58 protein-coding genes and 1 pseudogene (2 of these 59 cut by a window edge) are annotated in these 53,403 nt (G+C 67.3%); 24 read left to right on the forward strand and 35 right to left on the reverse strand.

The features are described 5' to 3' along the window. The 5 genes from ACFQEV_RS14950 to ACFQEV_RS14970 all read right to left on the reverse strand — a co-directional run. Window positions 1-66, reverse strand: partial view of a ferritin-like domain-containing protein gene (locus ACFQEV_RS14950; protein ID WP_379697633.1) — the start only. Its footprint begins 432 nt before the window's first position; 66 of the gene's 498 nt are visible here — the first part of the coding sequence; it begins with the start codon at window positions 64-66; the stop codon falls past the left edge of the window. Window positions 67-242: 176 nt separating this feature from the next. Continuing rightward, complete coding sequence (gene sufD, locus ACFQEV_RS14955) at window positions 243-1,454, reverse strand: Fe-S cluster assembly protein SufD (protein WP_379697635.1); 1,212 nt, start codon at window positions 1,452-1,454, stop codon at window positions 243-245. Window position 1,455: 1 nt separating this feature from the next. Then, window positions 1,456-2,886, reverse strand: coding sequence for a Fe-S cluster assembly protein SufB (gene sufB, locus ACFQEV_RS14960; RefSeq protein ID WP_379697637.1), 1,431 nt, complete (start codon window positions 2,884-2,886; stop codon window positions 1,456-1,458). Between the two features lie 31 nt (window positions 2,887-2,917). Continuing rightward, complete coding sequence (locus ACFQEV_RS14965) at window positions 2,918-3,835, reverse strand: ABC transporter ATP-binding protein (RefSeq protein ID WP_379697639.1); 918 nt, start codon at window positions 3,833-3,835, stop codon at window positions 2,918-2,920. Between the two features lie 194 nt (window positions 3,836-4,029). Next, window positions 4,030-6,741, reverse strand: coding sequence for a DNA-directed DNA polymerase (locus tag ACFQEV_RS14970; RefSeq protein ID WP_379697642.1), 2,712 nt, complete (start codon window positions 6,739-6,741; stop codon window positions 4,030-4,032). A gap of 227 nt (window positions 6,742-6,968) precedes the next feature. On the opposite strand from ACFQEV_RS14970, the gene ACFQEV_RS14975 reads away from it, so the two are divergent. Together ACFQEV_RS14975 and ACFQEV_RS14980 are read left to right on the forward strand one after the other, a co-directional pair. Next, window positions 6,969-7,157: a DUF7331 family protein gene (locus tag ACFQEV_RS14975; RefSeq protein ID WP_379697645.1), complete on the forward strand. Its 189-nt coding sequence runs from the start codon at window positions 6,969-6,971 to the stop codon at window positions 7,155-7,157. Window positions 7,158-7,374: 217 nt separating this feature from the next. After that, a complete protein-coding gene (locus ACFQEV_RS14980; RefSeq protein ID WP_379697648.1) occupies window positions 7,375-7,893 on the forward strand; it encodes a DUF7346 family protein in 519 nt (172 codons plus the stop codon). A 30-nt stretch (window positions 7,894-7,923) separates the two neighbouring features. Here the strand turns inward: ACFQEV_RS14980 and rad50 are convergent, their stop codons facing one another. From rad50 to ACFQEV_RS15000, 5 genes and pseudogenes are all read right to left on the reverse strand, one after another. Continuing rightward, a complete protein-coding gene (gene rad50 / locus ACFQEV_RS14985; RefSeq protein WP_379697651.1) occupies window positions 7,924-10,608 on the reverse strand; it encodes a DNA double-strand break repair ATPase Rad50 in 2,685 nt (894 codons plus the stop codon). Further along, the gene (gene mre11, locus ACFQEV_RS14990; protein WP_379697654.1) at window positions 10,609-12,087 is read right to left on the reverse strand and encodes a DNA double-strand break repair protein Mre11; all 1,479 of its coding nucleotides are present in this window, start codon (window positions 12,085-12,087) and stop codon (window positions 10,609-10,611) included. Beyond that, window positions 12,084-12,281 (reverse strand): hypothetical protein, encoded by a 198-nt coding sequence (locus ACFQEV_RS14995; RefSeq protein ID WP_379697657.1) that lies wholly within the window; start codon window positions 12,279-12,281, stop codon window positions 12,084-12,086. The genes mre11 and ACFQEV_RS14995 overlap by 4 nt, the downstream gene beginning before the upstream one ends. Before the next feature lie 16 nt (window positions 12,282-12,297). Beyond that, window positions 12,298-12,519 (reverse strand): annotated as a pseudogene (locus tag ACFQEV_RS19935) (DUF7966 family protein); the annotation flags it as partial. 25 nt (window positions 12,520-12,544) lie between these two features. After that, window positions 12,545-12,808, reverse strand: coding sequence for a MarR family transcriptional regulator (locus tag ACFQEV_RS15000; RefSeq protein ID WP_379697660.1), 264 nt, complete (start codon window positions 12,806-12,808; stop codon window positions 12,545-12,547). Window positions 12,809-12,983: 175 nt separating this feature from the next. On the opposite strand from ACFQEV_RS15000, the gene pan1 reads away from it, so the two are divergent. After that, a complete protein-coding gene (gene pan1, locus ACFQEV_RS15005) occupies window positions 12,984-14,201 on the forward strand; it encodes a proteasome-activating nucleotidase Pan1 (RefSeq protein WP_379697663.1) in 1,218 nt (405 codons plus the stop codon). Between the two features lie 47 nt (window positions 14,202-14,248). Here the strand turns inward: pan1 and ACFQEV_RS15010 are convergent, their stop codons facing one another. Beyond that, window positions 14,249-14,395, reverse strand: a complete 147-nt coding sequence (locus ACFQEV_RS15010) for a hypothetical protein (protein WP_379697665.1) — start codon at window positions 14,393-14,395, stop codon at window positions 14,249-14,251. Between the two features lie 82 nt (window positions 14,396-14,477). Between ACFQEV_RS15010 and nth the strand changes: the two genes are divergently transcribed. Then, window positions 14,478-15,164, forward strand: coding sequence for an endonuclease III (gene nth / locus ACFQEV_RS15015; protein ID WP_379697668.1), 687 nt, complete (start codon window positions 14,478-14,480; stop codon window positions 15,162-15,164). Window position 15,165: 1 nt separating this feature from the next. Here nth and ACFQEV_RS15020 read toward each other — a convergent pair whose 3' ends face one another. The 3 genes from ACFQEV_RS15020 to ACFQEV_RS15030 form a co-directional block, all read right to left on the reverse strand. Then, window positions 15,166-15,645: a DUF7321 family protein gene (locus ACFQEV_RS15020; RefSeq protein ID WP_379697670.1), complete on the reverse strand. Its 480-nt coding sequence runs from the start codon at window positions 15,643-15,645 to the stop codon at window positions 15,166-15,168. Between the two features lie 91 nt (window positions 15,646-15,736). Then, a complete protein-coding gene (locus ACFQEV_RS15025; RefSeq protein WP_379697673.1) occupies window positions 15,737-16,513 on the reverse strand; it encodes a TrmB family transcriptional regulator in 777 nt (258 codons plus the stop codon). A 42-nt stretch (window positions 16,514-16,555) separates the two neighbouring features. After that, window positions 16,556-16,933, reverse strand: a complete 378-nt coding sequence (locus ACFQEV_RS15030) for a DUF7344 domain-containing protein (RefSeq protein WP_379697675.1) — start codon at window positions 16,931-16,933, stop codon at window positions 16,556-16,558. Window positions 16,934-17,149: 216 nt separating this feature from the next. On the opposite strand from ACFQEV_RS15030, the gene ACFQEV_RS15035 reads away from it, so the two are divergent. The 5 genes from ACFQEV_RS15035 (at window position 17,150) to ACFQEV_RS15055 (ending at window position 20,736) form a co-directional block, all read left to right on the forward strand. Beyond that, window positions 17,150-18,010 (forward strand): DUF7319 domain-containing protein, encoded by an 861-nt coding sequence (locus tag ACFQEV_RS15035; protein WP_379697678.1) that lies wholly within the window; start codon window positions 17,150-17,152, stop codon window positions 18,008-18,010. A gap of 69 nt (window positions 18,011-18,079) precedes the next feature. Continuing rightward, window positions 18,080-18,766, forward strand: coding sequence for a plastocyanin/azurin family copper-binding protein (locus ACFQEV_RS15040; protein WP_379697681.1), 687 nt, complete (start codon window positions 18,080-18,082; stop codon window positions 18,764-18,766). Beyond that, the gene (locus ACFQEV_RS15045) at window positions 18,766-19,152 is read left to right on the forward strand and encodes a DUF7318 family protein (RefSeq protein ID WP_379697683.1); all 387 of its coding nucleotides are present in this window, start codon (window positions 18,766-18,768) and stop codon (window positions 19,150-19,152) included. The genes ACFQEV_RS15040 and ACFQEV_RS15045 overlap by 1 nt, the downstream gene beginning before the upstream one ends. A gap of 3 nt (window positions 19,153-19,155) precedes the next feature. Next, window positions 19,156-19,950 carry a cytochrome b gene (locus tag ACFQEV_RS15050; protein WP_379697686.1) on the forward strand — a complete coding sequence of 265 codons (795 nt, stop codon included), beginning with the start codon at window positions 19,156-19,158 and terminating at the stop codon, window positions 19,948-19,950. A 15-nt stretch (window positions 19,951-19,965) separates the two neighbouring features. After that, on the forward strand, window positions 19,966-20,736 hold the full coding sequence (locus ACFQEV_RS15055; protein WP_379697689.1) for a cytochrome b family protein: 771 nt from the start codon (window positions 19,966-19,968) through the stop codon (window positions 20,734-20,736). A gap of 110 nt (window positions 20,737-20,846) precedes the next feature. Here the strand turns inward: ACFQEV_RS15055 and ACFQEV_RS15060 are convergent, their stop codons facing one another. Both ACFQEV_RS15060 and ACFQEV_RS15065 read right to left on the reverse strand, forming a co-directional pair. Next, complete coding sequence (locus ACFQEV_RS15060) at window positions 20,847-20,996, reverse strand: hypothetical protein (protein WP_379697692.1); 150 nt, start codon at window positions 20,994-20,996, stop codon at window positions 20,847-20,849. A gap of 7 nt (window positions 20,997-21,003) precedes the next feature. Further along, window positions 21,004-22,266 (reverse strand): Nramp family divalent metal transporter, encoded by a 1,263-nt coding sequence (locus tag ACFQEV_RS15065; RefSeq protein WP_379697695.1) that lies wholly within the window; start codon window positions 22,264-22,266, stop codon window positions 21,004-21,006. 397 nt (window positions 22,267-22,663) lie between these two features. Between ACFQEV_RS15065 and ACFQEV_RS15070 the strand changes: the two genes are divergently transcribed. The 3 genes from ACFQEV_RS15070 to ACFQEV_RS15080 all read left to right on the forward strand — a co-directional run bounded on the left by ACFQEV_RS15070 (window position 22,664) and on the right by ACFQEV_RS15080 (window position 23,895). Beyond that, on the forward strand, window positions 22,664-23,047 hold the full coding sequence (locus tag ACFQEV_RS15070) for a DUF7315 family membrane protein (protein WP_379697698.1): 384 nt from the start codon (window positions 22,664-22,666) through the stop codon (window positions 23,045-23,047). Further along, window positions 23,040-23,315, forward strand: a complete 276-nt coding sequence (locus tag ACFQEV_RS15075; RefSeq protein ID WP_379697700.1) for a DUF7314 family protein — start codon at window positions 23,040-23,042, stop codon at window positions 23,313-23,315. The genes ACFQEV_RS15070 and ACFQEV_RS15075 overlap by 8 nt, the downstream gene beginning before the upstream one ends. 133 nt (window positions 23,316-23,448) lie before the next feature. Continuing rightward, window positions 23,449-23,895, forward strand: coding sequence for a DUF7313 family protein (locus tag ACFQEV_RS15080; RefSeq protein ID WP_379697702.1), 447 nt, complete (start codon window positions 23,449-23,451; stop codon window positions 23,893-23,895). A 104-nt stretch (window positions 23,896-23,999) separates the two neighbouring features. Here ACFQEV_RS15080 and ACFQEV_RS15085 read toward each other — a convergent pair whose 3' ends face one another. Together ACFQEV_RS15085 and ACFQEV_RS15090 are read right to left on the reverse strand one after the other, a co-directional pair. Continuing rightward, window positions 24,000-24,803 (reverse strand): NAD(+)/NADH kinase, encoded by an 804-nt coding sequence (locus tag ACFQEV_RS15085; RefSeq protein ID WP_379697704.1) that lies wholly within the window; start codon window positions 24,801-24,803, stop codon window positions 24,000-24,002. A gap of 150 nt (window positions 24,804-24,953) precedes the next feature. Continuing rightward, the gene (locus tag ACFQEV_RS15090; protein WP_379697707.1) at window positions 24,954-26,261 is read right to left on the reverse strand and encodes a M28 family peptidase; all 1,308 of its coding nucleotides are present in this window, start codon (window positions 26,259-26,261) and stop codon (window positions 24,954-24,956) included. Window positions 26,262-26,393: 132 nt separating this feature from the next. On the opposite strand from ACFQEV_RS15090, the gene ACFQEV_RS15095 reads away from it, so the two are divergent. Both ACFQEV_RS15095 and ACFQEV_RS15100 read left to right on the forward strand, forming a co-directional pair. Continuing rightward, window positions 26,394-27,560 (forward strand): thiolase domain-containing protein, encoded by a 1,167-nt coding sequence (locus ACFQEV_RS15095; protein WP_379697709.1) that lies wholly within the window; start codon window positions 26,394-26,396, stop codon window positions 27,558-27,560. Further along, window positions 27,557-27,937 carry a Zn-ribbon domain-containing OB-fold protein gene (locus ACFQEV_RS15100; RefSeq protein ID WP_379697712.1) on the forward strand — a complete coding sequence of 127 codons (381 nt, stop codon included), beginning with the start codon at window positions 27,557-27,559 and terminating at the stop codon, window positions 27,935-27,937. Before ACFQEV_RS15095 ends, ACFQEV_RS15100 begins: the two co-directional genes overlap by 4 nt. 9 nt (window positions 27,938-27,946) lie before the next feature. Here ACFQEV_RS15100 and ACFQEV_RS15105 read toward each other — a convergent pair whose 3' ends face one another. From ACFQEV_RS15105 to ACFQEV_RS15135, 7 genes are all read right to left on the reverse strand, one after another. After that, a complete protein-coding gene (locus ACFQEV_RS15105) occupies window positions 27,947-28,876 on the reverse strand; it encodes an alpha/beta fold hydrolase (RefSeq protein WP_379697715.1) in 930 nt (309 codons plus the stop codon). A 138-nt stretch (window positions 28,877-29,014) separates the two neighbouring features. After that, the gene (meaB, locus tag ACFQEV_RS15110; RefSeq protein ID WP_379697718.1) at window positions 29,015-30,169 is read right to left on the reverse strand and encodes a methylmalonyl Co-A mutase-associated GTPase MeaB; all 1,155 of its coding nucleotides are present in this window, start codon (window positions 30,167-30,169) and stop codon (window positions 29,015-29,017) included. Beyond that, window positions 30,169-30,600, reverse strand: coding sequence for a cobalamin B12-binding domain-containing protein (locus ACFQEV_RS15115; protein WP_379697721.1), 432 nt, complete (start codon window positions 30,598-30,600; stop codon window positions 30,169-30,171). Before ACFQEV_RS15115 ends, meaB begins: the two co-directional genes overlap by 1 nt. A 42-nt stretch (window positions 30,601-30,642) precedes the next feature. Further along, window positions 30,643-31,866 carry a GAF domain-containing protein gene (locus ACFQEV_RS15120; protein WP_379697725.1) on the reverse strand — a complete coding sequence of 408 codons (1,224 nt, stop codon included), beginning with the start codon at window positions 31,864-31,866 and terminating at the stop codon, window positions 30,643-30,645. Window positions 31,867-31,968: 102 nt separating this feature from the next. Beyond that, window positions 31,969-33,768, reverse strand: coding sequence for a S9 family peptidase (locus ACFQEV_RS15125; protein WP_379697728.1), 1,800 nt, complete (start codon window positions 33,766-33,768; stop codon window positions 31,969-31,971). 58 nt (window positions 33,769-33,826) lie between these two features. Further along, the gene (locus ACFQEV_RS15130) at window positions 33,827-34,081 is read right to left on the reverse strand and encodes a hypothetical protein (protein ID WP_379697731.1); all 255 of its coding nucleotides are present in this window, start codon (window positions 34,079-34,081) and stop codon (window positions 33,827-33,829) included. Window positions 34,082-34,145: 64 nt separating this feature from the next. Then, the gene (locus ACFQEV_RS15135) at window positions 34,146-34,409 is read right to left on the reverse strand and encodes an MTH865 family protein (RefSeq protein ID WP_379697740.1); all 264 of its coding nucleotides are present in this window, start codon (window positions 34,407-34,409) and stop codon (window positions 34,146-34,148) included. A 109-nt stretch (window positions 34,410-34,518) separates the two neighbouring features. Here ACFQEV_RS15135 and ACFQEV_RS15140 point away from each other — a divergent pair, with 109 nt between their 5' ends. Together ACFQEV_RS15140 and ACFQEV_RS15145 are read left to right on the forward strand one after the other, a co-directional pair. Then, entirely contained in the window at window positions 34,519-35,574 is a 1,056-nt protein-coding gene (locus ACFQEV_RS15140) for a M42 family metallopeptidase (RefSeq protein ID WP_379697743.1), read from the forward strand. A 113-nt stretch (window positions 35,575-35,687) separates the two neighbouring features. Continuing rightward, window positions 35,688-36,350: a plastocyanin/azurin family copper-binding protein gene (locus ACFQEV_RS15145; protein ID WP_379697746.1), complete on the forward strand. Its 663-nt coding sequence runs from the start codon at window positions 35,688-35,690 to the stop codon at window positions 36,348-36,350. A gap of 243 nt (window positions 36,351-36,593) precedes the next feature. Here ACFQEV_RS15145 and ACFQEV_RS15150 read toward each other — a convergent pair whose 3' ends face one another. Further along, window positions 36,594-37,652 (reverse strand): glycosyltransferase family 4 protein, encoded by a 1,059-nt coding sequence (locus tag ACFQEV_RS15150; protein WP_379697749.1) that lies wholly within the window; start codon window positions 37,650-37,652, stop codon window positions 36,594-36,596. A 94-nt stretch (window positions 37,653-37,746) separates the two neighbouring features. Further along, window positions 37,747-38,373 (reverse strand): DUF420 domain-containing protein, encoded by a 627-nt coding sequence (locus ACFQEV_RS15155; RefSeq protein WP_379697752.1) that lies wholly within the window; start codon window positions 38,371-38,373, stop codon window positions 37,747-37,749. Between the two features lie 200 nt (window positions 38,374-38,573). Here ACFQEV_RS15155 and ACFQEV_RS15160 point away from each other — a divergent pair, with 200 nt between their 5' ends. After that, on the forward strand, window positions 38,574-38,972 hold the full coding sequence (locus tag ACFQEV_RS15160) for a hypothetical protein (protein ID WP_379697754.1): 399 nt from the start codon (window positions 38,574-38,576) through the stop codon (window positions 38,970-38,972). 89 nt (window positions 38,973-39,061) lie between these two features. Here the strand turns inward: ACFQEV_RS15160 and ACFQEV_RS15165 are convergent, their stop codons facing one another. The 5 genes from ACFQEV_RS15165 to ACFQEV_RS15185 form a co-directional block, all read right to left on the reverse strand. After that, on the reverse strand, window positions 39,062-40,108 hold the full coding sequence (locus ACFQEV_RS15165; protein WP_379697758.1) for an NAD(P)-dependent glycerol-1-phosphate dehydrogenase: 1,047 nt from the start codon (window positions 40,106-40,108) through the stop codon (window positions 39,062-39,064). A gap of 82 nt (window positions 40,109-40,190) precedes the next feature. Continuing rightward, the gene (locus tag ACFQEV_RS15170; protein WP_379699895.1) at window positions 40,191-40,856 is read right to left on the reverse strand and encodes a LysE family transporter; all 666 of its coding nucleotides are present in this window, start codon (window positions 40,854-40,856) and stop codon (window positions 40,191-40,193) included. Between the two features lie 279 nt (window positions 40,857-41,135). Continuing rightward, on the reverse strand, window positions 41,136-41,840 hold the full coding sequence (locus ACFQEV_RS15175) for a TMEM165/GDT1 family protein (protein ID WP_379697761.1): 705 nt from the start codon (window positions 41,838-41,840) through the stop codon (window positions 41,136-41,138). Beyond that, entirely contained in the window at window positions 41,837-42,550 is a 714-nt protein-coding gene (locus ACFQEV_RS15180; RefSeq protein WP_379697763.1) for a metal-dependent transcriptional regulator, read from the reverse strand. The genes ACFQEV_RS15175 and ACFQEV_RS15180 overlap by 4 nt, the downstream gene beginning before the upstream one ends. Window positions 42,551-42,638: 88 nt before the next feature. Then, complete coding sequence (locus tag ACFQEV_RS15185) at window positions 42,639-43,814, reverse strand: pyridoxal-phosphate dependent enzyme (protein ID WP_379697765.1); 1,176 nt, start codon at window positions 43,812-43,814, stop codon at window positions 42,639-42,641. A 131-nt stretch (window positions 43,815-43,945) separates the two neighbouring features. On the opposite strand from ACFQEV_RS15185, the gene ACFQEV_RS15190 reads away from it, so the two are divergent. Then, window positions 43,946-45,223 (forward strand): NAD(P)/FAD-dependent oxidoreductase, encoded by a 1,278-nt coding sequence (locus tag ACFQEV_RS15190; protein WP_379697768.1) that lies wholly within the window; start codon window positions 43,946-43,948, stop codon window positions 45,221-45,223. A gap of 1 nt (window position 45,224) precedes the next feature. Here the strand turns inward: ACFQEV_RS15190 and ACFQEV_RS15195 are convergent, their stop codons facing one another. After that, entirely contained in the window at window positions 45,225-45,929 is a 705-nt protein-coding gene (locus ACFQEV_RS15195) for a metallophosphoesterase (RefSeq protein ID WP_379697771.1), read from the reverse strand. Window positions 45,930-46,048: 119 nt separating this feature from the next. Between ACFQEV_RS15195 and ACFQEV_RS15200 the strand changes: the two genes are divergently transcribed. After that, complete coding sequence (locus ACFQEV_RS15200; RefSeq protein ID WP_379697774.1) at window positions 46,049-46,852, forward strand: DUF7839 domain-containing protein; 804 nt, start codon at window positions 46,049-46,051, stop codon at window positions 46,850-46,852. A gap of 10 nt (window positions 46,853-46,862) precedes the next feature. On the opposite strand, the gene ACFQEV_RS15205 is transcribed toward ACFQEV_RS15200, so the two are convergent. After that, a complete protein-coding gene (locus ACFQEV_RS15205) occupies window positions 46,863-47,471 on the reverse strand; it encodes a J domain-containing protein (RefSeq protein WP_379697776.1) in 609 nt (202 codons plus the stop codon). Window positions 47,472-47,623: 152 nt separating this feature from the next. Between ACFQEV_RS15205 and ACFQEV_RS15210 the strand changes: the two genes are divergently transcribed. The 3 genes from ACFQEV_RS15210 (at window position 47,624) to ACFQEV_RS15220 (ending at window position 51,121) form a co-directional block, all read left to right on the forward strand. Continuing rightward, a complete protein-coding gene (locus ACFQEV_RS15210; protein WP_379697778.1) occupies window positions 47,624-47,872 on the forward strand; it encodes a DUF8075 family protein in 249 nt (82 codons plus the stop codon). A 104-nt stretch (window positions 47,873-47,976) separates the two neighbouring features. Then, complete coding sequence (ppsA, locus tag ACFQEV_RS15215; protein ID WP_379697780.1) at window positions 47,977-50,301, forward strand: phosphoenolpyruvate synthase; 2,325 nt, start codon at window positions 47,977-47,979, stop codon at window positions 50,299-50,301. A 64-nt stretch (window positions 50,302-50,365) separates the two neighbouring features. After that, window positions 50,366-51,121: a CPBP family intramembrane glutamic endopeptidase gene (locus ACFQEV_RS15220; RefSeq protein WP_379697783.1), complete on the forward strand. Its 756-nt coding sequence runs from the start codon at window positions 50,366-50,368 to the stop codon at window positions 51,119-51,121. A gap of 28 nt (window positions 51,122-51,149) precedes the next feature. Here ACFQEV_RS15220 and ACFQEV_RS15225 read toward each other — a convergent pair whose 3' ends face one another. After that, window positions 51,150-51,722 (reverse strand): cupin domain-containing protein, encoded by a 573-nt coding sequence (locus ACFQEV_RS15225; RefSeq protein WP_379697786.1) that lies wholly within the window; start codon window positions 51,720-51,722, stop codon window positions 51,150-51,152. A gap of 126 nt (window positions 51,723-51,848) precedes the next feature. Here ACFQEV_RS15225 and mfnA point away from each other — a divergent pair, with 126 nt between their 5' ends. Beyond that, window positions 51,849-52,925 carry a tyrosine decarboxylase MfnA gene (gene mfnA / locus ACFQEV_RS15230; protein WP_379697789.1) on the forward strand — a complete coding sequence of 359 codons (1,077 nt, stop codon included), beginning with the start codon at window positions 51,849-51,851 and terminating at the stop codon, window positions 52,923-52,925. 88 nt (window positions 52,926-53,013) lie between these two features. Further along, on the forward strand, window positions 53,014-53,403 hold the 5' portion of the coding sequence (locus ACFQEV_RS15235; protein WP_379697792.1) for a YqaA family protein. 231 nt of this gene lie beyond the right edge of the window; only the first 390 of its 621 coding nucleotides appear in the window; the start codon lies at window positions 53,014-53,016; the stop codon falls past the right edge of the window.

The raw sequence follows: 53,403 nt of genomic DNA on the forward strand, positions 1-53,403 counted from the left end.
TACCACGCCGATCTGGAGGAGGCGGGCGAGCTGGTGGTCCGAGGTCACCCGGTGGCCGACGCTCACGCCCCACACCCTCCGTTTGCGTGCGATACCCTGTCGGTCATACCTTTTGCTCCGCGTGTGACGGACTTAAGCGGTTCCCTCGCTCGCCGTCGGGCTCTGTCGTCGGATTCGCGCGGTGCGACACGGTCGATCCGTATCCGAGAGAAGGAAAGAGAGCGGGAAAAGGTGCGGCTTACCTACCGCAGGCGCGCCGCGATGAGTTCGCGCAGGTCGTCGCGGAACTCGTCGACGTCGATCTCCTCGAGGACGGGGACGAAGAAGCCCTCCACGAGCATGTTGCGAGCCTGCCGGTCGGGGAGCGCCCGAGAGACCATGTAGAAGAGGTCCTCTTTGTCCACCTGACCGACCGTCGCGGAGTGACTCGCTTCGGTGTCGTGGTTGTGGATGATGAGCTTCGGGGACGCGTCGGCCTCGCTCTCGTCGGAGAGCATCAGCGTGTTCTCGCGCTGGTAGGAGTTCGTGTCCCACGCGTCGCGGCCCACGTCCTGGACGCCCTCGTACACCGACCGCGCCTCGTCGTCGAGGACGCCGCGGGTCACGAGGTCCGCCGTCGTGTGCTCGGCGTTGTGCCAGACGCGCGCGTTCACGTCGAAGTGCTGGTCCTCGTGGCCGAAGAACGCGCCGACGATCTTCGTCTCCGAGGAGTCGCCGTCGAGGTTCGTCTCGATGTCGCTCCGCGTGAGACGGGAGCCGAGGTTACCCTCGATCCAGTTCAGCGTCGAGTACGTGTCGGTCGTCCCGCGCTTCAGCGTGTAGTTGTACGTCTCGTCGTCGAGGTTCTGGAGCGACCCGTACTGGACGTACGAGTTCTCGCCCGCGTCGACCTCCACGAGGTTGCTGAAGTAGCGGTCGCCGTCTACGCCGTCGTCGCCGCTCTCGATGCTCTCGAGAATCGTCACGGAGGAGGACTCCTCGGTGACCACGAGCGTGTGGCTGAACAGCGACCGGGAGTTCATCTCCGCGCGGATCTTCACGTCCTCGGCGTCGACGTCCTCGGGGACGTAGATGAACGTGCCCGTCGTGAACAGCGCCGCAGACAGGGCCGTGAGGTAGTTCGACTCCGGTTCGACGATGGAGCCGAACTTCTCCTCTATGAGGTCGCCGTACTCCGAGAGCGCCTCGGTGAAGGGGAGGACTTCGACGCCCTCCGCGGTGACGCGCTCTGTGGTGTCGGCCTGGTTCAGCGGGTCGACGAGCTGTTCGAAGTCGAGCGCTTCGAGGTTCGTCCAGCGCCGGCCGGGCGTCTGGATGACGTCCGGCAGCGGCGCGTCGTCGAGCGCCGACAGCGCGTCGAGGCGGGTTTCGAGGAGCCACTCGGGCTCGTCGCGTTCCTCCGAAATCGTCCGAACCGTCTCCTCGGAGAGGTTCGCTGGTAACTGCGCGCTCATATTATCCGAGACTACCCTCCATCTCCAGTTCGACCAAGCGGTTGAGTTCGACCGCGTACTCGATGGGCAGTTCCTCCGTGATGGGCTCGATGAAGCCCGAGACGATCATCTGCTTCGCGTCGTCGTCGTCCAGACCGCGCGACTGGAGGTAGAACACGTCCTCGTCGCCGATCTTGCCGACGGTCGCCTCGTGGGCGACGTCCACCTGACTCTCGTTGATCTCCATGTACGGCATCGTGTCCGAGGTGGACTCGTTGTCGAACATCAGCGCGTCGCACTCCACCGCGGTCGAGGAGTTGCGCGCGCCCTCGGAGATGTGGACGAGGCCGCGGTAGTTCGTGCGGCCGCCGTCCTTCGAGATGGACTTCGACTCGATGGTCGACTTCGTCTCGGGGGCGTTGTGGTACACCTTCGCGCCGGTGTCGATGTTCTGGCCCTCGCCCGCGAAGGCGATGGTGATGTGGTTGTCCGAAGCGCCGCGACCCTTCAGTATCGTCGCGGGGTAGAGCATGGTGGCCTTCGAGCCCATCGAGCCCGAAATCCACTCCATGCGGCCGTTCTTCTCGACGATGGCGCGCTTCGTGTTCAGGTTGTACGTGTTCTTCGACCAGTTCTGCACGGTCGAGTACTGGACGTGAGCGTCCTCGCCGACGAACACTTCGACGCCGCCGGAGTGGAGGTTGAACGCCGAGTACTTCGGGGCGGAACAACCTTCGATGTAGTGGACCTCCGAGCCCTTCTCGGCGACGATGAGGGTGTGCTCGAACTGGCCCATCCCCTCGGAGTTCATGCGGAAGTACGCCTGAACCGGCATGTCGACCGTGGTGTCCTCGGGGACGTAGACGAACGACCCGCCGGACCAGATGGCGCCGTGGAGCGCGGCGAACTTGTTGTCGCTCGGCGGGACGCACTTCGTCATGAAGTACTCCTTGACGATGTCTTCGTGCTCCTGGACCGCTTGGTCCATGTTCATGAAGATGACGCCCTTGTCCTGCCAGCGCTCCTGCATGTTCTGGTAGACGACTTCGGACTCGTACTGAGCGCCGACGCCCGAGAGGGCGTTCTTCTCGGCTTCCGGAATGCCCAGTTTGTCGAACGTGTCCTTGATCTCGTCCGGCAGCTCCGTCCAGTCGTCGACGCTTCCGCGCGTCTCGACGTCCGGTCGGATGTACGGGATGATCTCGTTGACGTCTACTTCCGAGAGGTCAGGCTGGCCGGGCCAGTCCGTCGGCATCGGCATCTCCTGGAAGTGCTTCAGCGCGCGGAGGCGTCGCTGGAGCATCCACTCGGGTTCGTCTTTGTCCTCGGAGATGACCCGGATGGTCTCCTCCGTGAGACCCTTTTCGGCTTGGAAGGAGGAGCTCTGCTCCTTCTTGAACTCGAAACGAGCCTCGGTGTCTGTCTCTTTGAGGTGGTCTTGATCGGAACTCATTTTCTTAGTAGTACCTTGGTGTCTGGCCTTATCAGGCTGTCCCGTACACTTCCTCGCGAACCCAGTCGTACCCCTCGTCTTCGAGTTGCTCTGCGAGGTCAGCGCCGCCGGATTTCGCGATTTCGCCGTCCAGCATGATGTGGACGTGGTCGGGTTCGACGTAGTCGAGGATGCGCTGGTAGTGGGTGATCTGGAGGATGCCCGTCCCCTGCTCGTCGCGGAGGGCGTTGATGCCCTTCGAGACGTCCTGCAGGCGGTCGATGTCGAGACCGGAGTCGATCTCGTCGAGGACCGCGAGCGACGGTTCGAGGATGGCGGCCTGAAGCACCTCGTTCTGCTTCTTCTCACCGCCGGAGAAGCCGGCGTTGAGGTACCGCTGCATGAACTTCTCGTCCATGTCGAGCAGTTCCATCTTCTCTTTCAGGATCTGCTGGAACTCCGCGACGCCGACTTCGCCCTCGTCCGCGGGGCCTTCCATCGGGGACGTCTCGTAGCCCGACTCCTCTTCTTCCTCGTCCGCCTCGGCCTCGTCTTCGTCCTCGAACAGCTCCTCGCGTTCTTCGATCTTCGCGTTGAGGGCCGTCCGCAGGAAGTTCGTCATCGTGACGCCTTCGATTTCTGCGGGGTACTGGAAGCCGAGGAAGATACCGAGCGCCGCGCGCTCGTTCGGTTCCAGTTCGAGGAGACTCCACGTCAGTTTGTCCTCGGGGATGTCGAAGTCCTCGCCGAACTCGTCTTCGCTGAGATGGAGAAGAATCTCGCCCTCGGTCACCTCGTAGGCCGGGTGACCCGCGATGATCTTCGCGGTCGTCGACTTCCCGGACCCGTTGGGGCCCATGAGCGCGTGAATCTCGCCCGACTTGACTTCCAGGTCGACACCACGAAGGATTTGCTCGCCGTCCTCCTCCGCGACGCGCGCGTGGAGGTTCTTGATTTCCAGTGTAGCCATTGTTGTCTCGTTGCCTCGTACTGAAACGTGGGCTAGTGCGACCCATAATGCTTACGGATTCACAGCAGACGCTTTGTCCGAGAGAAAATTAATTTTCTTTTCGGGAAAGGGAACGCGGAGACGGAGACGTTCGTCCGGGTTTCGGTGGACCGAACAGAATGTCCCTCGACGGCGATTTCGGGCGTCGGGCGCGGTTACGTGAAGCTCCCGAGGCCGGTCTGCTGTTGGCCGGACTTCACTTCGTCCCACGACATCCCGAGTGCCTCGATGATGCGCGCGATGGGACCCTTCAGCGTCTTGTCGAGCATCTTGTCCCAGTCCACCTCGAACTCCTCGGGGACCTGGTCTTCGTACTCGAAGCAGATGACGTCGGGGTCGCGTTTGAACTCCTTGTACAGGTCGTCCGACTGCGGGTCGAACCTCCCGTCGGACTCCATCTCTCGGAAGAAGGAGGGGTGGACCTTCCGCAGGTAGAGACGCTTCGGCTTCGACCCGCGGTCGAAGTTCGTCCCGAGGAGCAGATTCGCGTACTGCGCGCCGCGAACCTGCGCCGTCGCGGTGTCGTACGCTTCGAGGCGTTTCCCGATGCCGCCGGGGATTCCCACCTCGTCCAGCGGTAAGTTCCCCTTCTGGAAGTCCTCGATGACGTCGTGGACGTAGTCTTTGATGACGTCGTTGTCCTCGCCGTACACGATCATCTCGATGACCCGCTTTTGGACCTCCTTCGTGATGGGCGCGATGTCCGAGCGCTTGTACTCGAAGCCGGTGATGTCGATGTCGTCTACGTCCTTGCCCTCCTTCCAGACGATGTGGCCGGCGTAGCGCTTCTTCTTGCCCGCTTGGAAGAACCGCCGGTAGAGCTTCTCGAACTCGATCTGGAAGCGGTGCTCCTCCGCGCCGAGTTCCTCGCTGGCGAAGTCGTCGTAGGCGTCGTTGATCCGCTCTTCTATCTCGAAGGACTGCTCTATCGCCTCCTCCTTGGAGACGTCCGGGCCGAGTTCGAGCATCACGGAGTCGGTGTCGCCGTAGGCGACTTCGTGGCCCATCTCGTCGGCCTTCGCGTCGGTGAAGTTGATGACCTCGCGTCCGGTGGCGGTCACCGCCGCGCCCATCTCCTTGTCGTACAGGCGGAAGCGGTCCCACCCGAGGACGCCGTACAGCGAGTTCATGATGACCTTCACCGCGGCCTGTTGGCGGTCGAACTGCTCGTACGCCGAGGAGTCCGGGTCGTGGTCGTTGCGGCGGCGCTTCTTCTCCTCGCGTTCCGCGAGGAGTTCGTCCACCATCTCCCGGATGATGCCGTCGGGTTCCTTCCGGAAGTGCGTCCCGTTCGGCGCGCGGAACGTCTCCCCGTCGTACGCCTCGGGGTCCACCTTCGTCTCCGGCGACGCGTTGATGGTCACCATGCACATCGGGTACAGCGACTTCAGGTCGAGGACGGTGACGTTCTCCTTGACGCCCGTGATGGGGTCGAAGACGGCCCCGCCCTCGTAGTCCTCGGACTCCTGTTGACCCTTCGACGGCAGGGCGAACTCGCCGTGGACCTTGTGCAGGACGTAGATGTCCACGGTGTCGCCCGGCGTCGGCGCGTCTTCGAGTTTACAGCCGACGAACGTCCGCACCTCGTCCCAGAAGGCGACGATGTCCTGTTTGCGGTCTATCTCGACGCAGAGTTCCACGTCGCGGACGTTGTACTCCAACAGCCTTTGGGGGTCCTGTTCCCAGAGGTCGCCGATGCTGCCGGAGTACCGCTCTTTGCCCACGTCGAGTTCGAGTTCGCCCACCGCGTCCAAGCGGTACGACTCCAGTTCGGTGAACTGCGTGCGCTTGTAGGCGTACAGCAGGTCGAAGACGACGCGACCTTTCACGTCCGGGCCGCCCCATCCGCTTCGCCACACCTCGCCGAGGCGGGAGAGTCGGTCCGGATCGAGGTCGTACTCGGAGGTGGGGTCTACGACCTCCATCCGGTCGAGGAAGTACGGCATGTCGAAGTCCTCGAAGTTCCACCCCGTTAGCACGTCGGGGTCCGTCTCCTCGATGTAGGAGACGAACTCGTGGAGCATCTCGTCCTCGCGGTCGTACGCGCGAATCTCCACGTCAGTGTCGGACTGGAGGGGTTCGTAGTCGCCGAGACCCGCCGGGGACTCAACGCCGTCGCCCGCCTCCGGCGCGTTGTACAACCACGCGATGTACTCGTCGCGGTAGGAGTCGTGGGAGGTGAGACAGACGATGGGTTCCTCGCCCTCCTCGGGGAACCCCGAGCGGTCGTCCACCTCGATGTCGAACGTGTTCACCCGCAGGTCGGCGTCGACGTCCGCGGGTTCTATCTCATCGTGCGGGATCTGGATCGTCCCGTCGTCGAGTTCCCGCGCGGGGACGCGGACGCCGCTTCTGATGTCCTTGTCGATGAGGAGGCGGTTCGGGAAGAGGATGTCCGCCTCGAAGTGCTCGAATTCGTCGCGGATCTGCCCCACGTCGCGGGGCGTCCGAGTGCAGATTTTCGTCAGTTCCTCGCCGCGGATGCTCTCGTACCCCTCCTCGGTGCGCGTGATGACGCTCTTGTCGAGTTTGTCGTCGGAGAGCGTCTCCGTGGGCGCGTAGAAGTACGGTTCGAAGCCGAGTACTCGGACGTGCTTGGTCTCGTTCTCCGGCGTGCGGCCGAAGACGTGGACCACGGGGTACTCGGTGCGACCGGACCCTTCGACGGTGTAATCGACCTGCGTGACCGCGAGTTCGACCGTGCCGTCGGCGTCGGGGAACTTGATGTCCTCCGCATCGATGACCTCCGAGACGTGTTGGCCCGTCTCGCCCGCGACCCACGCGGCCTCCTCGTCGGGGCGCGCGTCGCCGTCGTCGGCGACGGTTCCACCCCCGCCGAAGTCGTCCGTGAGCCCTGCCTGTTTCATGCGCGTTCCTTCGACGTAACGGGCTAAAAACCTCGGCTTTTCGCCGGACGCCGCGTCGGAGTCGCCCGAGGAACGCGGCGACGCGCGCCCGGGCGAACGGGGCCAAAGATCCTAATTCTCGGTGCGCCGGGCGAGACGCCGCAAGTCGTCGGAATCTGCGATTCCAACCGGCGAGGGGTCTAGACGCAAAACATATACCGTGCTATGACATACCATGGGCTAGAACGATGGCCGACCACGCAGATTCCGAGCGGACGAATCGGTCGCAGGCCGCCGCATCGCGGCCCAGCGAGACGAACGGACTCGACGCCGTCGAGTCCTACGAGGTGGACGGCGGGGTGGTCTTCTACGACCCCCAAAATCCGCTCGCGTGGGTCGAAACGTCGCAGACGTACGAACTGGAAGACTGTCTGTAGACTCGCGGACGGAGTCGCACTCGCTCTCGGGTTCGCGACTCCGCCGGACTCGTTCTTTCGACGCTTTCGCACTCTCTCCGAGGACTCCCGACGCCACCCGCGCAGGTTCGGACGCGGCCGACGCCGCCGACATGAAGCGGACGGAACGTCGCCTCCAACGAACGAACGACGACTATCAGGCGGAATCTCTTTCCGCGGGTCGCTCCTCCGTTCGACCATGCAGACGGTTCGTGACGACGCCGGGAAGCGCTACCTCCTCGTGAAGCGGTCCGGCGAATCGAGTCGCATTCGGGACCCCGAGACGGGCGAGGAGCGGTACCGCTCGAACGACGAACTCACGTTCGAGGGCGTATCCCCCCTCGTCACCGCCGCCGACGCGGTTCCCGACTCGGTCCGGCGGGTCCTGACCGCGACGCACGACGACCGCTCGCTCGGACTCCTCGTGGAACTCGCCGACCGGGGTCCGCTCTCGGTCGCGGAACTCCTCGACGCCTACGACCTGTGCGAGTCCGACCTCCACGGCCTCCTCGGGGAGTTCCGCGCCGCCGGCCTCCTCACGGAGACGCGCGTCCACGGCGAACGCGGGTACGACGCGACGGAGACGACGCGCGACGCCGTCTCTCGCCTCCGGGCGGCGGCGGACGACCCCGAATCGACCGACGACGACGGCGGGCGGCGGCGGTTCGACGGCGAGACGACCGAGGCAAAGACGACCGAAGCCGAGAGGGAAGAGTAGCGGTTCCGGAGGCGGCGCGACACCCGCCGCTCAGTCGTCGGCGAGTGACGCGGCGGCCGCGAGGTCGGCGGCGTCCTCGTGGCGGACGGACGACCGGTTCGTCGTCGGGTTCTTCTCGACGGTGACGAGTTCGTCGGCGGCCCCGACGAGTTCGTCGTCGTGGCTGACGATGATTATCTGGCGGACGCCCAGTCCGCGCATCTCCGCGACGAGGTCCACGAGGCGCGAGACGTGCCCCGAGTCGAGGAACACCGTCGGTTCGTCGAGGATGAGCGGCGGCATCGGGGCGGCCCCCTCGATACCCTCGGCGAGCAGTCGGTAGATGGCGCATCGCAGCGAGAGGTTGAACAGGGCGCGTTCGCCGCCGGACAGCTGTTCGGGGTCGAGCGCGGTGCCGTCCTTCTGGAACACGGTGAGCTCGTACTCGCCGTCGAGGCGGATTCGAGAGTAGGCGTCGTTACCGTAGACGAGGTCGAACGTCTCGTTCAGCATGCGTTCGAGGCTCTCGACGTTCCGGCGGCGGAGTTCCGCCCGCAGGTCGCCGTACATCGCCTCTAACTCCTCGGTCTCCTCGCGGAGCGATTCGAGCGCGTCGACGCGTTCGGCGAGCTCCGCGCGGTCCTCGCGCAGCGCTTCCAACTGCTTCAGTTCGCCCTTAACGCCGCCGATATCGTTCTGCAGGCCGTCGCGTTCCTCGCGAAGTTCCTCCAGCTTCACCTCGACTTTCTCCAGATACTCCTCGGCGTCGTCCCGTTTCTGCTCGGCTTCCGCCACCTTCTCCTCGTCTACCTTCTCCGCGAGTTCGCGCCGCCGTTCTCGCTTCTCGGCGAGGAACTCCCGGCGTTCGTCGTTCCGGTCGGCGATGTCCTCGCGGCGTTCCCGGAGGCGTTCGACGCGCTCCTCGGCGTCGGAGCGTCGCTCCCGAAGGTCGTCTATCGCGTCGAGTCGCTCCCGTTCGGCGTCGAGTTCCTCCAGGTCGGATTCGAGGTCGGACACCGTCTCTCCGACCTCCGCGGCGGCCTCCGCCTGCGTCTCGGCCGCCTCGCGTTTCTCTTCGGCCTCCGCGTCGAGCTCTTCGGCGCGTTCGCGGTTGGACTCGGCCTCCTCGCGCTTTGACTCCACCTTCTCGCGCGCGTCGGCGATGCGTTCCTCGAACAGGCTCCGGTTACGACGGAGCTCCTCGATGCGGTTTTCCGTCTCCACGAGGCGTTCGGCCGCCTCGAACCGTTCCCGGAGCAACTCCCTGCGCTCGCGGGAGGAGTCGAGTTCCGACTTCAGTTCCTCGATGCGCGCCTCGTACTCCTCGACGGAGTCCACGTGCGGGGAGTCCTCGACCGGTTGGCCGCACTCGGGGCACTTCCCGGCGTCCAGCAGTTCCTCGGCGTCGGCGAGTCGTTCGCGGACCGACTCCAGTTCCGCCTTCGCGTCGGCGACGTCGTCGCGCACCGCGTCGAGTTCCTCCAGAATCGACTCTTTGTGATCCGCCGCCTCGCCGACCGAGGCGGGGGCGTCGTCGAACCGGGCCGTCAGGTCGTCGAGTTCTGACTCCAACTCGTCGAGGTTCGACTCCCGCGTTTCGAGCTCGGCGCTCGCCTCCTCGGCCTCGGCGTCGAGTTCCTCGGCCCGACTTCGCTTCTCCGCGGCGCGCGACTCGAACTCCTCCGCGCGTTCCGCGAGTTTCTCGGCCTGATTCGAGAGCATCGTCTCCCGCTTCCGCGCGTCGGTCAGCTCCTCGCGTATCTCGTCTTCGCGCGCGCGCAAGTCGTCGCGGCGGGATTCGACCGCCTCCTCCTCGACGGACGCCAGTCCCTCGGCCTCGCGTCGTTCTTCCAGCGTCGACTCCAGCGTCTCGATTCGCTCGCCGGCGTCCCGCACGTCCTCGCGCAGGTCCTCGCGGGTTCGCTCGTCGGCCGCGATGGACTCCCGAAGGTCCTCGATGTCCGATTCGAGGGCGTCGAGCTTCTCGCGCCGTTCCTCGTACTCCGAGAGGATTCGGTCGTTCTCCTCGTACGTCTCGCGGGCGCGTTCGCGGTTCCCCTCGAAGCGTTCGATTTCGGACTCGACCTCCGAGAGGTCCGTCTCCAACTCGTTCAGTCGGTCGTGGAGTCCGGCCTCCTCCTTGGCCTCGATCTGGGAGTCGAGTTTCGATAGCGCGCCGCGCTTCTCGCCGAGGACGTCCTCGATGCCGAGGCGCGCCTGCCCGGCGCGTTCGCGGTACTCCTCCAGTTTCCCGAGTTGGAGGAGGTCGTCTATCATGTCCTGCCGTTGGGCCGGCGTCGCGTTGATGAGTTTGTTCACCTCGCCCTGCCGGACGTACGCGCAGTTGACGAACGCCTCCGCGTCCATCCGGAGGAGGGAGGCGACGAACGAACGCACGTCGCGCGCGCCGTCCACCTCGACGCCGGGGCCGTCGAGCGTGCAGGTCGCCGTCTGCACCCGGTCGCCGGACCGGCGCAGGCGGCGTTCGACGTGGTACTCCTCGCCGTCGTGGGTGAACCACAGCTCTATCTCCGTCTCGTCCTCGCCGGTCGTCATCACGTCGCCGAGGTTCTCGTCGAGGGCGTGCGCGCCGTAGAGGGCGAAGAAACACGCCTCCAGAAGGGAGGACTTCCCGCTCCCGTTCAACCCGTGGATGACCGTGACGCCGTCCGAAAGCTGGAGGTCGGTGTCGTCGTACGGCTTGAAGTTCCGGAGTTTGATTCGGTCGAAGCGCATCTAGAAGTCCTCCATCGTGAACTGCCCGTTCGCCTGCGCGTCCCGTTCCGTCTCCGCATCCGGGTTCGGATCCGCGTTCTCGTCCGCCTCCGGGTTCGGATCCGCATTCGTCTCCGCATCCGGGTTCGCGTCCGCGTCACCGTCCGCCGTCGCGTCGGCGTCGGGTTCGGCGTCCGCACCTGCTTCCGCGTCGGCCGCCGCCGCGCGTCCGTTCTCGGCGGCGGCCACCGCCTCGACGGCCGTCTCGTCCGGCGGCGACGGCGTCTCCTCGGCGGAGGCGGCGTCCGCGGTTCCGTCTCCCTCGGTCGAATCTGCCGCGTCCGTCTCCGAATCCTCGCCGGCGTCCGCGTCCGTCTCGGCCGCCTCGGCCGCCTCGAACGCCGACAGGTCCCCCTCGTCCGCGAGGGCGGCGACGCGCGACCGGACCTCCTCGCGGACCTTCGAGTCGGGCGTCTTGCTCGCGCGAATCGTCTCGTCCACGTCGAGGGCGGCCGTCGAGAGGCCGAGGTCGGACACTCGCTCTCGCACCGCGTCGTCGGGATCGGCGAAGGAGACGTCCAGCGACGAGTCGGTCTCCAGTTCGCGGCGGTCGGTCACGCGGGCGATTAGCGCGCCGCGTTCGGCGGCGAACTCCTCTATCGAGGCGGGCGTCACCGGTTCGCCCTCGCCCGTCACCTCGACGACGACGACGGCGTCCGTCAGGTCGTATTGGCGGACCTGTTCGCGGACGCGTTCGACGCCCTCGCCCTCCTTGAGTTCGACCGAGACGAACCGAAACGGCCGGGTGTTGAGCGACTTCCGGCGGATGTCTACCTCGCCGTCGAGGGCGACGATGTTGTACCCGCGTCCGGGTTCCTCGCTGGTGCTCGCCCGTTCCGTCGACCCGCAGTAGGTGACCCACGTGTCCCGCACCTCCTCGACGCCCGGCGCGTGGTTGTCGCCCAGCAAGACGGCGTCGAACGAGACGTTCGACTCCGAGAGGACCGTCTCCGTCTCCCAGTTCGCGTGCGCGAAGGGGGTGAACAGTCCGTGCGCGACGAGGACGGTGTGGGCGGCGTCGTGCGGTTCGAAGTCGTACGTCAGGTCGTCGCGGCGCGACTCCGGCACGTGGTCGAGTCCGTAGAAGGCGGTGTCGCCGACCACTCTGGGTTCGCGCCCGAGTCGTTCCGCGAGTCCGAGGTTCTCGAAGAGGTCCAACCACTGTCCGCCCCGCGTCGATTCGTGGTTGCCGACGATGGCCAAGAACGGTACGTCCGCCTCGTCGAGGCGGCGGAGAGCGGAGAGCGTCCCGAGCAAGTCGCGGAGTTCGGGCCGCCTGTCGTGGAACAGGTCGCCCGCGTGGACGACGGCGTCCACGCCCTCCGAGACGGCGTCTTCGACCACTTGCTCGAAGGCGTCGAGAAAGTCGCGGCGGCGTTCCGGCGAGTGGTACTGCTGGTACCCGATGTGGGTGTCGCCGGTGTGTATCACCCGTGTCATCTGTCCCGAGGTTGGCCAGCGCCCGGTAAAACCGTTCCGCGACCAGAGCGAAACTGGTCGGCGTCCCCACCCTCGGCGTCGGTTTCGGCCGCCGCCCGGAGTCGCCGGAGGACGGCGAGTGCGCGACGGCCGCGTTCGACCGCCGCCTCGTCGCCCGCGGCGCGGGCGTTCCCCAACGGCGCGCGCGAGGGCATCGACGTTCCCCTCGGCGACGAACGCCGCGGCGTCGCGCGCGCACGGCAAGCGCGCTACCGCGTCGTCGATGGTCGCCTCGTACGACGCCCCCCTCCGAGGTGCGGTCCCCTCGGCGAGTTCGCGGAGGGCGTCCCGAACCCCCTCGTTCGGGTCGGATGCGGCCGCGGCGGAGTCGGACGCGACGGCGTCGAAGTCAGATACGTCGGCCGTCGTCTGGCGTGGTGGCGTCTGCGTCACGGGGCGAATGACCCCGTTATCTGACTTAAATGTTCAGCGTGTAGAGACGCTTTCGCGCGTCGGAGAAGGAGAACCGGGAGTCGACGGCGTCGGCGTCCTCCAGTCGGGAGAGGGCGTACCGGACAGTCCGCGGCGGCAGAAGCGTCTCCTCGGCGAGTTGGCTCTGCGTCATGGTGTCGTTGTAGTCGAGGACCTTCGCCACGAGTTTCGCGCTTGGGGGCATCTCCCGTATCGGCTCCCATCGGTCGGAGGTCCCTTCCTCTGCGGCGACTGCCTCGGTGGTGCTCATTCTGCATCTCACTCGGAGATGTAGCCTAATAATATTTGCTGTATAGAAATATTACCTAAGCGAATATTAAACGATTGAACGCTAGCGCGAACGAAATGGCTGAAACGACGTTCGTCCCGGCGAGAGGGTTAGGGCTACCCGAAGCCTCTTATGAACCCGTCCCCTACGGCTGGTGATGACCGATACTGTGGACGACGTCGAACTTCCGTACGATGAGGAGACGACGTCGCAGCAGGAGAAAATTAAGGCTCTCCAAGAGCGCCTCGAAATTCTCGAATCTCAGAACGAAGAGATGCGGGACAAGTTGCTGGACGCCAACGCGGAAAACAACAAGTTCCAGCAGAAACTCGAACGCCTCACGCACGAGAACAAGAAACTCAAGCAGTCGCCGCTGTTCGTCGCCACCGTCCAAGAGATAACGGACGAGGGCGTCATCATCAAGCAACACGGCAACAACCAGGAGGCGGTCACGGAAGTTACCGACGAGATGCGCGACGAACTCGAACCGGACTCGCGCGTCGCGGTCAACAACTCCCTCTCTATCGTCAAGCGTCTGGACAACGAAACCGACGTTCGGGCGCGAGTTATGCAAGTCGAACACAGCCCCGATGTCAGTTACGAGGACATCGGCGGCCTCGAAGAGCAGATGCAGGAAGTCCGCGAGACGGTCGAGATGCCCCTCGAACGCCCCGAGATGTTCGAGCAGGTCGGCATCGACCCGCCGTCCGGCGTTCTCCTCTACGGCCCGCCGGGCACCGGGAAGACGATGCTGGCGAAGGCCGTCGCGAACCAGACCGACGCGTCGTTCATCAAGATGGCCGGGTCGGAGCTCGTGCACAAGTTCATCGGCGAGGGTGCGAAGCTCGTCCGGGACCTCTTCGAGGTGGCCCGCGAGAACGAACCCGCCGTCATCTTCATCGACGAGATAGACGCCATCGCCTCGAAGCGGACGGACTCGAAGACGTCCGGCGACGCCGAGGTTCAGCGCACGATGATGCAGTTGCTCTCTGAGATGGACGGCTTCGACGAACGCGGCGAGATTCGCATCATCGCGGCGACGAACCGCTTCGACATGCTCGACCCCGCGATTCTCCGCCCCGGTCGGTTCGACCGCCTCATCGAGGTGCCCAAGCCGAACGAGGAGGGTCGCTCCATCATCTTCAGAATCCACACGCGCAACATGAACGTCGCCGACGACGTGGACTTCGAGGCCCTCGCCGAGATGGCCTCCGACGCCTCCGGCGCCGACATCAAAGCCGTCTGCACCGAGGCCGGGATGTTCGCCATCCGCGACGACCGCACGGAGATATACATGACCGACTTCGTGGAGGCGTGGGAGAAGATTCAGGCCGAGGCCAACGAGGAAGACGCCGTCTCCCGAGCGTTCGCGTAACCGCACAGCCGACCGACCTTCTCCGTTTTTCGACCGCCGAGCGGCCGCTACAGCGCGCTGAACAACAGGTACGGCACGACGAACAGGGCGAGAAACATCGCGGCGAGGACGAGGAGATAGCCGACGCCCGTCCCCGCGCCCGCGCGCCACGCTTGCGACCCGAACCGCCCCGTCTCTGCGTCGCTCTCTGCCATACGTTCGCCTCCGCGCGCGGTGACGTTAGTTCTTCGCGTCCGAACCCGAACCACTCAACACCGCCCCGTCCCACTGGCGGATATGGGCACGCGCCTCGACTCTCGGGAGGAACAGGTACGCGAGGTACTCGACCGTCTGTACGAGGAGTACCCCGACTCCACCATCTCGCTGAACTTCTCGAACCGACTCGAACTGCTCATCGCGGTGATGCTGTCGGCGCAGTGCACCGACGAACGGGTGAATCAGGCGACCGAGGAACTCTTCGACCGGTACGAGACGGTGGACGACTACGCGGAGGCCGACGTGGACGAACTCTCCGAGATACTCGGCTCCGTCACGTACCACAACAGCAAGGCCGACTACGTCGTCAGTTCGGCGCGGACGATACGAGACGAACACGGCGGCGAGGTGCCCGACACGATGGACGAACTCACCGATCTGAAGGGCGTCGGTCGGAAGACGGCGAACGTCGTCCTCCAACACGGCTACGACGTGGTCGAGGGCATCGTCGTCGACACCCACGTCCAACGCCTCTCGCGCCGACTCGGCATCACCGAGGAGGAGACGCCCAAGAAGATAGAGACGGACCTCATGCCGGTCGTCCCCGAGGAGGACTGGCAACAGCTGACGCACCTGTTCATCAGTCACGGCCGGGCCACCTGCACCGCGCGCAACCCCGACTGCGCCGACTGCGTCCTCGAAGAGATCTGTCCCTCCTCGAAACTCGACCACGACGTGGACCTCGCGAGCGGCGAGACGTGGGACTGAGTCAGACGATGTATCCCGTGACGTACCGGTAGATGCCGAGTACCCACGCGAATATCCAGAAGAGGACGTACCCGAACACGCCGATTCGGAGGCGGCCACGCCACGCGCCCATGTTCTCGTGGAGGTCGTCTAAGTCGACGTCCTGGTCGGGGTTGTCGTACAGGTCCGCCTCGCGTTTGACCTGCAGGATGCGGACGATACCGGTGAGTGCGAACACCAGTAGCGCGTACGCCTGCAGGCCGAGAACCGCGTGCAGGGCGGCGAGTCCCCCGAACTGGTTGAACAACCGCGGAATCATCCACCCGACGACCGGAATCGTGTTGAGGACGAGACCCGGAACGATGAACTTCAGGTGGTAGGTGAGGACGCCCCACGTCACCGTCTCGGCGTCTATCATTATCCACGCGCCGTAGATGTAGAAGGGAAAACTCGCGGTGACCATCAGGGCCGCGCCCGTGGCGATGGCCGTCTCGGATACCATCAGACGGGATTGAACCCCGGCCGTCCTAAAGGGCCCGACTCCGCCGCGACGCGCGACCGGACGTGGAACGCCTACCCGCCCGCCGAAGCGATTAAGACTCCGTTAATCTGTCGTCGAGCAGTTCCCGGATCCACGCGGCGAACCCGTGGTCGTAGCCGTGAGACCACACCGCCGTCTCCCGCTTGCTCCACGGACCGTCCCCCGTTTCGAGACCGCTCGCGAGGACCGACTGCTGGTCGCCCATCACCAACTGACCCGGCCACTTGTCGACGACGGTGTTGGACTCCACGAGGTCGGGGATCACCCGAACGTCGGCACCGGGGGCGTGTTCCTCGATTCGGTCGCGGAGCGACTCTGAGGGGACTTCCGCGATGACGGTCACTCCGCGGTCGGCCGCCTCCGACAGTCCCTCCAGAATCGTCTCGGTGACGACCGATCCGTCCGCGACCAGATAGTGAATCCGGTCGTCCGCGTTCTCGAAGAGGGTCAAGATTCGGTCTTCGATGTGTTCCGCGTCCGCAATCGACCACGTGCCCTTCTGCTCTTGGGTCTCAGCCGACCCGACCCCCTCCAACGCCGCGTCGGCCTCCTCGACGTTCTCGTCGAACGACGAGCGCAGTTTCTCGAACGCTTGCTCCTTCGAGACGGCCCGGTACTGCCGCGGGTCCGACTGTTGGACGTCGACCAACCCGCGCTTGTGGAGTTTGTCGACGGTGTCGTACACCCGAGACCGAGGGACGTCCGACAGCTGGCTTATCTCCTTCGCGGTCGCTTGCTCAACGCGGTTGAGGGCGATGAAGCATCTCGCCTCGTACTCGGTCAGACCGAGGTTCCCCAACGCTTCGACGGCGTCCGGCCCGGTGTCCATAGGAAAAACGTGAGCGCTCGACTCACCTCAATCTAGCGACTCCTACTCGTCCGCGGCGAGGGAGTCGAGGATTCGCTCGATTCGGTGAGACTCCTCGTAGTAGACCAGATCCTGCTCTTGGGAGTACTCCGCCACCCCGACGTCGACGAGCTTGGGGATGTGCGCGTGATACAGCGAGAGATACACCTGCATCACGTCCTCCGCCGGAATCTCGGTGAGTGGCTGTTCCTGTTCCCGCACGGCGACTTCGTCCGCGAGGTCCGCCAGCGTCATCGGGGTGTCGTACTCGCTGAGACAGCGAAGGGCGAACCGGCGACGCTGGTCGGTGAGGACGTCGAACAGCGAATCGAGGCGGGAGGCGGGAGCGGAACGCGAGTCGGCTATCGACTCCTCATTCCTCCTCGGGGTGGAATCGCTCACAACGTGTGCAAGAGGGGTGACGAAGTATAAACAAATTGTGAGTCCTCCCGGAGTATGTTCACCGTTCTTACTGTAGTGACAACCGAACACCCCTATCTAGGAACCAAACGTTCAGATAGTCGTGTACTTCCGACCGATACGTCTCATTACTCGTCGCGGAGACGCGTCCGAGGAACGTCGGGGTGCTTATGCGGCTTCGGGACGGAAGGTGGGGCAATGAGTGACGCCGAGGACGGACGGGGTGACGACCAGCCTCCGGACTCGGAGGACTCCGAAGCGGAGTCGCTGCGGGCGTTGCGAGAGGAAGTCGAGGAGAAGTACGACTTCGATAACTTCGGCCCCGAGGACATGGCGAAGATGTCCCTCGACGAGTGGGAGGCGGCGTTCGACCCGGACACGTGGATAACCGGCGAGGAGCTGTTAGACCGCGTCGAGCGGGAACTGAAGAGCCGAATCGCCTATCGAGAGGTGTTCGCCGTCCTCGAACGCGTCGAACGCGACGGTCAGGACCAGTTGCTGGTGTACTCCGACGAGGGGTACGCCGTCGTCTACCCCGACGGGAGCATCGAGGGCCGAGGGACGGTCCTCCGCGACGTGAAACCGACCGTCGCGCTCTGCTCGATGGAGGACTACGAGGTGGACGACCCGCCGGAGGACGTGACGCTCCCCCGGCCGGTGGACGTGACGGAGGGGAGCGGCGAGTTCGGCAACCTGATGTTACAGGTCGTCGCCGGCGCGCAGATGCTCGTGGGAGTCGGCCTCCTGACCGTGTGGCTGTTCTTCCCCGCCGTGAACGGCCTCTTCGGAACCTCGCTGCCGACGGTGAGCACCATCTTCGCGCCCCTCGTCGCGGGCGTGTTCCTCGTCATCGGGTTCTTCCTGTTTCTCGTCGTCGCCAACGCGCGCCTCTCGGACCGGTTCCGCGCCGAGGAGTACCGGAACCGACTCCGGGCGGTCGGCGCGGAGGAGGGGGACCGCCCCGACTTCCTCCCGTTCGACGAGTCGGGTGGTCCGCGCGTCGAACCTCGGGGAGACGACGCCGACGCCACCGCAGAGGGCAAATCCGAGGGAGCCTGAACCGGCGGCATCGGGCGGTGCGGCGGCAGTCGGTGGGTTTAAGCGCATTCCATCCTGAGAAAATCGTGTATGAAAAGGCGGGACTTTCTGAGAGCGGCAAGCGTCCCTGCCGCGGCCGCGACGGCGTCTGCCGCCGCCGGCGTGACCGCCGCCCAAGAGGGCGGCACCACGACGTCCGCTGGCGGAACCGGAACCGCATCCGGTACGGGCACCTCGTCCGGAACCGCGCAAGGGACGGGTACCGGAACTGGAACCGGCACCTCCGGCGGCGGTGGAGGCGGCGGCGGTGGCGCGACGAAGACCGTCGAAGTCGGCCCCGGCGGTGACCTCGTATTCAAGCCCGGCACGGACCAAGCGCTGGAGATAGCGCCCGGAACGACGGTTGAGTGGGTCTGGAAGTCGGACAACCACAACGTCGTCCCCGACGCCCAACCCAGCGACGCCAACTGGTCGGGTCACGAACCTATCGAGAACTCCGGGTTCTCGTTCAGCCACACGTTCGACGTACTCGGCGACTACGAGTACTACTGTCAACCCCACCAGTCCGCCGGGATGGTCGGGACGATATCCGTCGTCGAGAACCCCAGTAGCGGCGGGGGCGGCGGCGAGAAGGAACTCCACGAACTCGGCGTACCCATTCAGGCCCACTGGGTCGGCGCGGCGACGATACTCGGAATCATCGTCACCGTGGTGTTCACGTTCTACATCCTGAAGTATGGCGAGTCCGCGAACACCGGAACGGGGAGGAACGGATAATGTCCTCCTCGGGCAGCACCTACGGGGATATCCACCGGTACGAACCGGCGAGAGAGAGCACCGCCGCGGCCATCGCCATCGTTCTCCTCACCATCATCGAAGTGGTTTTCGTGTTCCTGTTCAGTTACGGCCTCGTCTCCGGCTGGGGTCTCAGCGACACCGGGAACATGTTCCTCGGCGGCATCCTCGCGGTCATCTTCATGGACCTCGCGTTCATCCTCGCGCTCTACCGCAAGGAGTTCCTCCCGGACGTGATGATCGTCAAGAAACGCCGTCGCAAGTGGGAGGACCTCTACATCCGAGAGGAGGACGTAGACGGCGTGCCGTTCAGTACGGGCGCGTGGGACCAAGTCAAGCGGGCCATCTACCCGTACTACAAGAGGTAATTCATGAGCTTAGAACGAAAAGACGAGTACGACCACAAGGACTGGATGAAGAAGAAGGACCTGACTCCGGTCGAGTCTACGTTCCTGATGACGCTCATCTGGTTGGACAAGCGCCTCCGCATCGTGGACTACCTGGAGCTGATGGAGACCCTCTACTACCGGGTCAACCTCCAGATGCCCAAGAGCCACACCGAGCAGTACGACCTCGACAACAAGTTCTGGTACTGGTATCCGCTGTACACGCTCGGACTGTTCTCGACGCTCGCGTACGTCGTCGCGGCGATAAGCGGCGCGCTCTTGGGGTTCTACTACTCCCCGGCGGCGACCGGCGACCCGACGGCGGCGTACAGTTCCATCGAGTTCATCATGACCGAACTGCAGTTCGGCTTCATGCTCCGGTCCATCCACCGGTGGTCCGCGCAGGTGATGGTGGCGGCGGTGTTCCTCCACATGCTCCGCGTCTACTTCACCGGCGCGTACAAGGAGCCCCGCGAGCTGAACTGGCTCATCGGCATCATCCTCATCAGCCTGACGATGGTGTTCGGGTACACCGGGTACCTGCTCCCCTGGGACCAGCTGGCGTACTGGGCCGGACAGATCGGCGTCGAGATGGCGCTGTCCATCCCGCTCGTCGGCGAGTGGGCGGCGCAGTTGCTGTTCGGCGGCTTCTCGCTGAGCCAGTCGACGCTACAGCGGATGTACATCATCCACGTGTTCCTGCTCCCGTTCGTCGTGACGACGCTCATCGCCATCCACATCGGTATCGTGTGGGTGCAGGGAATCGCAGAGCCGCACTAAGATAGGACAACAACAATGAGCGACACCGAATCCGACGCAGACGAAACGCAGGTTCGCACCGACGGCACGGGCATCGTCGCGCCCGACGACGAGACGCCGACGTGGAGCGAACGCAAACAGCGCAGCGACGGCCTCTCGCGCCTCACGTACGAGTACTTCGAGCGCTCCCGCCGCGAGGACCAGGACCTGCGTCAGGAGTCCGACTACGTCGAACGCGACGTGTTAGGCTTCCCGACGTGGCCCCACGAGATGATTCGCAACCTCTCTATCGCGAGCTTCTTCGTCGGCATCATGCTGTTCCTCTCGGCGACGATGCCGCCGCACATCGGCGCGCCGGCGAACCCCAGTTCCACGCCGGCTATCATCCTGCCGGACTGGTACCTCTACTGGTCGTTCGGCCTGTTGAAGCTCGGTCCGCTGAACCCCGAGTTGGCCGTCCTCGGCGGGCAGAAGCTGACGGCCGACCGGACGTACGGGGTGTTAGCGAACGTCGTCGTCGTCGGCATCATCGCGATGGTGCCGTTCCTCAACAAGGGTAGCGCGCGACGGCCGGTCGAACAGCCGTTCTGGGCGGCCGTCGGCGTCGGCGGCGTCACCTTCGCGTTCACCATCTCGATACTGGCTATCAAGAACTTGGTGCCGATGAACGTGGACTTGCTGTTCGACCTCACGTTCATCCTCCCCATCGTGATGTTCTTCGTCACCTACGCCGTGCTGAAGACGATGCGCGAAGGGTACATGTACGGCCTCAACAAGCGCTACTACCGCCTCCGCCCGCCGCGGTAACCGCCCCACGGACTGCCGTTTTCGTTCGGGTCACGCCCGAACCGGGTCGGACGTTTTTCGGAGGGATCGACGCGTACCGACGAGCGTCGTCTCCGTCGCCCGCGAGTTCGTCACGCGACGAGGTACGCGCCGACGTCCATCAGGACGACGCCCGACGCGAGTTTCAGACGGGTGGGGTCGATGCGGGCCGTCTCCCACCCGACGACGAGGCCGATAGCGACGAGGGCTGCGAGGACGGCGGACGGAACCGCGGGACCCACGGGACGCTCAGAACCCTCCCGTCGAGATGAGTCCGAGGAAGTCCCGAATCGACAGCGCGGCCAACACGACCGCGAGCAGTACGAGGAGCGCGTTGACGACGTTCAGCTTCCACCCGTTTCGGTACTCGCCCATCGTCTCGCCGTCGTTGACGGCCCAAAAGAGGAGGACGGCGGCGACGGGCAGCGAGAAGATGCCGTTGTACATCGGAAACAGGATGACCATATCGACCACCGAGAGGTTCAGGACCGAACTCACGACCGGCGAGAGGACGCCGATTCCGGTGCCGAGGGAGAACAGGAGCGTGAACAGCCGGGTGTCCCTCGGCGAGTCGTACCCGGCGGCCTGCGGGACGATGTACGCCGGCGTCCACATGATGGGGATGATGCTGTTGAAGGCGGCGGCGATGACGCCCCCAATGAACAGCACCATCGCCCACGTGCCCAGCACCTCCACCAGCGCCCTCCCCGGGGTCATGAACGTCTCCAGCGACGTGTAGCCCATCGGGCGCAGAAGCGCTGCCGCGGCGATGAGGATAGCGACGGTCGTGACGCCGCCGACGGCGTAGCCGACGGCGAGGTCCCTGCGCGCGTCCGGGAGGTCGCTCTCGTCCGTCCAGCCCTTCGTGTGGACGAGAATCGATTCGAGGAAGAAGTTCGGCCACAGCGCGGTCGTACCGAGGATGCCGGCGGCCATCGTCAGTGCGCCGAGGGAGTCCGCAGTCGGGACGAACCCGAGCGTGATCGCCGCGGGGTCCGCACCGCTCGGAAGCGCGACGACGACGTAGACGACCATCAGCGCCAGCATCATCCCGATCATCAGGTTCTCCACGGCCTCGTAGTTCAGCAGTCCGACGAGAATCGCGGCGACGGTCGTCACGACGGCGATGGGCTGCCAGCCAACCGCCCCGCCGAGCAGGAAGGAGACGCCCGCACCGACGGCGGCGACTAACCCGAGGGTCCACGCGACGCACCCGATGGAGAGGAACACCGCGATCGCCGTCGCCGCCGGTCGTCCCATCTTCCGGCGGACGAACACCATCAACGACTCCCCGTGGATTCCCAAGCGGGCGCTCATATTCTGCGCCATGAATCCGAGCAGGGCGGCGCCGAGGACGGCCCACAGGAGCGTGTAGCCGTGTACCACGCCGGCTTGGCTCGCGATGTACACGGAGCCGGAACCGAAGTAACTCGCGACCATCACGAACGCCAAGCCGTACTTCTGTATCAGTCCGGTCAGCACGTCCGGAACCGCAGCGTGTCGTATACTCATAGATGAGGTGGTCCCCTCCTCGCGGACGCCGAGCAGAGCCGTCGCTCGAAAGCGCGTTTGTCGTGCGACCAACGGATGCCTGGGAACGTCGCCGACGGCGTTCGTCGTCGCCGGGCACCGACGGATGCCGTCCGCGAGTCGCCGCGCCGAATCGAACGCGAGCGCAGCGTCAGGGGTCGCCGTACGATCAGCGTCCGGTTCAGTTGGGGAACTGCCCGAAATAGCGCAGTTAGTCGGTTAAGGGTTCTGTCGAACTGTTTAACCGTGCGCCGGGTGAGCGCGCGAAACTCTCGGCCGGTCAGCCGCTTCTCGGGCGTCCGCTACGGCCCCCTCGCGGGACGCGTCGGCGCGACGGCACACGGAAAGGCCCTTCTCCCCCCTGTGCGTACTGTCGCCGATGACAGACGGAGACGGCCCCGGCGACTCCGCGGCCGGTTCGACGACGCGAGACGGGCGGCGGGACGTCGTCGTCCCGATGCGACTGTACAAGACGGTGACGGTGTTCTCGACGCTCATCGCCGTCGTCTGCGTCGTGTTCGGCTTCATGCTTCTGGACGCCGCGACGCTGAACGTCAGCTTCCTCGGCGGCATCGTCCGGGGGGGCCTCTCGGCGATCGGAGTCTCCGTCGGCGACGGCGTCCTGAGCACGGCGTTGGCCGTCGTCGCTCTCGGGATTATCGGGTTCGGGGCGGGCGTCTACACGCTCGGGACGAGATTCCGCGCTCGCGGAATGGGAAAGTCTCAAGAGGACTCCAACGAAGATTCAGACAACAATGGCTGACGAGTTCATCAAGGGGCTCGGTATTTTTACCGGAGCGGGTCTCGCGTGGATGGTCCTCGCGGGCTGGTACCGGACGAGCAGTTTCGAGAGCAGCAAACAGCTCATCGAACCGGTCCAAACCGAGTCGATGACGATGTTCGACACCATCGGCGTCATCCTCTTGGACGCGTTCCTCTGGTTCGCCCTCCTCGGTGTGCTCACGTTCTGGGTGCTCATCCCGGCGGGCCGGCAGGCCAAACGGGCGATAGAGAACCGCCGCGCGCAGTAACCGACCCGACCGCCCCTTCTCCGCTTCGTCACGTCGCAGTCCGACAGCGAGTCGCATCTCGCCGCCCGCGCCGTCCGCCACCGCTCTGACGCGATTGGAAAAACTCTAATGACTCGTCTACCGAGAATGGAGTATGCAACCGCTACAGTTCGCTGTCCCGCTCGGCGCGCTCGAGGTGCTGGAGCCGTACATCAGGTACATCATCTTGGGCCTCGTCCTCGTCAACATGGTGACGCGGGTTCTCGCGCACCGGAAGCACGTGAACCAAGCGGAAGACGGCGAGGACGACGAGGAGCTCTCGCGGTTCCTCCCGCACAGCATCACGACGGTGTTGCTCATCCTCGCGTCGTTCACGCTGTTGCTCATCGAACCGCACGGAGGGATGGTCATGTCCATCCTGGCGCTCGGACTGTTCCTCACTGACTTCTTCGAGTACGAGTCTCGTCGCGTCGAGGCCCGAACCGACAAGAAAATCGAGAGGCCGAAGGCCGCCGTCGGCGCCTCGGTGCTCCTGTTGTTCTACGCCGCGTTCCAAGCCCTCTTCTTCCTCGTGGAGGGCTACTGGAACGCCGTCGTCTGAACGCGCGTTCCGCCCGTTGAGCGGGAGACGCCGGTCGTCGGTTCGACCGGCGACCCGCCGTAGCGGTCTCCTCCGAGAACGTCTTCTGTAGCGGTCGGGCCGACTCAGGATCGCGTCCGACCGGCCGTCCCCGGGACGCGGAGGAGCGGAACCTCCCCGTCGGCGTCGATTTCGACCGGAACCTCCGGCGGCACGTCCCGGACCACCTCGTCGTCGAGGATGAGCGAGACGGCGGCGTCGTCGCGCCGCACCGACAGCGTGACCGGCGGTCGAAGCACCCACGAGTCGGTCGCCGTCGCGTAGGGCGCGACGGGAACGACGGCCAGACCGGCGTCCGCGTCGAGAACGGGGCCTCCGGCGGCGCGGGCGTACCCCGCGCTTCCGAGCGGAGTCGCCGCGACGACGCCGTCGGCCCGGAACGAGTCCACCTCCGCGCCCCCCTCGACGTCCGTCGGGCCGCCCGAAGGAGGCCGCTCCGCGACGGCGTACTCGGAGATTCGAGCGGGCTCGCTCGTCATCAGCGTCACGTCCGTCAGCGCGCGCCCGGCCGCCTCCCCGCCGACGCGGACGCTCACCGTCGGGTGGCGAACCGTCCGCGCCTCGTCGGAGCGGACAGCCTCGACGGCCAGTCCGACCGCCGACGAATCGAGCGAGTGTCGGCCGTAGCCGGCGTCGACGGGGAGAACCGGCGGGGTTTCGCCGTCGACGCGGGAGAGAAGCGCCGCTTCCCCGACGGCGAGGACGGCGTCCACGTCGTCGGCGTCGGCGTCGAACGAGACGGCGTCGAACGGGACGTCGGCGGCGACGCGCGCGGCGACGACGCCGCCCGCCTCTTCGACGGCGGCGGTCACCGCGGACGCCTCCGAACCGCCGCGGACGACGAACGTCGGTGCGTCGTCGCCGCTCACGTTCGTCCCCCCGCCGACGCCGCGGTCCCCCGCTCGCAGGTGCGAGACATCGTCACCGGATACGCCGCGACGCGGTAAAAGAGTCGGCGGTTCGGCGGGGCGCGCCCGACGGGGCGCGCCGGCGGCGAGTCGTCCGCGCCGGGGGCCGGTTCAGTACGGCCAGTCGCCGGTAATCTTCATCCCCTCGGCGTGGTCCTCGGCTTCGAGGGCGGCGGCGATGTCCTCCGGCGCTTTCTTCGGCACCTCGGTGTCCTCGTCGGCGAGTTCGACGGTCAGTTCGGTCAGGAGGATGGCCTGTTCGCGGAGCGTCCGCGGTTCGAGTTTGTCGAGGGTGTCGGCGAACGTGTGCCCCCACCCGCGCCCGCGGCCCTCCGACTCGCTTGCGACCATGTAGCCCGGCACGCCGTGTTGGACGAACGGCCAGTGGTCGCTGTGCGGCATCTGTTCGGGGACGGTGGACATCGGGTGGTCGAACCGCTCGGACACCGCCTCGACGGCGTCGCCCAGGGCGTCGAATCCGTGGGTGTAGAAAGAGAGCGTCCGCCCCCCGCCGACGCCGTCGTTGTTCACTATCGCCTTGATCCGCTCTCGGTCCTCGCCCATCCGGTCGGACTCGCGGGCCGACCCGACGAGGCCCACCTCCTCCGCGCCGAAGCAGACGAACCGGACGTGCGCGTCGAGTTCCTCCTCGCGGGCGGCGAGTGCGCGCGCCACCTCGACGACCATCGCGGTGCCCGCGCCGTTGTCCAACGCGCCCTCCGCGATGTCGTGGGCGTCGAGGTGGCTCGTGACAAGAACCTCCTCCTCGGTGTCGGGCCCGAGTTCGGCGTGGACGTTGCCGCTCTCTGCGGGGTACGCCTCGCACTCGACGGAGACGGTGACGTCCTCGCCCTCGAACCGGCGGGCGAGTCGCGCGCCCACCTCCTTGCTGACGCCGACGGCGGGGATGTCGCCGATGGGCGACTCCTCGGTGCCGACGCTCCCCGTCGGGGGGAGACAGCCCTGGACGTGGTTGCGGAAGACGAACGCCGCCGCGCCCGCCTCGACTGCGTGGTAGTACTTCTCGCGGCGGTGGATGAACCGCTCGTAGTGGTCCGGAACCGTCGAGGACACCATCGCCACCTTCCCCGAGAGGTCCCGATCGAAGTCCTCGGGCAGGCCGTAGCCCAGATCGACCAACTCGCCGGACGCCTCCTCGGACGGACTTCGGGGGAGGGCGATGCAGTCCTGTTCAGTGTCGCCCGCGCGGACGACGCTCTCGCCCCGGTCCCACCCCTGAATCTCGAACGCGTCGATGCGCGCGTCGCGCGCGCCGACGTCCGAGAGGGCGTCCCGCGTCAGTTCCATCGCCTCGCGCTCTCCGGGGTGGCCGGCCATCCGGTCGCCGATATCGACGAGCGACCGGAGGTGGTCCCAGCCGACGTCGCTGGTGAACGTCTCCGCAATCCACTCTGCCATGACGCTCCGTCCTCCCGACGTACGAATACCCGTTACGGTGTCCCACCCAGTGCGCCGGTTTCCCCCCTCGCCGTCGGATCGCGGTGCCCGCGACCGGCAGGTTCTTACCTCATTTATCACGTACGTTTCGGCATGACAGACGTTCGAATCGCGGGCGTCGGCCTCACGCGGTTCGGTCGGCACGCCGACCGGACGGGACGCGACCTGTTCGCGGAGGCCGCACTCGCGGCCCGCGAGGAGGCCGGCGCGCCCCGAGACGACTTCGAGGCCGTCCACTACGGGAACTTCATGGGCGCACTCGCGGAGCGACAGGGACACCAAGGCCCCCTCGTCGCCGAGGCCGCCGGTCTCGACGCGCCGGCGACCCGCCACGAGTCCGCCTGCGCCTCCTCGGGCGTGGCCGTCCGCGAAGCGGTGAGGGGAATCCGCTCGGGCGAACACGACGTCCTCCTCGCCGGGGGGATGGAGCGCATGACGAACCTCGATACGGCCGCCGTCACCGAGTCGTTGGCCATCGCCGCGGACGAACTGTTCGAGGTGCGCGCGGGGATGACGTTCCCCGGCGCGTACGCCCTGATGGCCCGCGCGTACTTCGAGGAGTTCGGCGGGACGCGCGAGGACCTGGCGCACGTCGCCTCGAAGAACCACGCGAACGCCGTCGCAAACGAGTACGCGCAGTACCGCCGCGAGGTGAGCGTCGAGGAGGCACTCGACAGTCCGCCCGTCGCCGACCCCCTCCACCTGATGGACTCCTGCCCCATCACCGACGGCGCGAGCGCGGTGGTCCTCGTCAGCGACGAGTACGCCGAGGAACACGGGATAGACGCGCCCGTCGCCGTCTCGGGGACCGGGCAGGGCGGCGACAAGTTCGCCCTCCAGGACCGTCGGTGGCTGAACCGGACGCCCGCCGCGCGAACGGCCGCGGAGGCGGCCTACGACGACGCCGGAATCGGGCCGTCGGACGTGGACGTCGCGGAGGTCCACGACTGTTTCACCATCGCCGAAGTGCTGGCCCTCGAAGGACTCGGCCTGTACGACCGCGGCGAGGCCGTCGGCGCGGCGCGACGCGGCGAGACGACCCGCGACGGCCGCCTGCCGGTGAACCTCTCCGGCGGTCTGAAGGCGAAGGGACACCCCGTCGGCGCGACGGGGTGCGCGCAGGTGGTCGAGATGGCGCGCCTCCTCCGCGGCGACCACCCGAACAGCGACGCCGTGCCGGACGCGCGCGTCGGCGTGACCCACAACGCGGGCGGGACGGTCGCCAGCGCCGTCGTCCACGTGTTGGAGGTGCGCGGATGACGGACTCGGGCTTCGACGAGTGGATCGCGGCCCTCGGCGCTACCGAGGGATTCTACCTCGCGTGCCCGGAGGGCCACGGGTCGCTCCCGCCCCGCCGGACGTGTCCGCACTGCGGCGCGACGGACCTGCGGGAGGAACCCCTCCCCGAGGAGGGGACCGTCGAGACGTACACCGAGGTGCACGTCGCGGGACCGGACTTCGCCGGGCTGACGCCGTACGTCACGGCCATCGCGTCGTTCGGGCCGGTCAGACTGACCGGCGCATTCGGCGGTCTGTCGGACGACCCGCCGGACCCGTCGGTGGGACGGCGCGTGTACGCGGACGCCGAGGAAAATCCGAACACGGGCGAGTCGGTGGTCGTCCTCCGACCGGTGTGAGGCGTCGGCTCAGGCGGGGACCGCCAGATCCTCGCGGACGGTGCGGACGAACTGGTCGGGGAACTCCACGTGCGGGAGGAGTTTCGTGTCGTCGAAGACGACGAGTTTCGCGTCCGCCTTGCTCGCGAGGACGCGCCCGTCGCGGAGCGGCGTAATCTCCGCCTCCCGGCCCCACACGAGCGTCGTCGTCGCGTCGAGTTCCGAGAGCGCCTCCGTCAGATCGACCTCCGAGTTGAGATAGCCGCTGACGAACGACGCCGGGGCGAACCGCGCGTTCGGTTGGTGGGCCGTCCGCCACTCGTACTCCATCCACTCCTCGCTCGCCTTCGAGAGGTCGTAGTAGCCGTGGTCGGCGTTGAAGTAGCGGATCGCGGGCTTCGACCCCAGCAGGTTGAACAGGGCCTCGCCGACCACCGGGACGCGGAGGAGTTCGCGGACCGTCTCGGTCGGTTCCGGGCCGCCGCGCGTCGTCGGGCAGACGAGCGTCAACTGCGAGATGTCCGTCTCATCGGCCACCGCGGCGACGTACGCCGACGTGAGCGAGGAGGCGACCACCGCCGGGTCGTCGAACGCCGCGAGGAAGTCGCCCGCGAAGTCCTCGTAGAGGGCCGCCGAGTACCGAAGCGGCGGCCGGTCGGACATCCCGAACCCCGGCAGGTCCGGCGCGACGACGTGGTAGTCCTCCGCCAGCGCGTCGAACACCTCGCGGAACTCGCCCGATGACGCGGCGGCGTTGATGCCGTGCAGGAGGACGAGGTCCTGCGCCTCCTCGTCGCCCGCCTCGGTGTAGTGGACGTCGATGCCGCGCCACCGGAACGTCCGCTGGTCGCCGGAGAGCGCGGGATCCAGCGACGGCGTCCGACGCGAGAGGACGCGGTTCGTGGCGGCGGCGATGCCCACACCGACGGCGACTGCGCCGACTGCGTTTCGGAGTCTCATGCTGGGTGAAATACGCGTGCGACGCTCTTATATTATCACGCCGATCCGTACCGGATCGCCGGAGTTAGGCGGCGCTTAGCCGTCCGAGGGCGGTTCTCCGCCCCCCGGTTCGTCGCCCGGACGCCGGTCGAACGCCGGTCAGGAGTCGTCGCGCCGCGCCTCGACGCACTCCCGAATCGGTCGCAGGACGTCCTCGGCGACGGCGTAGGGGTCCGTCTCCCTGTCGGCGACGCGTTCCGCGAACGCCGCCGCGCCGCCGCGCCGCCGCAGTTCCTCCTCCACGATGGCGTTCGCGTCGCTCCGCAGGAGTTGGCGTATCTCCTCGGCGTAGCGCGTGCGCTCCAGTTCCGCGCGCGCGCCCGTCCGGTCGAGAAACGCCGCGTGGGAGTCGAGCGTCTCCACCAGTTCCTCGACGCCGTCGCCCGTCGTCGCCACCGTCTCGACGACGACGGGTTCCCACTCCTCGGCCTCCGTCTCTCGGCCGTCCGCCTCGCTTGCCCCGTCGTCCGCCTCGCTCCCTCCGTGACCCGCCCCGTCGCCGGGGACGGAGTCGAAGCCGCCGACGGCGTCGCTCCCGTGGTGGCCCGAATCGAGCATCGCGCCGGGGTTCTCGCGGAGGTGGATCATCTCCTCCAGTTCGGCGACGGTCCGGGGCGTCCCCTCCATGTCGGCCTTGTTGACGACGAACACGTCGCCGATTTCGAGGATGCCCGCCTTCAGCATCTGCACGTCGTCGCCGCTTCCGGGTTGGACGAGGACGGTCACGGTGTCGGCGGTGCGGACGACGTCCACCTCGTTCTGCCCCGCGCCGACCGTCTCGACGATTATCTTGTCCTTGCCGAACGCGTCGAGGGCCTTCACGGCGTCCGACGTCGCCGTCGAGAGGCCACCGAGTTGCCCCCGAGCGCTCATCGACCGGAAGAACACGTCCATGTCGCCGACGTTCGACGCCATGCGGATTCTGTCGCCGAGGACCGCGCCGCCGGAGTACGGCGAGGAGGGGTCCACCGCGATGACGCCGACGGTCAGTCCGGCGTCGCGGTACGCCTTCGCCAGTTTGTCCACGAGCGTCGATTTCCCCGCGCCCGGACTCCCGGTGATGCCGATTACGTCCGCGCCGCCGGTGTGGGCGTGCAGACTCGACACGAGTTCCCTGTACCCCGGCGAGCGGTTCTCTATCTCGGTGATGACTCTGGCGAGTGCGCGGTGTCGCCCGGCGAGGAGTTCGTCCACCAGGTCCGGGTCGGCGTCCGCCTCGCTGTCGCGCCCGCCTCCGCCGTCCGGTCCGACCATCAGTCGCGGCGGGGGGCGTTCTCGCGCACGAACTCGATGGTCTCTCTCATCGAGGTGCCCGGACCGAACACCGCCGCGACGCCCATCTCCTTCAGTTTCTGGCGGTCGTCGTCGGGGATGATGCCGCCGACGAGGACGAGCGTATCGTCGAACGCGCCGTACTCTTCGAGGCCGTCTATCACCTTCGGGACGAGCGTGTTGTGGGCCCCCGAGAGGATGGAGAGGCCGAGGACGTCGACGTCCTCTTGGACCGCCGCTTGGACGATTTCGTCCGGCGAGCGGTGGAGTCCGGAGTAGACGACTTCGAATCCGGCGTCTCGGAAGGCGCGGGAGATGACGTGCGCGCCTCGGTCGTGCCCGTCGAGACCGACCTTGGCGATGAGACAGCGGATGGTTCGCTGTTGTTGGCCGCGTTCTGCGTCGGCGCTCATAGGGGACGTTTCGCCGGCGTTCGGTTTGACTCTAACGGACGTTCAGGACGAATACTCGGTCCCTGATTCGTCGGTCGGCACCGCCTCGGGGACGTAGACGAGGTAGCCCGACGCCGACAGGCCGATCCGTTCGAGCGGAACGAGCACCACGGTGAACGAGTCGGACCCCTCCTCGCGGACCGGTCGCTCTATCTTTCGATCCACCAGGTCGGCGTCCCGGAGGCGGTCCGAGACGAGTCGCCGTTCCTCCGCCGTCGGGAACGCCGTCGCCGCGTCCGCGCCGAGTGCGTCCGCGGCCTCGGGGAACGTCCGCTCGTAGGCGGCGTTTATCTCGCGGACGGACGCCTCCCCGCGCCGTTCGGCTTCGACGTACGCGACGGGCACCGGAAGCGCCTCGAAGAACGCGTGGAACCGGTCTCGCTCGTCCCGGAGGGCCGCCTCGCGTTCGAGGCGGGCGAGCGCCTCGTTCGTGTACCCCGCGAGGGTTTCGAGGAACTCCACGTCCCGTTCGTCGTAGGCGTCGGCCTCCTTCGTGACCACTTGGATGACCCCCTGCTCGCCGACGGGGACGCTCACGACGGAGCGGAACCCCCGCTCTTTGAACGTCGCGTCGGGGTCCCCCTGCATGTCGGCGACCACCTGCGGTTCGCCCGCGCGGAGCGTCCGCCCCGCGATACCCTCGCCGATGCCGATGGGACGTTCCGCCTCCATCGGCAGCGTCGAACGGTACGGGACGATTCGGTCGTCCTCGACGAGTGCGACGATGCAGAAGTCGAAGTCCAGCGCGTCGTTGGTCGCCTCGACGGTCCGATCGCAGACGTCGCGGACCGTCTCGCAGCCGGTTATCCGCTTCGCGTAGCGGGAGAGCGCCGTCAGTTTGGCGTTGACCTCTTCGAGGTGGTTCGTCTCCCTGCTCTGGGACACCTCCGCCTGGACGCGGGCGGCCAAGTCGTCGATGCTCGCCGACGGGGGGACGACGGCGTCTACGTGGGTGCAGAGCACCTCCTCGCCGTAGACGACCAACGGAATCGAAGGGTCCGTCTCCGAGACCGTTCGGATGAGGTCGGGGTCCGCGCCCACGGAGACGACGCAGTCCACCGTCGGACCCAGCTCGCGGAGGTACTCCGCGGCGGTCGAACTCGACCTGACGACGGTCTGGCCCGGGAGGCGGGCCGCGAGCGACGACGTGAGGTCGGACTCGCGGGAGACGGCGTCGCCGCCGGTCGTCACGACGAGAACGCGCGTATCGCTCGGTCCGGAGGGCATTCTGGTACGTATCACGCCTACTCTCTCTTAAACGGTTCTACTGAGACGGGTTTCGCGCCGAGTAGGAGCGCTCTCGGGACCGGAGGCGCTTCGGTTCCCCGCTCAGACGTGCTCGTCGAGGAAATCGACTATCCGGGAGTACGCCTCGACGCGGTTCTCCAGCTTCGAGAAGCCGTGGCCCTCGTCCTCGAAGATGAGTTCCCGGACGGGGACGTGTGCGCTCGCCTCCTCGACGAGTTGGTGCGCCTCCGAGACGGGGACGCGCGGGTCGTTCTCGCCGTGCAGGACGAAAAGCGGCGCGCGAATCCGCTCGATGTTGTTCAGCGGCGAGATGGACTGGAGGAACTCGCGGTCCTCCTCTAAGGACCCGTACTCGGCCTCGCGGAGTTCGCGCCGCCAGTCGCCCGTGTTTTCGAGGAACGTGACGAAGTTGGCGATGCCGACGATGTCCACGCCCGCGGCCCACAGGTCGGGGTACTCCGTCATCGACGCCAGCACCATGAACCCGCCGTAGGAACCGCCCATGGCGACGAGTCGGTCCGGATCCACCGCGGGGTGGTCGTGAAGCCACTCCACCGCCGCCTCGATGTCCGCGACGGAGTCCATGCGCTTCTCCACGTCGTCTAAGTGGCCGTACGCCTTGCCGTACCCCGCCGACCCGCGGACGTTCGGTTCGAAGACGGCGTACCCGTGCGCGAGGAAGTACTGCTTCACCGCGCTGAACGACGGCCGGCGTTGGGACTCGGGGCCGCCGTGGATGTCCACGATGACGGGCGTGTCGCCCTCGCCGGTGTCGGTCTGGGGTAACGAGAAGAACGCCGGTATCTCCCGCCCGTCGAACGTCGGGTAGCGGACGAGTTCCGGTTCGACGAACGACTCTCTCGGGATGCCCGCCGTCGCCGCGCGGGTCCACCGTTCGGCCTCGCCCGTCTTCGCGTCCACGACGTACACGTTCGTCGCGTCGGTGCTCGTCGTCACCGTCAGGGCGAACCGGTCGCCGTCGGGGCCCCACGAGACGCCGCCCGCGACGCCGCGCGGCACGTCAGGTTCGGAGGACGGGTCGATTCTGTCGGGCGCGGTGAGTTCGCCCACCGTGAGTCGGGTGTAGCCGTCCGCGTTCCGCGAGTAGGCGACGCGGCGGGAGTCCTCGTCTATCGAGACGCCGTCTATCTCCCACTCGTCGTCCGAGACGACGAGCGAGAACTCGCCGGTGTCGATATCGACGCGCCACAGGTCGAGCGTGTCGCTCTCGCGGTCCGAGACGAGGTAGACGCTCTCGCCGTCGGGACCCCACGAGGCGCTCTGGAAGCGCACCGTCCCCTCGTGGGGCGTGAGGTGCGTCACCTCGCCCGATTCGATATCGAGGACCGAGACGTCCTGGTCGAAGTTCGAGTACGCCTCCGAGACGATGAGCTTCGCGTCGTCGGGCGACCACCCGCCGAGGGTGAGCCACCCGTCGCCCTCGTGGACGAGTTCCGCCCGTTCGCCCCTCTCGTCGCGACCCTGCACGTACACGTCGAAGACGGACTCCTCGCGGCGGTTCGAGGTGAACGCGACCCTGTCGCCGTCGTGGCTCCACCCCCCCCAGCGGTGCTTCGCGTCCGGCATCGCGGTGAGGTTCGTCACCTCGCCCGTGCCGGGGTCGTAGCGGAACAGCTGCTGACGCTCGTTGCCGCCCTCGTCCATCCCGAAGGCGAGTTCGTCGCGTTCGGGCGACCACGAGGCGAACGTGACGCGTTCGTCGTAGAAGGTCTGCTGTTCGGGCCACACGCCGGGTTCCGTTATCGTCCAGACCTGCGGCACGCCCGTCGTGTCCATGAGAAACGAGAGGCGCTCCCCCTCGGGACCGAACGACGCGCCGTAGGCGCTTCTGACGTTCAGATACCGCTCGATGTCGTGCACGGGGGAACGTCGGGGGCCGGCGAGGAAACGTTTCGGGTGGTCGGGGCCGCGTCCGCCGTCAGTAGCTCCGGAACTCGCGTCCGACCTCGGTCAGCTTCGGGCGGAGTTTGTCCGTCGCGAGCAGGTACGCGAAGGTGAGCGCAACCGCGCCCATGACCGCGGCCCACGCGGCGAGCTTCGGTTGGCCGCCCTGCGCGGTGGCGACGGCGAAGGACTCCGCGTAGAGCGCCGCCGCCGAGAGGCCGAGCGACCCGGCGCCGTAGAACAGTAGTTCGAGGAGTTCGGGAAGGAGTTCGAGTAACGCAGTCGTCATTACCGACGCGTCCCGAGCGACCGGCTGAAGTTCTTTCGGTCGTCGGACGGGATTCGACCGCGACTCAGAGCATCCCTTCGGCCTTCAGGCCCTCGATGATGTCGTCCACGAGGGTATCGACGTCATCGTAGGGGAAGCTCTGGTGGCTTCCGAGCTTCGCGGCCATCTCCATCGCGGTGAAGCTGACTTCGCCGTCGTTCGCCTCGAAGCGAGTGCCCGGCCCGTTCGGGAGGGCGGGGACGAGGTCCATCTGGTTTTTCACGGGGAAGTCGGCACCTTCGAACGCGTCTCGAAGTTCGGAGCGGAGTTCCGATTCGGCGTCTGCCATGGCACCCAATGGTCACATGAGGCGCAAAAGCGTTCCGGAACCACGGCAAACGAGTTTACCGTTCTACCGGGACGCGAGTCTTTTTGCGGCGGCGTCGGGAAGGGAGTCCATGGCCGACTACGAGTTCGACTTCGACCTCCTGAAGGAACTGACGGAGACGAGCGGCGTCCCGGGGTACGAGGACCGCGTCCGCGACGCGGTTCGCCGGGAGTTCGAATCGAGCGTGGACGAGGTTCGCTCGGACGCGATGGGAAACGTCGTGGGCACCATCGAGGGCGACGGGGACTACGCCGTCGCCGTCGCCGCCCACATGGACGAGATAGGCTTCATGGTGCGTCACGTCACCGACGACGGGTTCGTCCAACTCGACGCCCTCGGCGGGTGGGACCCGCGCGTCCTGAAGGCCCAACGCGTCCGCATCCACACCGAGGACGGCGACGTGCCGGGCGTCATCGGGTCGCCGCCGCCGCACACCCTCTCCGAGGAGGAGAAGGAGAAGGCCCCGAAAGTTGAGGACGTCCACGTCGACGTGGGCCTCTCCGCCGAGGACGCGAAGGACGCGGTATCCGTCGGCGACGTGGTGACGATGGAGCAGACGACGGTGGAGATGGGCGACGTGGTGACGGGGAAGGCCCTCGACGACCGGGTCTGCCTGTTCTCGATGCTCGAAGCCGCGAAGCGAATCGAGGACCCCGACGTGACCGTCCACTTCGCCGCGACGGTGCAGGAGGAGGTGGGACTCCGCGGGGCGAAGGCCCTCGGCGTCGATATCGACCCGGACCTCGCCATCGCACTCGACGTGACCGTCGCCAACGACGTGCCCGGGTTCGAGGCGGGCGACCGCGTGACGGAGCTCGGCGAGGGGACGGCGATAAAGCTGAAAGACGGCAGCGTCATCACGAGTCCGAAGGTCCACCGCCGCCTCCGGTCGGTGGCCGAATCGGAGGACATCTCCCACCAGATGGAGATCCTGCCCGCGGGCGGCACGGACACGGCGGGCTTTCAGAACACCCACGGCGCGAAGCCGGTCGGCGCGCTCTCCGTGCCGACGCGGTACCTCCACACCGTGACCGAGAGCGCGCACGTCGCCGACGTGGACGCGACCATCGACCTCCTCGCGGCGTTCTTAGAGAGCGAGACGGGCGAATACGACTACGCCTACTGAACCGTCGCCGACGGCCGTCGCGCGTCGCCGACAGTCGCCGCCGGGGGACGGACCCCCCTCTCCGCGAGCCGTAAACCAAAGTATTCACTACAGCCGACTCCCAACCCCCGACTATGACTGACGGCAACGCGGAGATGTCCCGTCGTGCCTTCCTTCGGACCGCCACCGGGGCGACGGCCGTCGCAGGAGCGGCAGGGACCGCCGCGGCGCAGGAAACGGGTACGAGCACGGCGTCCGGCGGCGAAGGGACCGGAACCTCGGGCGGGGGAACCGGAACCTCCGGCGGCGGCAACGAATCCTCCGGCGGCGGAGGCGGTGGCGGTGGCGGCGGCGGTACGCAGACGATAGAGGTCGGTCCCGGCGGTGACCTCGTGTTCAAGCCCGGTACCGACCAACCGGCGCAGGTGACGCCCGGCACGACGGTCAAGTGGGTCTGGAAGTCGGACAACCACAACGTCGTCCCCGACACCATCCCCGACGGCGCGAGTTGGTCGGGTCACAAACCCATCGAGAACTCCGGATTCACCTACAGCCACACGTTCGACACCCTCGGCACGTACGAGTACTACTGCGAACCCCACCAGTCCGCGGGCATGGTCGGGACGCTCGAAGTCGTCGAGTCCATCTCGACGCCCGCGCCCGAGCAAGTGCCGTCCGTCCCCAACTCGGCGAAGACGCTCGGCGTCGCCACCACGTTCGCGATGGTCGCCACGCTCGGTCTGGCGTTCTTCTTCCTGAAGTACGGCGGCGACTACGAACTCGACGACGAGGAGTAATTCCGACCGCCTTTCTCCGATTTTTCGGCCCCGAGAGCGGTCAGCTTCGCTGGCTCGTGAGGCGGGAGCGGTGCCGTCCTATCGTACCGCGACGAGCGAGCGTCAGCGAGCGAGTCGCGGCCTTTTTGGGTCCAGCGTTTTTGGCGGGGTTCGAGGCGACGTCGCCGAACTTCGTTCGGCGGCCCACCGGACGCAGTCCGGTGACGGCATCGCCGTCGCCGAGGACCCCGTGAAAAAGGGTGGTTAGAAGTACCCGTAGTCCTCGACGGCCTCGGTGTAGCAGTCCACGTACTGCCGGACCACGGTCGAGTGGTCGTAGTCGGCGAACGCCTCGTTGACCGTCATCTCGTCGGCGCGGGCGGCGACGGCGATTTCGCGCGCGAGTTCCTGCGGACTCGTCACGCGGACGCCCCGGTCGCAGTTCTCGACGAGTTCGTGCGCGCTGGACCGCGCTTGGTACTCCACGAGGGCGACGCACCCGCAGGCGAGAGCCCACAGCAGTTCGTTCGCGAACGGTTCGACGGCGGCGGTCTGTGCGAACACCCGCGCGCCTTTCATGACGGGGACGAACTCCTCCGGCGGCAGGTCGCCGAGGAACTCCACCCGATCGTCGATGCGGAGTTCGGCGGCCGTCTGCTTGGCGGCGTCGAGTTCCGGGCCGTCGCCGACGACGGCGGCGCGCCAGTCCCTGTCGCGCAGTTCCGCGAGGGCGAGGAAGAACGACTCGACGTTGGCGTGCTCGTCGATGTCGCGGGCGTACACCATGTCCGCGCGGGCCTCCACGTCGCTCTCGCGGACGAGGTCGAAGTCGATGGACTCCGGGACGACGCGGACGGACTCCTCGGACGCGCCGTACTCCCGGACGTGGGTCTTGACCATTCGGGAGGGGGCGATGACGCGTTTCGCCGCGCGCGCGGCGCGCTTGCTCGCGCCCTTCGAGTCCTCCTCGCGTTCGTCCCACCAGTCGACGACCACCGGCGTGCGGAGGAACCGCGCCGCCGTCTTCGCAGCGGTGACGTGGGAGGGCGGACTGTTGGCGGCGTGGACGACGTCGGGCTTGACGCGCCGGAGGGCGAAGGGGAGTTTCGAGGCGAACGACCCCACCGAGGGCGTCTCGGTGACGGCCGCGTACGTCACGTCGTCCTGTTCGAACTCTGACACGTCGCCCTCCCACCACCGCGCGCAGAGGACGGTCACGTCGTGGCCGCGCGCGGCGAGGAGTTCCGCCGTCCGCCGCGTCCGTCTCGTCGCACCGTCGGCGCGACGTTGCTCGGTGTACATCGAGACGAACGCGATTCGCATATCCCACGGCTTGTCTCCGTCCGATAAAAACCCTCAGCATTTCCGCGTGCGATTCGAGGCGGTTCAAGCGGTGCCGCGACGCTCGCCGCCCGCCTCAGAGGGGGGCGGCGACGAGTGCCGCCGTCGCGGATTCGACGTACTTCCAGCCGTAGAGGTGGTTCAACAGGAAGTACGTGACGACGCCCAGAGACAGAGAGAGGAGCCACGACCCGGCGGCGATACGGCCCACGCGTCGGTGCGGCGTGTCGCGGCGCAGTTCGCCCGGCGAGTGCGTCACTCCGAGGACGAGTGCGTAGAGGACGACGGGCACCGCGACGATGGAGAGGAGGATGTGTATCGCCAGCATGGCGAGGTACGGGTAGTAGACGGCCGTCGGGCCGACGAACTCCTTGGTCCCGCCACCGCCTATCTTCGCGAGGTACATCACGAGGAAGACGAGGATGAGGGCGAACGAGGCGACCATCGCGGCGGCGTGCTTCCGCACCTCGTCGCGCCGAATCCACCGCCACCCGGCGGCGATGACGACGACGTTCACCGCGTTCACGAGGGCGATGGCGTCCGAAAGCAGGTTCACCTCGGCCAAAGACAGGTCGGGGAAGACGGTGCCGGGGACGTACCCGAGGAACGTGCCGACGACGAGGCCGTAGCCCACGACGGAGAGCACCGCCGTCACCGCCGCGGGGTGTTCCTTCACCGGATTGTCGGCGCTCGCGGTTGCCATACGGGCGACTTCGAAAGGAACCGCCTTCCGTCTTCGGATTCCGGGCGGGGTTTCGCGGCGCGGTTCGGCCGCGTACGCGGTCAGTCGCCTACTTCGACCGAAACGAGAATCGAGACGGCCTCCTACGGATTCGGGCCCCCACGTACACCGCTAACGCCCGGTAGAGACGATATTTAGCGGAGCGACGGTCGCTACTCGGTGTGCCCTCCTCGAAACGGATAGTCGCAGGGAGCGTGCTCGGAATCGCGTGGGGAGTCACCGAACCGAGGATGTTCGAGGGCTTCTTTTGGCTGCATCTGGCCGCGGCGGGGGCCGCGCTTGCCGTCCTCACCGTCGCGGTTGTCGGATACGGCCCCGTGAGACACCGGAACCTCGGGACGATTGCCGTCGTCCGGACGGTTACGACGGGGTCGTTCGCCGCCGGGTATCTCGTCTACGCCTACCGGTTCGGTTTGAGAGGTTCCCGGGTACGCCTCTGGCGGGACCGCTCCGACGAGTCGTCACCGGAGGTATCGTCAACCGCCGGCCGAGAGAACACCGCTGAGAGATGCTACGGGAAGTTCCGTACTGTACTGTACCGCGACGAGCGAACGGAGTGAGCGAGTCGCGGCCTTTTTGGTCCAGATTTTTGGAGGGGGTTCGAGCGTGCTGGAGGCACGCGAGGACCCCCTCGAAAAAGGTGGGGGCGTTAGATTACGCCCGTGAACGTCGCAGCCTCTATCGCCGCCTCCTCACTGACGCCGTCGCCGAGGATGGTGTACCGGTCGCGGATAGTGTGGGCGGTGGTCAGCGCCTCGATGACCGTCTCGTCGGAGATACCGAGTTCCGAGGCGGTGGTGGGAGCGTCCATCGTATCGAGAGCGTCGCGGATGTCGCGCCACTCGCCCTGTTCGCCGCTGTGGAGGTACTCGGTCACGATGGACCCGACGCCGACTTGGTGGCCGTGGAGGGCGCGGCCGGGGACCAAGCGGTCGAGTTGGTGCGAGAAGAGGTGCTCCGCGCCGGAAGCGGGCCGCGAGGACCCCGAGATGGACATGGCGACACCCGAGGAGACGAGCGCTTTCACGACGACCCACGCGGACTCTTCGAGGCCCTTCTTGATGGAGTCCGAGTTGCCGACGAGCATCTCGGCGGTCATCTGCGAGAGCGCGCCCGAGTACTCCGAGTACTCGACGTTCTTCAGGCGGTGGGCGAGTTGCCAGTCTTTCACCGCGGTGTAGTTCGAGATGATGTCCGCGCATCCGGCGGTGGTGAGTTCCCACGGCGCGTCCGCGAGAATCTCCGTGTCGGCGACGACGGCCAACGGTGGGTCGGCGGCGACGGAGTGGCGGGTGTCGCCCTCCGGGATGGAGGACCGCCCGGAGACGATGCCGTCGTGACTCGCCGCCGTCGGCACGGAGATAAACCCGCAGTCGAGGCTGTCGGAGGCCATCTTCGCGGTGTCGATGGCCTTGCCGCCGCCGAGGGCGACGAGATAGCCCGCGTCCATCTCCCTTCCCGCCTCAATGACGCGTTCGACGGAGTCGAAGCTGGCCTCCGAGATGGTGATCGTCGTGGGGTCGTCGAACTGGGCGCGAACCCGGTCGCCCGCGATGTCGTTCGGCGTCGGACTCGTCACCAGTAGCGGCCGCCCCGAGAGGTAGAGTTCCCCCACCGCCGCAGAGAGTTCGTCCAACACCCCGTGGCCCACGAGGACGTTCCGCGGGAGCTGAATCCACGTCGATTTGTCGAACATACGTGCCTCTCTTCGGCGACGGTTCATACCTTTTCTCGTCCGGAACGGCCGACGACGGTGACGACGGCCGGGGGACGGCCGCTCAGAGCAGACCGCCCGCCGCCTGCGAGAGAAAGAGGACGCCGAACCCCGTGAGGACGACGGCGCTGACGCCCGCGACGACGGGCGCGAAGGCGTCCACGCGCCGTTCCGCGCCGACGAGCGCCGCCGGGAAGCCCATCACCCAGAGGACGATACCGCCGAAGAAGCCGACGACGAGCGCCGGCGACCCCGTCTCGACGACGAGCGTCCCGGCGAGTTCGCCGCCGACGTACGGCGTCTCCGCGAGAACGTCCAGCGTGCCGGGCTTCAGCAGTCCGACGCCGATGGTGAGCCAGAACAGAATCTGGTAGGGGTTCGTCAGGGCGAGGAGGAACGCCTTGCCGAACCCGGTGGTCGCCCGCGACTCCACGGCACCCTCCGTCGCGGCGTTCCCGTCGTCCGTGGCGTCCGCGCCGCCGTCGCCGCGAGCGTCCGCTCCGAACGAACTGCGAACGTCTCTGGCCGCGCCGTACGCGAAGTAGAGCATGAGGACGCCGCCGACGCCGACCATCGCCGCGCGAACCGTCGGGAACCGTTCGACGAACGCGACGACGCCGAGGGCCGCGAGGACGAAGAAGATGGCGTCCGCCGTCATCGCGCCGAGTCCGGCCTTGAACCCCGCGAACCACCCGCGGAGAACGCTCTCCTCGGCGATAATCGCGTTCATCGGACCGGGCGGCGCGGCCAACGCCAGCCCGAAGACGACGCCGGCGAGGAGAGAGGGAGCGAGATTCGTCACGTCACGCGACTACGCGAGACCGTACAAAAAGCACACGGAGACAGAACGGGAGACCGCGGTACGACGGCGGGGCGAACCGGACGGGTCCGGCCCCGACCGGACGGAACCGGTCCCGAGTGGACAGAACCGAACACGAGGGGAGCGAACCCGACACGACCGGGACGAACTGGAGCGAACCGAACGCCGCCGGGGGTCGCAGGTCACGGGTCACAGGAGGCCGGTCACCGCGGAGGCGATGCCGCCGACGGCCGTCTCCCAGACGGAGAAGCCCGTCACCATCGAGACGACGGTGTCGAGGCCGAAGAACAGGAACAGCGCCGCGCTGAACAGGTGGGCCTTCCGCATATCGACCCGGTGGGCGAACGTGTGGAAGAAGTAGGCGTTCGCCAGACTCACCGGGAGGATGGCGAGCATCTCGCCCACCCAGATGGCCGACGTCGCGCCGTACTGGACGGCCAACCCGACGGTGACGAGTTGGGTCTTGTCGCCGAACTCGCCAGCGGCCATCATCGAGAAGATGGGGACGAACCCGCCGAACCGGCCGGAGACGCGGTCTATCGGGGCCGGGAGGTCCCAGTCCGCGGTGAGGCCCCCCGTCCCGCCGTCCGTCTCGGCGCCCGCTCTAGTCGTCCCCGGTTCGGGCGCGGACCGAAACAGCAGGACGGCGAAGGTGACGAACAGTACCGCGGTGACGGCGTCGAGGACGAACGGCGAGAACGCGTCCTGTAACGCCTGCCCGAACCACACTTCGAGGGCGGTCCACCCGGCGAACGCCGACCCCGCGGCGGCGACGACGACGAGGGGATTGTACCGCGTCGAGAGGCCGGCGATGATGAACTGCACCTTCTCGCCGGGCAACACCAGCAACTGCGCGACGAACGCGACGGTGAGCACTTCGAGGTAGCTCGTCACGCCGTGGGTACCTCCTCGCTTCCGCCGTCGAAGTTACCCGTCGCGCGGACGCGAATCGACGCCGCGACGGCGTCCGGAAGGCTCTGCTCGTCGCCCTCGATTCGGTCGCCGTCGGCGACGCGGACGGTCACCATGCCGAACGGGGCGACGTCCGTCACCTCCACGCTCGTTCCGGGGGTGATGCCGGCGTCCGCGAGGTACTCCAGTTCCTCCTCGTTGCGGTCGCTGACGCGCGCGACGACGACCGTATCGCCGACGGAGTGATCCGAGAGTCGCGTCGTCTCCTCGTGGTCGAGGGGGGTCAGATCGGGCGAGGGAATCGGGTCGCCGTGCGGGTCTACGGTGGGGTTCCCGAGGACGTCCGCGACGCGCCGTTCGAACTCCTCGGAGATGTGGTGTTCGAGGGCGTCCGCCTCGTCGTGGACCTCGCTCCAGGAGTAATCGAGGTGTTCCGCGAGGTACGCCTCCAGCAGGCGGTGGTGACGGAGGACTTCCAGCGCCACCGTCTCGCCCTCCTCGGTCAGTTCCGCGCCCTTGTACTTCTCGCGGTGGACGAGGCCGCGGTCGGAGAGCTTCCCGAGCATGCTCGTGACCGTCGGCGGCGTCTTCCCGAGGTACTCGGCGATGGCGGAGGTGGAGACGGGCGGCCCGCTCTCGGCCTGAATCTGGTAGATGGCCTTCAGGTAGTCCTCCATCACGTCGCTCAACATACCCCGAATTAGACGAGTCTAAAGTAAATATCCTCGGGCCTCGAAACCGTGCGGGTCCGGCGACTGTCGCCGCCGCGGATTGGTCGCGTTAGATGCCCTTCCCCATCAGGTGACTGCGGAGGATGTCGGCCGTCTTCGTCCCGGATTCGGTGTTTACGACCACCACGTCGTCGTCCGCGCCGACGACGCCGTCCTCGGCGAGTCGCCACGCGGCGGCGACGGCGGCACCGCCGGCCGCGCCGACTTCGAGTCCGGCGTTCTGCGCGGCGGCGACTGCGCTCTCCAGTATCTCGTCGTCGTCAACCGCGAGAGCGTCGCCGCCCGTCTCCGCGAGGGCGGCGAGTGCGGCGGCCCCGCCGTTCGGGTCCGGAATCTCGAGTTCGCCGACGATGGTGTCCGGACCGGACCACGGTTCCACGTCGTCCGCGCCGCGTTCGTGCGCGGTGACGACGGGCGCGCATCCCGACGGTTGCGCGGCGTACACCGGCGGCACGTCGTCCGTGACGCCCGCGTCGCGGAGTTCGCGGAAGCCCTTCGCGACGCCCGCGACGACTTCGCCCGTCCCCGCGGGGACGACGACGGCGTCCGGCACCGTCCACTCGAGGGATTCGGCCACCTCGAACGCCACCGTCTTGATGCCGTCGTGGCGGTACGGGTTGTCGAACTCCTGCAGGGTGTGCCACTCGGACTGCAGTTGCTCGTGGAGGGCCTCCTCGGCGTCGGGGTAGCGGCCGCCGACGACGCGCATCTCGCCGCCGTGGACGTTCACCATCGCCTTGTTCGGGAACGGCGCGCGCGAGGGGACGAACGAGTACGACCGCAGGTCCGCCATCCCCGCGTACGACGCCGCCGACTGGCCCGCGTTGCCGGGCGTGGCGAGGGCGACGAGTTCCGCGTCCGCCTCGCGCGCGGCGGTGACCGCGGGCGAGAGACCCCGGTCCAACACGGTGCCGGTCGGGTTCCGCCCCTCGTCTTTGATTCGGAGCGTTCCGACGCCGAGTTCCGCCGCGAGCGTCGGCGTCTCCACCGACGGCGTCCCCCCCTCGTCGGCGGTCAACGGGTCCGAGAACGGGAGGAGGTCGGCGTACCGCCACATCGTGCCGGTCGGCGCGTCGTCCAACCCGCCGTCCCCCCACGCGACGGCGTCGAGGTCGTACGCCGGGTCGAGATGCGCGCCCGCGTCGCTCCCGCCGGTCGTCGTCGCCTCGTACTCCTCGCCGCTCTCGGCGCAGCGCAAGCCGAGAAACGCCTCGCTGGTGTCCATACCGGGCGTTGCGGCGCGACCGACAAATCCCTAGCCATTCGGCTTTTTCGACGCTTCGCCGCGCGCGGCCGACCTGCACCGACTGACTGTCGCGCACAGTACATTAGTGCGGTGCGCGAGAAGGCCGGGGCATGGACGAAACCGTGGTCGTCGTCGGCGCGGGCCTCGCGGGTCTCGTCGCGGCGCGTCACCTCGCCGACGAGGGTGCCGACGTGACACTGTACGAACGGCACCACGAAGTCGGCGGACGAGTTCGGACGCAGAAACGAGACGGGTTCACCCTCGACCGGGGCTTTCAGGTGCTCTTCACCGGCTATCCGGCGGTACAGCGAGAACTCGACGTGGACGAACTGGACGTTCGGGAGTTCTCCCCGGGGGCCGTCATCGCCCGCCCCGGCGAGCGTTCGACGCTGTCGGACCCACTGCGCGACCCGAAGTCCGTCATCTCGACCCTGCGGAACGACGAGGTGACCCTCACGGACAAGGTTCGGACGATGGCGCTTCGCCAGCACGTCCGCGGCATCTCGGAGCGCCACCTGTTCGAGGGACCGGACACGAGCATCCGAGAGTACCTCCGCGAGTGGGGGTTCTCCGAGAAGTACATCGAGAACTTCGTCGCGCCGTTCTACGGCGGTATCACCCTCGACCGGTCGCTCACCACCTCCAAGCGCGTCTTCGAGGCGACGTTCAAAGCGCTCTCGAACGGCCGCATCGTCGTCCCCGCCGAGGGGATGCAGGAGATTCCGAAGCAACTCGCGGAGAAGGCCCGACAGGCGGGCGCGGAGATTCGCCTCGAAACGGGCGTCGAGTCCGTCGAGAACTACGACGACGGCGTGACCGTGCGGACGACGGCGGAGACGGTGGAAGCCGACGCCGCAGTCGTCGCCGCCGACCCGAAGGAGTCGCTCCGACTCACGGGCGTCGACGAGATACCGACGATCGCGCGGACGTCCACGACGCAGTACTACCGCCTTCCGGCGGGGACGGACTTCGGAACCGGGCGCAGACTCCTGTTGAACGCCGGCAGCGACGCGCCGAACACCGTCGCGCCGATGACGAAAGTCGCGCCGGAGTACGCGCCCGGCGACTACGAACTCCTCGCGGCGACGTTCCTCGGAAAGGAGGCGGCAGAACAGAGCGCGATGCAGTTGGCCGCCAAGACGAGGCGGAAACTCAACTCGTGGTACCCCGACGGGTCGATAGACGACATCCAGTCCATCCACACAGACCGCATCGAGTTCGCGCAGTTCGACCAACCGCCGGGAATCCACGACCGACTGCCGAAGTACCGCGACCCGGGCGGGTGGACGTACCTCGCGGGCGATTTCACCGAGTGGTCGTCGATACAGGGCGCGATGCGAAGCGGTCGCAAGGCCGCCGAGGCGGTGGCGTACGACCTGCGACTCTGACTCAGAGCATCCGCCGGAACTCGCCCAACGGCGGGAACGTCAGCGCCTCGTCCGCGCTCTCGTCGTACAGTATCGGGCGGAACGCGTCGATGTCGGTCACGAGGGGCGACTGCACGTCCCGGGTCCGGAGTCGGTTCACCACCACGCCCGCCGCGAGGCGATTGAACGCCGGGAGCATCAGCACGTCCGCGCCGCGGAACGCCTCCTCGCCGTAGAGGAAGCAGGGCCGACGCGTCCCCTCGATGGTTATCGCGGGGTGGTCGTGACCGACGACGTACAGCGACGCCTCCCGTTCCGGGAGGGCGTGCCCGTGGCAGACGACGACGGACGCGTCCGTCTCCCCGCCGAGGACGTACTCGTCGTGGACGGTGCCGTCGAAGACGGAGTCGAGGACGGTGTCGTGGTTCCCCCGGACGAAGACGGGGCGCGCGCCGGCCTCGCGGCACGCCTCGGTCAGGTCGGCGACGCCCTCGCGCGCCCGCGACGTCGCGGACCCGAACTCGTGGAGGACGTCGCCCGCGAAGACGACCGTCTCGGGCGAACGGGCGTCGAGGTGGTCGGCGAGGCGTTCCCGCAGGTCGCGACGCTCCCCGAGGGGGAACTCGACCGACGACGCTTCGTCCCGGCCCACGTGCACGTCCGCGAGGACGAGGGCGTCCGCGCCGGGGAGGTACGCCGCCCTGTCGCGGTAGACGACCTCGAACACGGTGCGAGGCAGGGCCCCGACGCTCAAAGCCGTACCGTTCGGCGGCGGAACCGCGGCGAACGGGTCGGCGACCCGCGGGGGCGACGGGATTTTTCACCGCTCGGTTCGTGCGACGGAGCATGACCGGGGCCCTCGAAGACAAGCGGACGGCCACCCGACTCCGCATCCTCGTCGAGATAGCCGACAGACAACCGGCGGTGAGTCAGGGCGAGATAGCGGACGCGGTGGGCGTGACGAGTCAGGCCGTCAGCGAGTACATCCGGGAGTTGGTCGAGGACGACTACGTCGAGAAGGAGGGACGGTCCCGGTACCGGGTCACGAAGGAGGGCGTCGACTGGCTGTTTCAGAAGGTCAAGGACCTCCGGCGGTTCGCCGACCACGTGACCGACGACGTGTTAGAGAGCGTCCAAGAGGACGCCGCCGTCGCCGCCGAGGACGTCTCCGCCGGCAAGACGGTGACGCTGTCGGTTCGAGACGGCCTCCTCCACGCCGCCCCCGGGTCGTCCGGCCCGGCGACGGGCGTGGCGACGACGGACGCCGAGGCGGGCGACGACGTGAGCGTCACGGGGTTCGAGGGCGTCATCGAGATCGGTCCCGGGCGGGTGACGGTCGTCCAGGTACCGCCCGCGCGGTCCGGCGGGAGTTCCGCGGTGGAACCGTCGGCGCTGGAAACCGCCTGCGACGGCGCGGACGTGGTCGTCGCCGCGGGCGTCGAAGCGGTCGTCGCCCTCCGGAAGGCCGGCGTCGAGTCGGAGACGGCGTTCGCGGCGGGCGAGGTGGCGTCCGCCGCCGCGGAACGGGGGTTGGACGCGACGGTGGTCGCGACCGCGGACCTCGTCGGCAGGGTGACGGACGCCCTCCGCGACGGCGACGCCCTCTACGAGGTCACCGAGGCGGCGCGGGTGGAAGAGGACGGACGATAAAACAGACTCTTCAGGCGGCCGCGCCCTCGGCGTGTTCCCTCGCCGTCGCGTACGCCTCCTGTAGCTCCTTGAACTCCGATTGGGACCCGCCGTGGTCGGGGTGGACGTCCTTCACCCGGTCGCGGTAGGCGCGTTTCACCTCGGCGGGGTCGGCCGTCGTCGGCACGCCGAGGTAGTCGAACGCGGCGGTCACCGGACTCTCGCGGGTCGGCGCCGCGGGTTCGAACTCCGGCACCTCGAACGGGAGGCGACGCCCGAGTCCGTGCGCGGGCATCTCGTGTTCGCAGAGGACAGTGTACGTCCCCGCCCGTTCGAGTCGGAAGTACGCCTGCGCGTCGAAGGTGATGGCCACGTCGCGTTGCGGGAGGTAGAACGCGACCGTCTCGCCGTGGAGGGCGTGGTCCTCGACAAACGGTTCGCCTATCGTCCGGAGGTAGTCGCGGATTTCGGTCCGACGACGGCCCGCCCCGTCGATGTTCGGACCGCGGGACACCGCCTCGTCGGGGAACAGTCGCCCCCCCACGAGGAACACCCCGGCGACGACGAGGGAGGCGACGATACCCCCGACGACGCCGAGGAGAAGCCACGGCGGCGTGAGCGACACCAAGTCCGATTGCACGACCCAACAGAGGTCATCGAGGATAAAGAAACTCTCGGGGCGAGCGGTGCCGTTCCTCGCCGTAGTCGGGTGTTCGGACGCCTCGTTCCGGGCCGGACGTTCCGTCCCCGCCACGCGACGGACGTTTACTGTCTCGGTTCCTACTGCACCCCGTGCGACCGATACGATTCGAGGAGGCCGACTCGGCGGAACGGACGCAGATAGGCGAAGGGTTGACCCGACCCGCCGTCGCCGCCGGCCGGTTGGAGACCGGTCGCGAGGAGGGGAAGTACTTCCTCCGCCACGACGACGGGTGCGCCGTCTGCGGCGAGGAAGTAAGCGCCGGCAAACCGTTTTATCTCGACCCTGAAACCGGCGAGATACTCTGTGAAACCCACGGTTCGGCCAGACGAGAGGAGTGACCGTATTCACCGAACCTAACGTACTCGCGGCCGAGTAGTATTTTATTCATGCTTGCGTTGTCCGGAAAGTACTTATTACGAATTGTGGTGATTAACAAACGCTAATGGCTGTAGTTTGGCTGGACGACGTACGCGCCGCCGATTTGGGTACGGTCGGCGGCAAGGCGGCTTCGCTCGGCGAACTCACGGCGGCGGGACTTCCCGTCCCTCCGGGGTTCGTCGTAACAGCAGGAACGTACCGGGCATTCATCGAGGACGCCGGTATCGACGAGGAACTGTTCGAGGCCGTCGACGTGGACCACGAGGACTCCGCCGCGTTGAAGGAAGCGCACGAACGCGCGCACGAGCTCATCGTGGAGACGCCGGTCCCCGAAGAGGTTCGCGAGGAGATTCTCGCCGCCTACGAGGAGATCGGCGAGGACGCCTTCGTCGCGGTGCGGTCGTCCGCGACGGCGGAGGACCTGCCCGACGCCTCCTTCGCGGGGCAACAGGAGACGTTCCTCAACGTCCAAGCCGACGACTTGGTGGAACGCGTCAAGGAGTGTTGGGCGTCGCTGTTCTCTCAGCGAGCGATATACTACCGCAACAGACAGGACTTCCCCCACGACGAGGTGGACATCGCGGTGGTCGTACAGGAGATGGTCGCCGCCGAGAAGTCCGGCGTGATGTTCACGTCGCATCCCTCGACGGGCGAACCGCGCATCATCATCGAGGCGGCGTGGGGTCTCGGCGAGGCGGTGGTCTCCGGCACCGTCTCCCCGGACAACTACGTCGTAGACCGCGGGACGAAGGCGGTCGAGACGGCGACCGTCGCCGACAAGAAGGTGATGATGGAGAAGGACGAGGAGACGGGCGAGACCGTCGAACGCGAGGTGTCGGAGGACCGCCGGAACGCGCGCGTCCTCTCCGACGAGGAGATTTCGGAGTTGGTCGAACTCGGCGAACGCGTCGAGGAGCACTACGGCGAACCGCAGGACGTGGAGTGGGCCGTCTACGAGGGCGACATCTACATGCTCCAGTCGCGGCCCATCACCACCATCTCCGAGTCGGGGACGGACGCCGACTCCGGGGCGGTGGAGGCCGCCGGCGACGGCGGGGCCGAGGTGGCGAGTGCCGGTAACGGCGCGGACGGCGCAGACGGAACCTCGGACGACGGTGACGTACTCGTGCAGGGACTCGGCGCGAGTCCGGGCATCGCCTCCGGCGAGGCGCGCATCGTCACGAAACTCGACCACCTCGACCAGGTGGGCGACGGCGACATCATCGTCACCGAGATGACGATGCCTGACATGGTGCCCGCGATGAAGCGCGCGGCGGGCATCGTCACCGACGAGGGCGGCATGACCTCCCACGCCGCCATCGTCTCCCGCGAACTCGGCGTCCCCGCCGTCGTCGGCACCGGGTCGGGCACCCGCGAACTCGACGACGACCAACCCATCACCATCGACGGCGACAAGGGCACCGTCCGCGAGGGCGTCGTCGAGTCCGAGGACGTCCAACGCGAACCCATCGAGGAGGCGCGTCCGAAGACGCCGGTCAAGCCGATGACCGCGACGGAGGTGAAGGTGAACGTCTCCATCCCCGAGGCGGCCGAACGCGCCGCCGCGACGGGCGCGGACGGCGTCGGACTCCTCCGGATGGAGCACATGATCCTCTCGACGGGGAAGACCCCCGAGAAGTACATCTCCGACAACGGCGAACGCGCCTACGTGGACCAACTCGTCGAGGGGATGCGCACCGCCGCCGAGGAGTTCTACCCCCGGCCGGTCCGCATCCGAACGCTCGACGCGCCGACCGACGAGTTCCGCCAACTGGACGGCGGCGACGACGAACCGAAGGAGCACAACCCGATGCTGGGCTACCGCGGCATCCGGCGGTCGCTCGACACCCCCGAGGTGTTCAAACACGAACTGGAGGCGTTCCGGCGGATGTTCGAGATGGGGTACGACAACGTCGAGATAATGTTCCCCCTCGTAAACGACGCCGAGGACGTCTACCGCGCGAAGAACCTGATGCGCGAGGCCGGCATCGACCCCGACAAGCGCAACTGGGGCGTGATGGTGGAGACGCCCGCCTCCGCACTCGGCATCGAGGAGATGGCCGGGGCGGGCATCGACTTCGCCTCGTTCGGGACGAACGACCTCACGCAGTACACCCTCGCGGTGGACCGAAACAACGAGAACGTCGCCGACCGCTTCGACGAACTCCACCCCTCGGTGCTGAAACTCATCGGCGACACCATCGAGACGTGCCGCGAACTCGGCGTGAAGACGAGCATCTGCGGGCAGGCCGGGTCGAAGCCGAAGATGGTGCAGTTCCTCGCCGAGAAGGGCGTCTCCTCCATCTCCGCGAACATCGACGCCGTCCGCGACGTGCAACACGAGGTCAAGCGCGTCGAACAGCGTCTCATCCTCGACTCGGTGCGCTGACCCCCGAGTAACGCCCCCGCCACGCGCTTTTATCTCTCGGTCGGCCGTACGACCGCAGTAGTCCATGCCCTCCACCCACGCCTCGTCGCCCCGTCGCGGCGTTCGGTCCGCCGTCGTCGCCTTGACCGTCGTCTCGGTCCTTCTCGTCGTGACGCTCGTCGTCGCGGCGGCGGCCGGAGCGGTGGTCGTCCTCTCCGTCCTCGCGGCCGAACCCGCGGGGGAACGGTCCATCGCTCTCGTCCTCCTCGCGGCGGTGGTTCCGACGGAGGCGGTGTACCTCGCCGTCTCCATCACGTACGCCCACGTCAGGGAACTCCCCGTCCCGGTTCGCGTCCCGACGCGGCGCGACGCCGCCCTCGTCCTCGCGGGGTCCGTCGTCACCGTCGTCGCCGCGACGGTCATCTTCGCCGTCGGCGACGCCGCCGGCGTCAGCCCCGTCTCCAGCGCGTTCGACCCGGCGACGGGGGCCGACCCGTCGGCGCTCCTCCTTCTGGCCCCCCTCTCGATACTCGTCGTCGCGCCCGCCGAGGAGGCGTTCTTCCGCGGCGTCGTGCAGGGCCGCCTCCGGCGGACGTTCGGACCGGCCGCCAGCGTCGGCGTCGCCAGCGCCCTCTTCGCCGCCGTCCACGTGTTCAACTTCGTCTCGTTCGACCGGCCGGTCGGACTCCTCGTGCCGTTGGGGGCCATCTTCGTCGTCTCGCTGGTTCTCGGCGGCGCGTACGAGGTGACCGACAACCTCGTCGTCCCGGTGGCCGTCCACGGCGCGTACAACGCCACATTGGCCGTCGTCTCCTACCTCTCCGTCGTCGGCGCGGTGTGAGAGAACGAGGGAGGGCCCCCGGCGGCCGTCACTTCCGGAACGGCGGTTCTTCGAACTCCGCGCCGCAGTCGGGGCAGACGGTCACCGGCCGGTTCCCGTCCGTCAGCGTCGCTCGCAACTCGTCGCCGCCGCAGTCCGGACATCCCGGCGGAACGCGTTCGGCGCCGCAGTCCGGGCAGACGAGTTTCGGTTCCCCGCCGTCGGTTTCGGCGCGCACGTCGTCGCGTCCGCAGTCGGGACAGGCGACCGGAATCCGAACGTCGGTACTCTCCCGGGGCGCACCAATCGCGAACGCCACGAGAACGCCGTCGGAGTCGTTCCGCCCCGACTGGAACTCGCCGGGCGCGAACCGCACCGCCTCGCCGGCGTCGACGGCGAGTTCGCCGGCCATCGTCTCGAACGTCGCCGTCCCCGCCACGACGACGAACACCTCCTCTTGGTCGGCGTGCGCGTGCAGTCCGCCGGGGAACCCCTCGCCGGGCGCGAGTCGGTAGCGGTTGAGGGCGAAGCCGGTCGTCCCCAACGCGTCCGAGAGGCGGCGTCCTTCGCTCTCGTCGCCGAGAGGGACTGATTCCGCGTCGTCGAAGGAGACGCGTTCCATGCATCCCGATTCGTCGCCGTCCGCATATGCACCGGGGTGGTTTCGGGCGGACGCCGCCGCGCGGACGCGACATCGCACCCGACAGACAACGGAATTGATAAACGCCGCCGCGGGGTAGGAGGTTCCATGCAGCGGGCCGCCCCGCAGGAGTTCACTCGCGTCCTGTCGTCCATGTGCACGGAACCGCATCCGGCGGCGCGGGACGCCGCGGAGCGGTTTCTCGCCTCGAACCCGGGCGACCCCGCGACGTACCGGACGGTCGCCCGACTCGAACACCGGGCGGTCGAGACGCTCGGCGAGATTACGGGCCTGTCGGACCCCAACGGCTACGTGACCAGCGGCGGCACGGAGGCGAACATCCAAGCCGTCCGGTCGGCGCGCAACCGTCGCCGCGTCGAGAACCCGAACGTCGTCGCCCCCGAGAGCGCGCACTTCTCGTTCACCAAGGCCGCGGACGTCCTCGGCGTCGAACTCCGCCGCGTCCCGACGGACGAGGCCCACCGCGCGGACGTGGACGCCGCGCGGGCCGCCGCGGACGACGACACCGTTCTCGTCGTCGCCGTCGCCGGGAGCACGGAGTTCGGACGCGTGGACCCCGTCCCCGAACTCGCCGCCGTCGCCCGCGAGGCGGGCGCGTTCCTCCACGTGGACGCCGCGTGGGGCGGGTTCTACCTCCCCTTCGCCGACCGCGAGTGGGGGTTCGCCGACGCGCCGGTGGACTCGATGACCATCGACCCCCACAAGTGCGGGCAGGCCGCCGTCCCGGCGGGCGGACTCCTGTTCCGCGAACGCGCCGGACTCGACGCCTTGGCGGTCGATACGCCGTACCTCGAATCCACGTCGCAGGCGACGCTGACGGGCACGCGAAGCGGTGCGGGCGTCGCCGCCGCCGCCGCCGCGATGGACGCCCTCTGGCCGGACGGCTACCGCCGCGAGTACGAACGGGCCGCGGAACTGGCGGCGTGGTTCGCGTCGGAACTCCGCGAACGCGGATTCGACGTGGCGGACGTCGAACTCCCCATCGTCGCCGCCTCCGTTCCGGAATCGCTCTTCGAGCGTCTCCGCGAGGCGGAGTGGCGAATCTCGCGCACCGAGTCGGGGGAACTCCGCGTGGTCTGCATGCCGCACGTCACCCGCGAGATGCTCGCCGCCTTCCTCGCGGACCTCGACGACTTCGACGAACGCCGCTCGTCGGCCCCCTGATCGGAGTCCGTTCCGGGTCGGTCGGCCGACGGGACGGCCCGTCACCGGAGTCGGAATCTCAAGACTTACAACCTCTCGTTTGGGAGGAATGAGCAAAGTGTCTCTCGCCGCCGCTATCGAGGTGTTCGCTCAGGGCGCGGTCCCCGTCGGACACGCAGTGGACCCGGCGGCGGTCGGCGCGAGCCTCTTCCCGGAGTTCGGCTTCTCCGACACGGTCCGGCGCGCGACCGGACTGTTCGGCCTCTTCGTCATCTTCGTCTACTCGTTTCTCATCGCCTTCGCCCTCCCCGGCGTGAGCGAAGTCGTCCTCCTCGCGCCGATAGACCTCGGACTCACCTACTGGCAGCGGATGACCGTCATCATCGTCGTCAGCGGAGTCGGCAAGGCCGCGGGGAGCGTCTTTGCGTTCCACATCGGGCAGGAGGCCAAGGAGGCCGGCCCGATCATCCGCGCGCTCCGTCGTTCGCGGTTCGACGTG

It is taken from the genome of Halopelagius fulvigenes (assembly GCF_042662625.1).
GTDB classification, from domain to species: domain Archaea; phylum Halobacteriota; class Halobacteria; order Halobacteriales; family Haloferacaceae; genus Halopelagius; species Halopelagius fulvigenes.

Excerpts from the sequence above, each read along its gene's own strand:
- sufD (WP_379697635.1), bottom strand. The coding sequence starts at position 1,454 with ATGAGCGCGCAGTTACCAGCGAACCTCTCCGAGGAGACGGTTCGGACG.
- sufB (WP_379697637.1), bottom strand. The coding sequence starts at position 2,886 with ATGAGTTCCGATCAAGACCACCTCAAAGAGACAGACACCGAGGCTCGT.
- ACFQEV_RS14965 (WP_379697639.1), bottom strand. The coding sequence starts at position 3,835 with ATGGCTACACTGGAAATCAAGAACCTCCACGCGCGCGTCGCGGAGGAG.
- ACFQEV_RS14970 (WP_379697642.1), bottom strand. The coding sequence starts at position 6,741 with ATGAAACAGGCAGGGCTCACGGACGACTTCGGCGGGGGTGGAACCGTC.
- ACFQEV_RS14975 (WP_379697645.1), top strand. The coding sequence starts at position 6,969 with ATGGCCGACCACGCAGATTCCGAGCGGACGAATCGGTCGCAGGCCGCC.
- ACFQEV_RS14980 (WP_379697648.1), top strand. The coding sequence starts at position 7,375 with ATGCAGACGGTTCGTGACGACGCCGGGAAGCGCTACCTCCTCGTGAAG.
- rad50 (WP_379697651.1), bottom strand. The coding sequence starts at position 10,608 with ATGCGCTTCGACCGAATCAAACTCCGGAACTTCAAGCCGTACGACGAC.
- mre11 (WP_379697654.1), bottom strand. The coding sequence starts at position 12,087 with ATGACACGGGTGATACACACCGGCGACACCCACATCGGGTACCAGCAG.
- ACFQEV_RS14995 (WP_379697657.1), bottom strand. The coding sequence starts at position 12,281 with ATGCCCTCGCGCGCGCCGTTGGGGAACGCCCGCGCCGCGGGCGACGAG.
- ACFQEV_RS15000 (WP_379697660.1), bottom strand. The coding sequence starts at position 12,808 with ATGAGCACCACCGAGGCAGTCGCCGCAGAGGAAGGGACCTCCGACCGA.
- pan1 (WP_379697663.1), top strand. The coding sequence starts at position 12,984 with ATGACCGATACTGTGGACGACGTCGAACTTCCGTACGATGAGGAGACG.
- ACFQEV_RS15010 (WP_379697665.1), bottom strand. The coding sequence starts at position 14,395 with ATGGCAGAGAGCGACGCAGAGACGGGGCGGTTCGGGTCGCAAGCGTGG.
- nth (WP_379697668.1), top strand. The coding sequence starts at position 14,478 with ATGGGCACGCGCCTCGACTCTCGGGAGGAACAGGTACGCGAGGTACTC.
- ACFQEV_RS15020 (WP_379697670.1), bottom strand. The coding sequence starts at position 15,645 with ATGGTATCCGAGACGGCCATCGCCACGGGCGCGGCCCTGATGGTCACC.
- ACFQEV_RS15025 (WP_379697673.1), bottom strand. The coding sequence starts at position 16,513 with ATGGACACCGGGCCGGACGCCGTCGAAGCGTTGGGGAACCTCGGTCTG.
- ACFQEV_RS15035 (WP_379697678.1), top strand. The coding sequence starts at position 17,150 with ATGAGTGACGCCGAGGACGGACGGGGTGACGACCAGCCTCCGGACTCG.
- ACFQEV_RS15040 (WP_379697681.1), top strand. The coding sequence starts at position 18,080 with ATGAAAAGGCGGGACTTTCTGAGAGCGGCAAGCGTCCCTGCCGCGGCC.
- ACFQEV_RS15045 (WP_379697683.1), top strand. The coding sequence starts at position 18,766 with ATGTCCTCCTCGGGCAGCACCTACGGGGATATCCACCGGTACGAACCG.
- ACFQEV_RS15050 (WP_379697686.1), top strand. The coding sequence starts at position 19,156 with ATGAGCTTAGAACGAAAAGACGAGTACGACCACAAGGACTGGATGAAG.
- ACFQEV_RS15055 (WP_379697689.1), top strand. The coding sequence starts at position 19,966 with ATGAGCGACACCGAATCCGACGCAGACGAAACGCAGGTTCGCACCGAC.
- ACFQEV_RS15065 (WP_379697695.1), bottom strand. The coding sequence starts at position 22,266 with ATGAGTATACGACACGCTGCGGTTCCGGACGTGCTGACCGGACTGATA.
- ACFQEV_RS15070 (WP_379697698.1), top strand. The coding sequence starts at position 22,664 with ATGACAGACGGAGACGGCCCCGGCGACTCCGCGGCCGGTTCGACGACG.
- ACFQEV_RS15075 (WP_379697700.1), top strand. The coding sequence starts at position 23,040 with ATGGCTGACGAGTTCATCAAGGGGCTCGGTATTTTTACCGGAGCGGGT.
- ACFQEV_RS15080 (WP_379697702.1), top strand. The coding sequence starts at position 23,449 with ATGCAACCGCTACAGTTCGCTGTCCCGCTCGGCGCGCTCGAGGTGCTG.
- ACFQEV_RS15090 (WP_379697707.1), bottom strand. The coding sequence starts at position 26,261 with ATGGCAGAGTGGATTGCGGAGACGTTCACCAGCGACGTCGGCTGGGAC.
- ACFQEV_RS15095 (WP_379697709.1), top strand. The coding sequence starts at position 26,394 with ATGACAGACGTTCGAATCGCGGGCGTCGGCCTCACGCGGTTCGGTCGG.
- ACFQEV_RS15100 (WP_379697712.1), top strand. The coding sequence starts at position 27,557 with ATGACGGACTCGGGCTTCGACGAGTGGATCGCGGCCCTCGGCGCTACC.
- ACFQEV_RS15105 (WP_379697715.1), bottom strand. The coding sequence starts at position 28,876 with ATGAGACTCCGAAACGCAGTCGGCGCAGTCGCCGTCGGTGTGGGCATC.
- meaB (WP_379697718.1), bottom strand. The coding sequence starts at position 30,169 with ATGGTCGGACCGGACGGCGGAGGCGGGCGCGACAGCGAGGCGGACGCC.
- ACFQEV_RS15115 (WP_379697721.1), bottom strand. The coding sequence starts at position 30,600 with ATGAGCGCCGACGCAGAACGCGGCCAACAACAGCGAACCATCCGCTGT.
- ACFQEV_RS15120 (WP_379697725.1), bottom strand. The coding sequence starts at position 31,866 with ATGCCCTCCGGACCGAGCGATACGCGCGTTCTCGTCGTGACGACCGGC.
- ACFQEV_RS15130 (WP_379697731.1), bottom strand. The coding sequence starts at position 34,081 with ATGACGACTGCGTTACTCGAACTCCTTCCCGAACTCCTCGAACTACTG.
- ACFQEV_RS15135 (WP_379697740.1), bottom strand. The coding sequence starts at position 34,409 with ATGGCAGACGCCGAATCGGAACTCCGCTCCGAACTTCGAGACGCGTTC.
- ACFQEV_RS15140 (WP_379697743.1), top strand. The coding sequence starts at position 34,519 with ATGGCCGACTACGAGTTCGACTTCGACCTCCTGAAGGAACTGACGGAG.
- ACFQEV_RS15145 (WP_379697746.1), top strand. The coding sequence starts at position 35,688 with ATGACTGACGGCAACGCGGAGATGTCCCGTCGTGCCTTCCTTCGGACC.
- ACFQEV_RS15150 (WP_379697749.1), bottom strand. The coding sequence starts at position 37,652 with ATGCGAATCGCGTTCGTCTCGATGTACACCGAGCAACGTCGCGCCGAC.
- ACFQEV_RS15155 (WP_379697752.1), bottom strand. The coding sequence starts at position 38,373 with ATGGCAACCGCGAGCGCCGACAATCCGGTGAAGGAACACCCCGCGGCG.
- ACFQEV_RS15165 (WP_379697758.1), bottom strand. The coding sequence starts at position 40,108 with ATGTTCGACAAATCGACGTGGATTCAGCTCCCGCGGAACGTCCTCGTG.
- ACFQEV_RS15170 (WP_379699895.1), bottom strand. The coding sequence starts at position 40,856 with ATGAACGCGATTATCGCCGAGGAGAGCGTTCTCCGCGGGTGGTTCGCG.
- ACFQEV_RS15180 (WP_379697763.1), bottom strand. The coding sequence starts at position 42,550 with ATGTTGAGCGACGTGATGGAGGACTACCTGAAGGCCATCTACCAGATT.
- ACFQEV_RS15185 (WP_379697765.1), bottom strand. The coding sequence starts at position 43,814 with ATGGACACCAGCGAGGCGTTTCTCGGCTTGCGCTGCGCCGAGAGCGGC.
- ACFQEV_RS15190 (WP_379697768.1), top strand. The coding sequence starts at position 43,946 with ATGGACGAAACCGTGGTCGTCGTCGGCGCGGGCCTCGCGGGTCTCGTC.
- ACFQEV_RS15200 (WP_379697774.1), top strand. The coding sequence starts at position 46,049 with ATGACCGGGGCCCTCGAAGACAAGCGGACGGCCACCCGACTCCGCATC.
- ppsA (WP_379697780.1), top strand. The coding sequence starts at position 47,977 with ATGGCTGTAGTTTGGCTGGACGACGTACGCGCCGCCGATTTGGGTACG.
- ACFQEV_RS15220 (WP_379697783.1), top strand. The coding sequence starts at position 50,366 with ATGCCCTCCACCCACGCCTCGTCGCCCCGTCGCGGCGTTCGGTCCGCC.
- ACFQEV_RS15225 (WP_379697786.1), bottom strand. The coding sequence starts at position 51,722 with ATGGAACGCGTCTCCTTCGACGACGCGGAATCAGTCCCTCTCGGCGAC.
- mfnA (WP_379697789.1), top strand. The coding sequence starts at position 51,849 with ATGCAGCGGGCCGCCCCGCAGGAGTTCACTCGCGTCCTGTCGTCCATG.